Origin of the sequence: Methyloceanibacter sp. (assembly GCF_050728395.1) — a bacterium.
In the GTDB taxonomy this organism is placed as follows: Bacteria; Pseudomonadota; Alphaproteobacteria; order Rhizobiales; family Methyloligellaceae; genus Methyloceanibacter.
In genome coordinates this window covers 1-45104 of record NZ_JBOHJB010000015.1, presented here as the reverse complement: position 1 = coordinate 45104, position 45104 = coordinate 1, and the positions used below count along the sequence as shown (strand labels likewise).

Here is a 45104-nt window from a genome sequence, read left to right as displayed (position 1 = left end):
CGCCAGGAAGGCGCTTGGATAGACCCGGCCGCTATGGGGGGAGTTGAACACCAGAGGGGCGGCAAGCTCGGCCGGCCTTGCCACCCCGAAGGGCGGCGAAAGTTCCCTCTCGATCGCCTCAGCCTCTCTTTGGCTCATTGGCTAAACCTTGGTCCTTAGAAACGGCCGGCCAAGCCGCCAGCCGAGAATCCCCTGCAAACTCTGCCAATGAGAGTTGAACCTGTCCAGGCGTGTTCTGCCTTGTGCAGAAGCGAATAAGACGCGATGATTTGGCTCTCATGGTGACAAGGCCGAACGGGGCTGGACGAGACTAGAAGCAAGCGGTCGTTTACCAAGTTCATGTAGGGCGTAGCGTCTAGAGGGGGAAGAGGGATGGTGGCCAACGATCCGGACGCGCGCTGCGTTCAGCGTATTCTCCTTGCCGAGGACGACGAGGACATGCGCCGCTTCCTGGTGAGGGCGCTTACCAAGGCCGGCTACGACGTCGTGTCGTTCGGCAACGGGCTCGAGGCTTATGAGCGCCTGAAGGAGGAGCCCTTCACACTCCTGCTCACCGATATCGTGATGCCGGAGATGGACGGCATCGAGCTTGCGCGGCGCGCGAGCGAGCTCGACCCTGATTTGAAGATCATGTTCATCACCGGCTTCGCCGCGGTCGCGCTCAACCCCGACAATCACGCGCCGAAAGACGCCAAGATCCTGTCGAAGCCCTTCCATCTGCGCGATCTGGTCGATGAGGTGGAGCGCCTGCTCGCCGCCTGAGGTTTTTCGATCTCCCAGGTGCGGGTTGCCTTCGAGGGGGCTCAGCCGATATAGAAGCCGTTCGCAACGGTCGGGCGCGTAGCTCAGCGGTATGAGCACTGCGTTGACATCGCAGGGGTCCCCAGTTCGATCCTGGGCGCGCCCACCATTTTCAGGCGGCCTTGTGACGCCGGTCCTCGCCATCGCGGCATCTTCTGGGCGGCGCCAAGACGTGGCATAAAGGTCGGGGGTGACTGCGTCATGCCGGACCATATGAGAACGCTGTTCATGCTCGCCTGCGCGGGAGGTGTCGCAGCTTTCCTTGGGGGTTGCGCCAAGGCCTCCGTCGGTAATGTGCAGGAGGTCGAGGCGGGGACGTACAGCATCGGCATCAGCCGGGCCAGCGGCATCGCCACCGATATGAACAAGGCGCTCAGCACCGCCGTCGACAAGGCCGGCGATTTCTGCCACGCCAAGGGCCAGAAGTTCATGCTCAAGTCAGCCGTGGGGAGCACCGTCGTTTTCCGCTGCGCGGCGACGGCACCGAGCCCTGAATGACGGCTGGCCTAGCCTCGCCAGCATAAGGACAGGAGATGCATTCTCGCTCTCTCGACCCTTGGACCCATGAGCACGTCTTTCTCGGCGCCGCTCACGCTCGCAACGAGCGGCGCACCTGGCTCGTCGTAGGGCTGACGGCCACCATGATGGTCGCCGAAATCGTCGGCGGCATCGTGTTCGGCTCGATGGCCCTGCTCGCCGATGGCTGGCATATGTCGACGCACGCAGCCGCGCTCACGATTGCCGCTCTCGCCTACCAATACGCGCGGCATCACAAACATGATCCACGCTTCGCCTTCGGCACTGGGAAGCTCGGCGACCTCGCCGCGTTCGCAAGCGCCATCGCGCTCGGCATGATCGCGCTGCTGATCGCCTATGAGAGCCTGATGCGATTGGCGCGGCCGGTGCCCATCGCCTACGTTCAGGCGATTTCCATCGCGGTCGTCGGGCTTGCGGTTAATCTCATCTGCGCCTGGCTGCTCCGCGACGAGCATGCGCACCACGATCATGGCGAGGACCATGCGCACGACCACCGCGACCACAGGGACCACAATCTGCGGGCGGCCTATCTGCACGTGCTTGCCGACGCGTTCACCTCGGTCATGGCTATCGGCGGCCTCGTCCTCGCGCTTTGGCTCAGCTGGCCGTGGATCGATGCCGTCGTGGGCCTCGTTGGCGCCTGCGTGATCGCGAGCTGGTCCTACGGACTGATCCGCGACGCGGGCCGCGTGTTGCTCGATGTGGTTCCCGACAGACGCACCCAAGGCGCTATTCGCCAGCGCCTGGAGGTCGACGGGGACCGCGTTTCAGACCTGCATCTTTGGCAGATCGGCCCCGGGCATCGCGCCGCCGTCGTCACCATCGTCAGCGACCGGCCGCAGGCGCCTGCCGCCTACAAGGAGCGGCTCAGGGGTATCGCCGGCCTCAGCCACGTCACTGTCGAGGTCGAGCCCTGCCTGCCGAAGAAGCGGCGGAGCGCCGCGTAGCAGTCTCGAGCGTTGACAGGGCGTGGGGCCGTTGACTATGGTCCGCCCGGCTCGACCGGAGCTTCGCCTCCGGCGGCCACTCTCCTTCACCGTTGCTTCAGGTGCTTCGCATGAAGATCAAGAATTCGCTCAGGGCCTTGCGCAAGCGCCATCGTAACAACCGCGTGGTGCGCCGGCGCGGACGGCTTTACGTCATCAACAAGACCAACCGCCGATACAAGGCGCGGCAGGGCTAGGGTCTTCGCAGGCGCGAACCATCCTATGTCTTTGACGGCGCATCTCCGCTGTCCTAGCTTCTGGCCATGATCGACCGGCCCTATCGGACAGCGGCCCTTGCGGCGCTGCTCCTGTCTTTCTGCCTGGCGTTGTCCGCCGCCGGCTCACTTCCGGCGCGCGCGGCTGACGGAGGGCTTGAGCCGGGCGTCGGCGATGCGCCCCCCAGCGACATGTTCCCCGACGGTGGCGCTCCGGAAGAGGGGGGACAGCCGCCAAGCGGCAAGGACTTGACCGGGCCTCCACCCTCCTCGACGCCCAACAAGCAGGACCGGTCCGATATTCTCGGCAACGTGCCGCTCGGCGACCCCGCGGTGCGCGCCGAAATGCTGAAGGAGCTCTACACGCGGTTGAGCGGCGCTCGCAGCGCCAAGGATGCCGAGCCGATCGCCGAGGCCATCGAGGAGACCTGGCGCCGCTCAGGCAGCGATACCGTCGACCTGCTCATGAGCCGCGTCGATGCTTTCGTGCTCGCCTCCGATCTCGACCTTGCCACGCAGGTGCTCGACGCCGTGACCGAGCTTGACCCGGACAACGCCGAGGCCTGGCATCAGCGCGGCATCGTGCATTTGATGCAGAACGATACCGCCGGGGCGCTCTCCGATCTCAGGCGCGCGATTGCCATCGATGCCAACCACTATAAGGCGTTGCGCGATCTTGGCGCCGTCCTACAGCAAACCGGCGATCGGCGCGGAGCGCTCGACGCCTATCGCAAGGCGCTCGCGGTCAATCCCTTCCTCGAGCAGGCTCGGAGGGCCGAGGAGCAGCTCTCCCACGACGTCGAAGGCCGGGATATCTAGGCCCGCTCCATCCGGCTTCGAGCGCTACTGCGCGTCAGGGGTTTCCTCGCCGACAAAGGCAATGCGCAGCATGTTGGTGGCGCCGGGGGTGCCGAGCGGCACGCCGGCGGAGATGATCACTCGCTGTCCCGGGAGCGCGAAGCCTTCCTGATAGGCGATGCGGCAGGCCTTCGCCACCATATCGTCCAAGTCCTTGGGGTCGCTGGTCAGCACACAATGCAGACCCCATACGATGGCGAGCTTGCGGCCCGTGCCGGGGATTGGGGTCAGCGCAATGATCGGCTGCGGCGGCCGCTCGCGGGCGGCGCGGATGCTTGTCGCGCCTGAGGCCGTGTAGCAGATGATCGCCGCGAGATTGAGCGTCTCGGTGACGGTGCGCGCGGCGGCCGAGATGGCGTCGGCGCCGGTCGCCTCGGGATCGATGCGCTGGGCGTGAATGATCCTCTCGTAGAGCGGATCGCGCTCGACTTCGATGGCGACCCGATCCATGGTGGCCACGGCCTCAACCGGATATTTGCCGACCGCCGATTCAGCCGAGAGCATCACCGCGTCGGCTCCGTCGAACACCGCGGTGGCAACGTCGGAAACTTCGGCGCGGGTCGGCGCCGGCGAAAGGATCATCGATTCCAGCATTTGCGTGGCGACCACCACCGGCTTGCCGGCGTTGCGCGCGGCGCGGGTGATCTGCTTCTGTAGCCCCGGGACCTTCTCCACCGGCATTTCGACGCCGAGATCGCCACGCGCCACCATGATGCCGTCGGCAAGCTCGATGATTTCCTTGAGCTCGGTGAGGGCCGAAGGCTTCTCGATCTTGGCCATGATCGCGGCGCGCCCGCGGATCAGCTTGCGGGCCTCGGCAATATCCTTGGCGCGCTGCACGAACGACAGTCCCACCCAGTCGACGCCGACGTTGAGCGCATCTTCGAGATCGGCGCGGTCCTTGTCGGTCATGGCCGCGAGCGGAATGACCGTGTCGGGGAGGCTGATGCCCTTGCGGCTGGCGAGCGTTCCGCTGGTCAGCACCTCGGCGTCGATGCGCACGTCGCTCGCCTCGACGATCCGCAAGCGCAACTTGCCGTCATCGAGCAGAAGAGCATGGCCGGGCTGCACCGCCTGGAAGATTTCCGGGTGCGGCAGGTGCACGCGTCCGAGGCCGCCAACCGACTCGCGGCGGACAAAGCTCAGAATGTCGCCCTCGGTGATACGGATCGCGCCGGATTCGAACTTGCCGATGCGCAGCTTCGGTCCTTGCAAGTCGATGAGGATGCCGATCGGACGGGAGAAATCCGTTTCGATCTTGCGGATGGTGGCGTGCGCCTGCCGCAAGGCCTCGGGGGTCGCATGGCTCATATTGATGCGGAAAACATCGGCGCCCGCCTCGAACAGCGCGCGGATCGTCTTTTCGTTGTTGGAGGCAGGACCGAGGGTGGCGACGATCTTGACTCGGCGATTACGCCTCATTGACTCTTCGCTTCGCCTTCAGGATCGGTGAGGCGAACGGTCCAGTCGCGCTCCTCGCCGGTGTCGACTTCAAAGAAACCAGTCTTCTTGTAACCGCGCTTCACGCATTCCTTCACGTCGCGAATGGTGAACGCCTTGTCGTCAGTGCACATGAACAGCGTGCCGCCCCATTCCCCACCGCGATCATAGTCGATGGCGTGGATGTAATAGAACCGGGCAATAAGTACACCCTTCAACAGGGTCTCGCAGGTGTGCGAGGCGACGTTCCACCAGCCTTCCGTGGCCCAGCCCTCGACATCGCGGTAGCCGATGGCGACGCCGACCCGGCTCGAGGTGGTGTTGCACAATTTGAGATCGGCGTGGGCTGGCGCAGGCGCGAGGCCGATGGCGGCGGCGGAGGCGAGCAAACACGCCACGCGCAGCGCCCAAGGACGGGGCGCGGCGGCGGAAACCGCCTGGCTATCCGAGCTGGCGAGCGTCACTTTCTCAGGGCCATCAACCACGGTTGAAATCGCCGAAAGGTAGCATCGAATTGGTTGCGTTTGTCTGACTAGAGCAATCAATTATAAGGTCATTTTGCGACGCAAAAGCCAGCGCCGACAATCCTGGGTAATTGCGTCACAACCTTGACCCCGGAAGCGCCTTTCCGCTTGGAAGAATGAGCGAAGCCGGGATAAGAGCCAGGATTCGTGTCAAGCGCAATAAGAGGATGACGGTGGAGCAGCGGCTTACCCGGCTGCGGCAGGAGCAAAGGGAAGCGTCGCCCTTTCGCCGCATCGAGGGAGATTGGAAAAGTGGCGCGCTCATTCTCTGCGACCACGCCGCGAATCTGATCCCTCCTGCCTATGGCACCCTCGGCCTCACGCCTGAAGATCTTGCCCGGCATATCGCCTACGACATCGGCGCTGCCGCCGTGGCGGAGCATCTGGCGCGGGCGCTTCAGGCGCCGGCGCTGCTCACGCGCTACTCGCGGTTGCTGATCGACCCCAATCGCGGACGCGACGACCCGACGCTGGTGATGCAGCTTTCCGACGGGCGCATCGTGCCCGGCAATGCCGCCTTGGATGAAGCTGAGATCGAGGCGCGCATCGAGCGCTTTTATGCGCCATATCATCAGGCCATCGAGGCCGCCATCGACGAAGGCGTCGCCGCGGGGAAACCGCCGGTCCTGCTCGCCATCCACAGTTTCACTCAAGCCTGGAAGAGTGTGCCGCGGCCCTGGCACGTGGCGGTGCTGTGGGACAGGGACCCAAGGCTCGCTTGCGCGCTGCTGCGCGAGCTGGAGGCGACCCCGGGCATCGCCGTGGGCGACAACGTGCCCTATAGCGGCCAGCTCAAGGGCGACACGCTCTACCAGCACGGCACGCTGCGCGGGCTCGCGCACGCGCTGATCGAAGTTCGGCAAGATCTGATCCTCGGGCCTGAGGGGCAGGCTGAGTGGGCGGAACGGCTGGCGCACGTCGTGCGCAAGGTGCTTGGCACCGCCGATCTCGCGCCCAGGCTGCACGCCATCGAGCGCTATGGCTCGCACACCGACGGCGTGACGCAAGGCTCTGGATAAGCTGGATAAGAGCAACCGGCGCGTTGCCCTGTAACACGGCCGCCGCCTAAGCTCCGCGGCAGATCAATCGTCAAGCGAATCAGAGGTCTCCCGTGCAGCTCCAGAACTCAACCAAAGACCAGCTTCGTGCCATTGTCGCCCGCATCGAGCGGCTCGAGGAGGAGAAAGCGGCGCTCGCCGCCGATCTCCGCGAGGTCTACGCGGAGGCCAAGGGCAACGGCTTCGACGTGAAGGCGCTCAGGTCCGTTGTTCGCATCCGCAAGCAGGATGAGAACAAGCGGAAAGAGGAGGAGGCGGTGCTCGTCACCTATCTCCATGCGCTCGGCATGGCCGAGGCTGAGGCCGCCTGATCTTCGTCATTCCGGCGCAAGCCGGAATCCAGTTGCGCGGAACGCGCCAAGAAAAACTGGACCCCGGCTTCCGCCGGGGTGACGTGGATGCCCGGCACGTAGCCTGTGCTCGGGCCAGCGGAGCCGGACCCGAGTGGCCGGGCATGACGATGAATATGAGAGTCTAGCGATCGATCTGCGCTACGCGGGTCGGAGCCGGCGGCGCGATTTCGGCATAGACGCTGCGCACCGCGCGCCCGCTGAAGGTCTGCGCCGCGACGAGCCCCTGATAGCCGGAACTCTTGCGGAAGGTGGCGGCCAGCGGCCGGTCCATGTTCTCGAACAGATAGGAAAGGTCCTTCTGCTCGGGATGGGTGAGGTGAGCGACCAAATGATTATAGGTGATCGAGGTGTTGCTCATCAGGCCGGCGATGGCGAAGGGAACGTAGCTCGTCTCTTCCGGATGGTCCTCGTCGACCTCTGGCGCGCTGACCACTTCGGCGCTGCGATAGAGCGGAGAGCTGGGCTCGCCGAGAACCGGCCTCGATTGCGGCAGCTCGCCACCGGCATTGGCATAGACGAAGTGTTTGCGCGTCGGAAGCGGCGCGGCCTGCGAGGCAGGCGGGCTCGTGACCGCCGGAGCCGCGCTCGGAGCGTCAGGCACGTAAGAGGCGAAGATGCCCTGCGGCGGTTCCGGCTCGGCGCGCAAGGCAGACTCGGAACGGAACGCTGCCTCAGGATGGAATGCTACCTCAGGATGGAACGCCGCCTGGATGATGGGCTGGACGGCGGGTTGGATCGCGGGCTGGGCGGCGGCCACGGCTTCAGGTTTCGGCGCCGGCATTACTGAGGCGAGCAGCGTGTTACGGCCGGGCAAGCCCTTGGCCATGGCGAGCTTATAATCTTGCTGGGTGATCGGCTTGCCGTCGAGCGGCAGGTAATTGGTGCGTCCGCTCGGGAACAGCGCGGCGAGCTCGAGCCGCGCAATGCGCGGCCACATGCGCACGCGGCCGGTGTCGACATGCACGAAGGGAACCCCTGAGGTCGGGTAGTAGCCGACGCCGCCCCATTCCTGCACCAGCGCCGAGTTGCGCAGCGTCTTCACCGGAACGTCGGGGAAGACGATGTCGGCCGCTTTGCCGAGGATGTGCTGGCTGGCTTTGGCCTGGCCGCCGCCTCTGCGTCTCAGCCGCTCGTTGGTGGAGGCGGTGCGGTAGCCGCAAATGAGCTTCACCGGTTCCTTCGATCCAAGCTCCCTGTGCAGCGTCCAGATCAGGTCGATGAGCTCGGGGTCCATGTCGCGAGACTGTTCCTTGCGCCAGTCGCGCATGAAGTGGTCGAGCTGCTTCAAGGCGTCGGGATCGTAGCGGCCGTCCTTCTTGAAGGTGACGGTGATCGCTTCCTTGGTGTGGATGTTGAACATCGAAAGCGTGCGCGTCTCGCCCGACGCGCTCGCGTGCTGCACAGTGGCCGGCCAGAACCAAGTCCCGACAAGCGTCACTGCTAGCCCCGCGCCAAGCATGGCGCGACGTGCAAGGGTCCCCCGGACTGACATCCCCGCGCTTTGTAGCCTTTCCCTCTAACCGGCCTTGAGCGGCCGGCTTTGGCTCAAACCCCCGTCAGGTTCGAGCCCCCGTAGCAGTCATGCCTTTGGCACGTACTTGCTAACCAGCATTATTTGCCTAAATGGGGGAAAAAAAAGGCAAAAATGACGATCCCACCCGAAATCAACAGGCAGCGTTAACGTTACCTTACTGCGGAATTTGGCGGATTCTAAAGCCTGAGCGCCGCTGCCATACGGGAGTCGTGCCCGTAGATGTCGCCAAAGGTCGAGATCGAGCCGTCGTCATTCACCCGAAGGGTGAAATAGGTGATGTAGACCGGAATCTTCTCCTTGAGCGCAATATGCTGGTCGGGGCCGCCCTGGATGGCCGAGGCGACACGTCCGGCCGACCAACCTTGGTCCTCTTTCAGCAAGGTCAGCGCAAGCTGATCTGGGTTCTGCACGCGCATGCAGCCATGGCTCTCGGCGCGCACCGTCTTGGCGAATAGAGCTTTCTGCGTCGTGTCGTGCATGTACACGTCGTGACTGTTGGGGAACACGAATTTGACGGTGCCGAGCACGTTGTCGGGGCCAGGCGGCTGGTAGATGTTGAGGCTGCGAATATCAATGTGGTTCCAGTCGATCCTGGAGGGGTCGACCTCTCGGCCGCCGATATTGATGCGCAGATTATGGCGCTCGAGCACGGCGGTATTCCAGCCGCCGCCGCCGAACCATCCACCCTCCTCGACGAGGAATGGCCTGATCTCCTCGGTCTTGATCGAGTTCGGCACGTTCCAATAGGGATTGAACACGATCTCCTGCATCTCCTTGGAGATGATCGGGGTCTGCTTGTCGGGCTTTCCGACCACCACTCTGGCGGTGTGCACGGCCTTGCCGTCACCCATCACCCGCACCGTAAATTCGGGAATGTTGACGTTCACATAGAACGAGCCGAGGTCGTGGGGCAGCCACCGCCAGCGTTCCATGTTGAGCAGGATGAGTCTCACTTGTCCGGGGTTCGCGGCTTCGTGGTGCTGCTGGTTGAGGAGCCGCCGCGTACCGGGACCCACCGCCCCGTCCGGCAGCACGCCATGATCTTCCTGGAAGCGCTGCACGGCCGCGTGCACCGAGGCGTCGAACACCGTCTCCTTGCCGCCGTCCTCGACCGCGACGTTGAGACGCTTCCGGAGCAGTGCCACCTGTTCGTGGTCGACGCCGAGCTCAAGCGTCGGCCCATCGGGAATGCGCACGACGTCCTTGTCGGGATTCCCGCCGCGGGCGGCGATCAAGGCTTGGCGCAGGGCCTCGAACTGCGGCTGGTCGGGCTGGAAGCTCCGCAAGTAGGATGCGGGGTCCGAGCGAAAGGCGATCGATTCGATCACTTCCATGGGGTCGGGCAGCGCCAGCGTCGGATCGAGGTTGGGGCTGAGCCTCAGCGGATCGATGCGGCCGCCGCGCGCGTCGCGGGCATAGCCGAGCACGGCGAAGCTGATCTTGATCTCGGCATCGGCGAGCCACTTGGCGTCGGGGGTCTCGTCGCCCGCCTTCGGCAGCGGATAGTCGGCCGGGCGCAGGCCGTATTCGTCGGCTTTGCCGATCTCCTCCATCACCGACTTGGCCCGGTCGTTGAGGCCCTGCTCGCCGACCCAGAGGAGGCGGTTTTCCGCCACGGAATAGTATTCGACGAGGGCGCCTTGCTCGTTCTTCCGCGTCTCGCTCGCGTTGGTGAATTTGGCGGTGAGCCGCTCCTGGACGGCGGCGCGCACGGCCTCAGTTTGACCGATCAAAGCGTCTGGAGATTCGGGCTCGGCGGCATGGGCCGCGAGCGTCAACGGCCCGAGCGTCAACGGCGCGGCCAAGAACAAGGCGAACGCGATACAGGAAAATGGCCTCATCAATGCTCCCTCCAGCCGATCGTGCCCGCGATTCGGCAGAAATCCGAACCTAACGTGGGGACCCCGCTTTTGGCCACAACGCGGTGCGATATAAGCCGACTTGAGCGCCGCTTTTTTTGTGAGTGTGGCTTTCGTGCCGAGGCCTGCTGTGGTCTTGCGCTAATGCGCTCGCGCCTCCAGCCCAATCTCGCGCATCTTCCGGTACAGCGTTGACCTGCCGATGCCGAGCCTCTTGGCAATTTCCGTCATGCGCCCGCGGTAACGGCCGAAAGCAAGCCTGATCATGTCTGCCTCGACCGCTTCGAGCGAACGGATGTCGCCTTCCTCGCTCAAGGCGGGAATGCCCACGGCGTCGCGGCCGCTCGCCGACGGCAGGCGGATCGTGGCCGGCGCAATGGACGACTGGCCGAGCATCACGGGTCCTGCGATGCGGGGCGCCAAGGCTTTCGGGGCGGGAGCCGGCGGCACGGTCACGCGGTAGCCTTGCACATGGGCTGCGATCTGCGGGAACTCGCTCACCCCGAGCAAGAGCTGGTCGGCAAGAACCACGGCGCGGAACACCGCGTTTTCGAGCTGGCGAATGTTGCCGGGCCAGCTATAGCGCTCGAGCATGGCAAGCGCCTCGGGCTCGATGCCGTCGACGCGCTTTCCTTCCTCTGCCGCGAAGCGGGCGATGAAGTGGCGGACGAGTTCCGGCACGTCACCCAGACGATCGCGCAAAGGCGGCACCCAGATGGGAAGGACGTTGAGGCGGTAATAGAGATCCTCGCGGAAGCGCCCCTGCTGCACGAGAGCGATCAGATTGCGGTTGGTCGAGGCAATCACGCGGACATCGACCTTGACCGGATATTTGACGCCAATGGCGCCGTCTTGCAGCGCGCGGAGCAGCTTGATTTGCGCTTCAGGCGAAAGCTCGCCGATCTCGTCGAGGAACAAGGTGCCTTGGTCGGCCTCGAAGAATCTTCCTGTTTGCCGTTGGGAGTCGCTCGCGAACGAGCCGAACAGGACGCTCTCCACCAGATGTTCGGGAATGGTGCGGCAATTGACGGCGACGAAAGGCTTGCCTGCGCGATGGCTCTCGCCGTGGATGGCGCGAGCGATGAGCTCCTTGCCGACGCCGCTTTCGCCTTCGATCAGGACCGGAATTGACGATTTCGTCGCCCGCCGCCCAAGCTCGACAACCCGGGCCATGGTTTCGCTGCCGGCAACCAGACCGGCAAATCCAAGCTCGCCGCGGGCGGCTGCCTTTATCCTGCTGATCTCGCCCTCAAGTGCATCGATCTTGAGCGCGTTCTTGATGGAGACTTCGAGCCGCTCGGGGCTCACCGGCTTGACCACGAAGTCGACGGCGCCGGCCCGCATGGCGGCGATGGCCGCATCGATGCTGCCGCTCGCCGTCTGCACGATGGTCGGGTGTTTCCGCGGCAAGGACCGCATGGCCGAAAGCACCGCCATGCCGTCGGTTCCCCGCATCACGAGGTCGAGCAGGATGAGGGATATATCGCCTAAGGCGTCGGCCTTGAGGGCGGCAAGCGCCTTGTCTCCGTTTTCAGCCAGGGCAACGGAATAGCCGAAGCGCTTGACGGTCTCTTCGAGAATACGGCGCTGAACAGGGTCGTCGTCGACGACCAGGACACGTTTGGGCATGACGCAAGACTCGCTACAGTTACGCTGGAACCCCTCGGAGCAGACCCCTCGCTCGCGCCCTTCGCGTTGCGCTTTTGCGTTGCGCTCCCGTTGCAAAATTGTGCGGGGAAACGGTAAACAAGCGCTTTATGGCAGTTCGATTTTGGTGAGGCTTGCTCTTGGCCCTCTCGCAAAATCGCCGTAAGAGCACGTTAGACACGTTAGAAGAGACGCGCGGGCACTTCGAAGGACGGGACAAAAACACCAATGCAGCCGAAATCCCTTCAATGGCCGGCGGTTCACGCCACTGCGCCTTCGGCTCGCGGCAAGGCAAAGCCTGCAAGCCGGCAGGGGCAACCCAAGCCTAAGCTCGGGGCTCTTCCGGAGTGGAACCTCAAGGATCTCTATAGCGCCCCGGATGCGCCGGCGCTCAAGGCCGATCTTGAAGCCTCCGAACGGGCGGCCGAGGCGATGCAGCAAAACTATGCCGGCAAGCTCGCCGCGCTCGCCGATGGGGGGAACGGGGGCAAGGCGCTCGCCAAGGCCGTGCGCGAATACGAGGCGTTGAGCGACCTCATGGGGCGCATCGTCTCCTATGCGAGCCTGCTCTATGCCGCCGACACCTCAGATCCGGCGCGGCAGAAATTCTTCGGCGACATCCAGGAGAAGATCACCACGATCTCGTCCAAGCTGCTGTTCTTCCCGCTTGAGCTCAACCGGCTCGACGACAAGGTGCTGGAAGCGGCCATGGAAGATCCGGAGCTTGGGCACTACCGGCCTTGGCTCGAGGATTTGCGCAAAGAGAAGCCCTATCAGCTCGAGGACAGGCTCGAGCAGCTGTTCCATGAAAAGGCCGTGACCGGGCGCGGCGCCTGGAACAGGCTGTTCAGTGAGACCATGACCGCGCTCAGATTCGACGCGGACGGCGAGAAGCTCAGCCTAGAGCCCATTCTCAATCGGCTCCTCGATCAGGACGAGACCCGGCGCCGGCAGGCTGCCGAAGCCTTGGCGCGCGTGTTCAAGGACAATGTGCGGCTGTTCACGCTGATCACCAACACGCTCGCCAAGGACAAGGAGATCTCAGACCGCTGGCGCGGCTTTGCCGATGTCGCCGATAGCCGCCACCTGGCCAACCGGGTGGAGAAGGAGGTGGTCGATGCGCTGGTCGCAGCGGTGCGCGAAGCTTACCCACGCCTCTCTCACCGTTACTACGCGTTGAAAGCCAAATGGCTCGGCAAGAAGCGGCTCGCTTATTGGGATCGCAACGCGCCGTTGCCCGAGGAGCCGACGCAGAGCATCGGCTGGGACGCCGCGCAAAAGACGGTGCTCAAGGCCTATGGCGATTTCTCGCCGCGCATGGCAGCGGTCGCCGGCGAGTTCTTCGCCAAACGCTGGATCGATGCGCCGGTGCGCGAGGGCAAATCTCCCGGCGCCTTCTCGCATCCCACGGTGCCGAGCGCGCACCCCTATATCCTGCTCAATTATCAGGGCAAGCCGCGGGACGTGATGACGCTGGCCCACGAACTCGGTCACGGCGTGCATCAGGTGCTCGCCAACGCGCAAGGCCCGCTGATGGCGCCGACGCCTTTGACGCTCGCCGAGACGGCAAGCGTGTTCGGCGAGATGCTGACCTTCCGGGCGCTGCTCGAGAGCGCGCCGAGCAAGCGCGAGCGGAAGGCGCTGCTCGCCTCAAAGGTCGAGGACATGATCAACACCGTGGTGCGCCAGATCGCGTTCTACAGCTTCGAGCGCAAGGTGCATACGGAGCGGCGCGAAGGCGAGCTCACCTCGGAGCGGTTGGGCGAGATCTGGCTCGAGGTGCAAAGCGAGAGCCTCGGACCGGCGATCGATTTCAAGACCGGCTATGAGAACTTCTGGGTCTATATCCCGCACTTCATCCATTCGCCGTTCTACGTCTATGCCTATGCCTTCGGCGATTGCCTGGTGAACTCGCTCTATGCGGTCTACGAGAAGGCCGACAAAGGCTTCGCCGACCGCTATCTCGATATGCTCGCGGCTGGCGGCACCAAGCACCACACGGAGCTGCTCAAGCCGTTCGGCCTCGACGCCACCGACCCCAAATTCTGGTCCATGGGGCTCAAGGTCGTCGAAGGCCTGATCGGCGAGCTCGAGGCGATGGACGCCTGAGGCTGAACCTCTTCTTCGCTTCAAAGTTGTAGAGTATGCTTCCCGCGCCTACTCTTGCCACAGGAGGGGTGCATGGCGCGGGACGACACCACGGCCGCCGAGGGCAGAAAAGCCGACCAAGACAAGCATCCGGGAACAGTCCACTTCGCCACCGTGCTCGAACGCGAGCACGAGACGATCAATGCGCGCCGCGAAGAAAAAAGCAGATCCGATATCCAGCCGGAATTCGATGGGACGAGCAGCCAAGATCCTGTTTACGACACAATAGGGCTCGCTTTGTCGGGCGGAGGGATTCGCTCCGCTGCGTTCTGTCTTGGCGCCCTGCAAGCCCTTGAGAGCGCCGGCGCGCTCACCCAGGTGGACTACCTCTCCACGGTATCGGGGGGCGGCTATATCGGTGCCTGCTGGTCGGGATTTACCGCCCATGAGGACAAGGAGGGCTTGCCGTTTCCCAGCGAGTTGAAGGCGGAAGAGCCTGCTCCACTGCGGCACATCAGGGATCACTCCAACTACCTCATCCCCCGAGGCCTGTGGGACGTGTTGCTCAGCTCAGCCATCTATCTCAGGGGCATCGCCGCCAACGTCTTGTTGGTCTTGCCTTGGCTCCTGCTGGCCGCGGCGATCACGATTGCGCTTTATCCAATACTGGATCTTGCGAGAGTTAGTGAGCATAGGTTCCTCCCGATCACTGTGTCGATTGCCTTGGTGCTGGGCCTGTTTCTCGCCGTCTGGGCGCTGTTCAAATCGGCCCGGGCAAAGAAAAATCGTCCCGAGATTCCCGGAATTGCCGGAATCGTGTTCGGATTTTATGTGGTGGTCCTCGCCATTACGGCCTTCGCCGAGCTGCAGCCCCACATTCTGAACTATCTCGTGACCGAGCACGCGGCAGCGGTCAAAGGCGTGCCTGGGGCGTCGTTGATGGCGTTCACTGCGGGGCTCGCAACGATTGCCGGCCTGTTTGGCAACAAGCTCACTTGGATCGTCAACCAGGTAACGAAAGACTCGTCACTCTGGGCGAAGGCAAAGGCCGTTCTCATCAAAGCGACCTTGTTCCTGGCCGCCTTGGCGCTCCCCATAATTCTTTGGCTGATCTACCTGCAGCTTTCTGTTTGGGGCATAGCAACGGACAGCGCAGGGCAGCCTGCCCCTTCAGTGCCCAGTTGGATCCAGACCTTGGCGGGATGGACGCTTGCGGGAAAGACTTATCTCGCCGGCCTGATGTCTTACCTTGTCAAACCGACCAGTGGGCTCGGTAAGCTGTTGTCGCATCTGGTGACCGATTCGGCCGTCGGTCTGCTTTATTTTGTCATGTTCTTTTTGCTCGTCTTTGCCTCTTTTGTATTGGGGCCAAACGCGAATTCGCTGCATCGGCTCTACCGCGACCGCCTCAGCAACGCATTTCTATTTAGGCGGAAGCTGCCCAAGGACGGCGGACCCGACCCAGTGGCAGCAATCTCCTATTTGCACCTCAGCCGTCTCAGTCACAGGTTCTCGCCCTATCACCTCATCAACTCTGCGCTGAACATTCAAAAATCGCGGCATGCTAACCAGCGCGGCAGGGACGCCGATTTTTTCCTGTTCAGCGCCAATTATGTCGGCAGCGACAGCACGGGTTATATCGAGACCGAAGTCATCGAGCGAGAGGTGACGGCCTTGGACCTTGGAACGGCCATGGCCATTTCCGGCGCGGCGGCTGCTTCGAACATGGGCGCAAATTTAAGACGATGGGCAATCACGCTCGCCCTTTTGAATGTGCGCTTGGGTTTTTGGTTTCCCAATCCAAAATTTGTCAAAAGGCATTCACCGAAGCTCGCCGCCCTTCGCGTCACCAACCTGTACTTGCTGTCGGAAATGTTCGGCTTTCTGCAAGAGAACCGACCCTTCCTCTATCTGACCGACGGCGGCCATATCGAGAATCTGGGGCTCTATCAGCTGCTACGTCGCCGCTGCAAATTGATCATCGTCATCGATGCAGAGGCCGATCCGAAGATGGCGTTCAACTCTTTCATCAAGGCCGAGCGCTATGCGCGGATCGATTTAGGGACCCGTATCGAATTGCCTTGGTACAAGATTCGCGACGCGACGCTACAGGTCAATCGCGCGATCGCAGAGAAGGGCGATTCTGGCGACCTCATTTCCTGCGCCGGGCCGCATTGTGCGCTTGGCACGATATACTATCCGGAGGGAGAAGGGGTCCTGCTCTACATCAAGTCGTCGTTGAGCGGCGACGAAAGCGATTACGTCATCAACTACAAAGCTCGCTACGCAACCTTTCCGCACGAGACGACCGGGGACCAGTTCTTCAGCGAGGAACAGTTCGAGGCCTATCGGAATTTGGGCTTTCATGCCACTCAGGGCTTCTTCTCCGCCCGCGACACGGTCGCCGTTACGACGCCACCAGCTGCCCCGGAGGCAGCGGACCATCCCGGCAAGGCGCCGAGGCCGGAGAGCAAAGATTTCAGGGCCCGCGTGCAAGAGCTTCTTGAGTCTCATCCGCCCGAGGAGACCCTCCGAAGCATTGGGCGGCGCTGAGTTCTCACCGCACTGAGATTTCCCTTTCCCCGTTCCAAGGACGAGCAAGGGGTTTCACTCGAACGACGATTCCGTGACGAGAGGTCGGCGCTCGATGTGAATTGAGCGCATGATTGACGAGTTCGAGGCCATGGATAGGGCGTCCTCGTCGCTGCTCGATCGGCCCCGACGCCTGTTGTACAAACAGGCAAACGATATTATACATTACGTATAACGACGGAGTGGCCGCCCATGAAGATCGAGATCAAGCGAATCGGGAATTCTGAAGGGCTGATTTTGCCGAGGGAGTTGATGCGCCGGCTCGATCTCAAGCACGGCCAGCAATTGCACATCACGGAACTGCCTGGCGGCGGGTTCCAGGCGCTGCCCTACGATCCCGATTTCGAAAAGACGATGGAGATCGTCGAGGAGATCATCGACGAATATCGCGACACGCTGGCTGCGCTCGCGAAGTGACCGAGCCGAAGTGGTTTACCTACGAACAGGCGGTGGCCGCGCACAGCCTCCAGCTTCGCCGCTATGGCGGAGCGCCAGGTCTGTGCGATGAAGGCTTGTTGCGCTCGGCTTTGGAGCGGCCTTGCAACAAGTGGCACTACGAGCGTGCTGAGCTTCCCGAACTTGCCGCCGCGTATGCTTTTGGATTGATCAAGAACCACGCTTTCGTCGACGGCAACAAGCGGATCGCGTTCATCAGCATGGTCGTGTTTCTTCGTCGGAACGGGATTGCATTCAAGCCTGATCAAGCACAGTCCACGGCGATCATTCTCGCAGTTGCCGCGGGCGAAGTGAGCGAGCAAAGTCTCGCGCGCTGGATTCGGGACAACTGGCCGCCGTCGTAATGCGTGCCGCTCAGTGGCTGGCGAAGGTTTCGGTGGCGCCGTCCTTCTTGATCAGGAGCACGTCGTAAGGCTCGAACTCGGCGCCCTGCTCCATGCCGGGAGAGCCGACCGGCATGCCAGGGACGGCGAGACCGATCGCATCGGGGCGCTCGGCGACGAGGCGCTTGATATCGGTCCCCGGCACGTGGCCCTCGATGACATAGCCGTCGATCTTGGCGGTGTGGCAGGAGGCGAGCTTGTCGCCGATGCCGGCTTGCCGCTTCAGCGCCGCGAGCGTGCTTGCATCGGCCGCGTTCACCTTCACGGTAAAGCCGTTGGCCTCAAGATGCTTGATCCAGGCGCCGCAGCATTCGCAGGTCGCCGATTTCCAGACCTCGATCGATGGGGCTGTATCGGTGGCGCTGGCGGGCGTCAGCCCAAGGATCACGAGCGAGAACACGAGCAGGATTCGCAGCGTCATTGCATGGTCCTCCTGCCGCCAGCATGGACGTGCTAAGACGCCTCAGCAATTGACAATTTCGTCAATGGCGGACAACGCGCCAACCCTGGCAATTTCCGTCGTCCGCCTTACCTTTGGGTGCAATGGCTTCCGATAAAGAACGCAATCGCCTGACCGCCCGCGTGCAGCGCTACGGGCGCGTCGGCGCCAATGTCGGTGGCGTGGCAGCCCGGATCGCTGGCGCGAGGCTGCTCGGATTCGATCCAGACCGCGACCGGGAGGCCTCGGCTCTTGCCTCGGCGCTTGGCGGCCTGAAAGGCCCGATCATGAAGGTGGCGCAGCTGCTCGCCACCATCCCCGAGGCGCTTCCTGCCGAGTACGCCGCCGAGCTCGGTCAGCTGCAGAGCCAGGCGCCGCCGATGGGCTGGCCCTTCGTGCGCCGGCGCATGGCGGCTGAGCTCGGGCCCGATTGGGAGAGCCGCTTTGCGAGCTTCGAACGTGAAGCCGCGGCGTCGGCCTCGCTCGGCCAGGTGCATCGGGCGTGCGCCCATGACGGGCGGTCCTTGGCCGCCAAGCTGCAATATCCCGACATGCAGTCGGCCGTCGAAGCGGATCTGAAGCAGCTCGCTTTGTTGTTCACCATCCATCGGCAGCTCAGGCCCGCGATCGAGACCTCCGAGATGAAAGAGGAGATCGCGGCCCGTTTGCGCGAAGAGCTCGACTACGATCTCGAAGCGGGCCACATGCGCTTGTACCGGCTGATCTTCGAAGACGACTTGCTCATTCGCGTGCCTGAGGTCCTGCCCGAGCTTTCCACGCAGAGGCTGCTCACCATGACCTGGCTCGAGGGGCGCCGTCTCCTCGACTACACCGACAGGCCGCTCGACGAGCGCAACCAAATCGCCCGGGCCATGTTCCGCGCCTGGTGGTACCCGTTCAGCCATTACGGCGTGATCCACGGCGACCCGCATCTCGGTAACTACACGGTGTTTGAAGACGGAGAGGGCAAGGCCGCAGGCATCAACCTGCTCGACTATGGCTGCATGCGCACCTTCGCGCCGAAATTCATTCAAGGGGTGATCGATCTTTATCGCGGGCTTTTGACCGGCGACCGCGCGCTTGTGGTGCACGCCTACGAGACCTGGGGCTTCGCCGGGCTCTCCAACGAGCTGATCGACATCCTCAACATCTGGGCGAACTTCATCTATGGGCCCATGCTCGATGACCGCGTGCGCACCATCGCCGAGGACCGAAATATCGGCATGTATGGGCGGCGCGAGGCCTTCAAGGTGCATCAGGGTTTGCGCGACAAGGGGCCGGTCAGGGTGCCGCGCGAGTTCGTGTTCATGGACCGCGCGGCGATCGGGCTCGGCGGGGTATTCCTGCACCTCAATGCCGAGCTGAACTTCCATCGCCTGTTCGACGACACCATCGCCGGCGTCGACCTTGACGACGTGGCGCGGCAACAGAGGCAAGCCTTCATGGCGTCCGGCGTGCCGCTGCCCGAGGGAACGAGCTAGGGGGAGGGGCCTTCATTACGAGCATTGCAGAAATATGCGTCTATGGAGTCAAGCGCAAACCGGGTCGGCCCCAGAACCCCCGGATTGCCCGGTCGACCGGCTTTGTGCTATCTCGCGCCAGCAGAACAGGGGCATTGAAAGCACAAGGGGAGTGGAATGCATATCGATCCAGCCGAATGCAATCCGGCGATGGACTACGCCGAGCATCAGAAGACCTACAAACTGTTCCTCAAACTCGCGCTCTGCACGATCGTCGGCGTTGCCGTCCTCATGGCGCTTATGGCCGTGTTCGTGGTCTAACCGGGCTCAGACCTCCCCGCCTTGAGGGTGGCGCGATCCCGCCGCCAGCCATTCGACTTGGGACCTTACGCGCAAGCGCTTGAAGCACCGGCGGCGAGCCCGCTGACGGAGTCACGATGATCATCATTGGCGTGCCCGCCGAAAGCGCCGACGAGCCGCGCATCGGGCTCAGTCCCGAAACCGCGAAGAAGTTCGTCAAGCTTGGGGCGAAGGTGCTGATCAGCTCGGGCGCCGGGCTTCGCTCACATTTCCCCGACCAGGAGTACAAGGACGCCGGCGCCGAGATCGTCGCGACCGATGCCGACGCGGTCAAGGACGCCGATATCGTGCTCACCGTGCGGCGGCCGCCGCTCCCGCTGGTCAAAGCCATGAAACAAGGCGCCATGCTGGTCGCCATGCTCGATCCTTATTCGGACGAAGACGGCTTGCAGGCGCTTGCCAAGACCGGCGCCTCGCTGTTCGCCATGGAATTGATGCCGCGTATCAGCCGGGCGCAGAGCATGGACGTGCTGTCGAGCCAGGCCAATCTTGCCGGCTACAAGGCCGTGGTCGATGCCGCGGCCCTCTTCGAGCGGGCACTGCCGATGATGATGACCGCGGCCGGCACCGTGCCTGCGGCGCGCGTGTTTGTCATGGGCGTGGGCGTGGCGGGGCTCCAGGCCATCGCCACGGCCCGGCGGCTCGGCGCCATCGTCACCGCGACCGATGTGCGCCCTGCGGTCAAGGAGCAAGTGGCCTCGCTCGGCGCCAAATTCATCGCGGTCGAGGATGAGGAGTTCAAGCAGGCAGAGACCGCTGCCGGCTACGCCAAGGAGATGTCCGACGAATACAAGAAGAAGCAGGCGGCGCTCGTGGCCGAGCACGTCAAGACGCAAGACATCGTCATCACCACGGCGCTGATCCCCGGGCGCCCGGCGCCGAAGCTCCTCTCCAAGGCCATGATCGAAAGCATGCGCCCAGGCTCAATCATCGTCGATCTTGCCGTTGAGCGCGGCGGCAATGCCGAGCTCGCCAAGGCTGGAGAAGTGGTTGAGCACAATGGCGTGCGCATCATGGGCAAGCCCAATCTTCCAGGCGCCATCCCGGTGAATGCGTCGAGCCTCTATGCCCGCAACCTGGTCGCCTTCATCGAGCCGATGATCGACAAGAAAACCGGGGCGCTTGCCGTCAATTGGGACGACGAGCTGGTCAAGGGCACGCTGATCGCCAAGGACGGCGCCATCGTGAACGCAATGATTGCCGGGCGGGCCGGCGCTGCGGCGACGCCGACCGGAAAACCCGCCAAGCCCAAACCGACTTCAAGACCCAAGACGAACGGCAACGGAGCCGCCGAGGCGAAACCGAGAGGAGGCAAGTCATGAGGTTGCGGAGCTTGGCGACCAGCCTTGTCAGTTTGGCGGTCTTCGTCTTCTTGCTGACGCTGCCGGCGACGGAAGCCTTGGCCAAGGAGGGCGCCGAAGGCGGCCACAGCTTCATCTCATTCTTCTCGATTTTCGTGCTGGCGATCTTCGTCGGCTATTACGTGGTGTGGAGCGTGACGCCGGCGCTGCATACGCCTTTGATGAGCGTGACCAACGCCATCTCATCGGTGATCGTGGTCGGAGCGCTGCTCGCGGTCAGCGTCGAGGCGGTGGGTGGAGTTTCCGCGCAAGGCTGGACGGCGAAGCTGTTGGGCTTCGCCGCGCTTATCATGGCCAGCGTCAATATTTTCGGCGGCTTCCTCGTCACCCAGCGCATGCTCGGCATGTACCAGAAGAAAAAGAAATGAGTGTCTCGATGGTCTTGCCGCAAGCGCTGTTGAACCGGGCCGGCGTTGCAACTGGCTCTCCCCTCCACCCTTGTGGGGGAGGGATAGGGAGGGGGGTTCGAAAACGGACTCGCTGCATACCCCCCTCCGCGCACTCAAGTGAGCGCGCGTGCTCCCCCACAAGGGGGGAGCGGGGGGCTCGCTGATGCCGTCGGATCTCGTGGCGCTGCTCTATCTCGTCGCCGGCGTCCTGTTCATCCTGGCTCTGCGCGGGCTGTCGTCGCCCGAGACCTCGCGCCGCGGCAATTATCTCGGCATGACCGGCATGGCGATTGCGGTCGCCACAACGCTTGCCGTGGCGCGCCCATCGGATCCCATGACCTGGGGCATGATCTTGGGCGGCATCGCCATCGGCGGCGGCGTCGGCGCGTTTATCGCGCGGCGCATCCCGATGACGGCGATGCCGGAGCTGGTCGCCGCCTTTCACTCGCTGGTCGGCATGGCGGCGGTGCTGGTTGCCGCCGCGGCCTTCTACGCGCCCGAGGCCTTCGGCATCGGCACCCCCGGCGACATCCACAAAGCAAGCCTGATCGAGATGTCGTTGGGAGCTGCCATCGGCGCCATCACCTTCTCAGGCTCGGTGATCGCCTTCCTCAAGCTTTCGGGGCGCATGTCGGGCAAGCCGATCCTGTTGCCGGCGCGCCATGCCATCAACATCGCGCTCGCGCTTCTGCTCGTGTTCTGCATCGTGATGTTCTACCGCGAGCAGACGGCCTTCTATTTCTGGGCGATCGCGCTCCTGTCCTACCTGCTCGGGGTGCTGATCATCGTTCCGATCGGCGGTGCCGACATGCCGGTGGTCATCTCCATGCTCAACTCCTATTCGGGGTGGGCGGCAGCGGGCATCGGCTTCACTCTCGGCAACACCGCGCTGATCGTGACCGGCGCGCTGGTCGGCTCGTCCGGCGCCATCCTCTCCTACATCATGTGCAAGGGGATGAACCGCTCCTTCCTCAACGTGATCCTCGGTGGGTTTGGCGGCGAGGTGGCGGGGCCTACGGCGGGCGCAGAGCAGAGGCCGGTCAAGCTCGGCTCGGCCGAGGATGCCGCCTATCTCATGAAGAATGCGAGCAAGGTGATCATCGTGCCCGGCTACGGCATGGCCGTGGCGCAGGCACAGCATGCCTTGCGCGAGATGGCCGACAAGCTGAAGGCGGCCGGCGTCGAGGTGAAATATGCCATCCATCCGGTGGCGGGCCGCATGCCGGGGCACATGAACGTGCTGCTCGCCGAAGCCAACGTGCCCTATGACGAGGTGTTCGAGCTCGAGGACATCAACAGCGAATTTGCGCAAACCGACGTGGCTTACGTGATCGGCGCCAACGACGTGACCAATCCGGCCGCAGAGGACGATCCTTCATCGCCGATCTACGGCATGCCGGTCTTGCAGGTGTGGAAGGCCGGCACCGTCATCTTCAACAAGCGGTCGCTGGCGAGCGGCTATGCCGGCATCGACAACCCGCTGTTCTACCGCGACAACACCATGATGGCGCTCGGCGACGCGAAAAAGATGACCGAGGAGATCGCCAAGGCGCTGTAGGGCCGCTCAGGCTTCCCGGCAAAAACGGCCGAACTCCTTAACCTATTTGATTTATTCCCTTTTTTGCCGGATTGAGGTCACGCCATGGCCGTATTGACCGTGTGTTTGACCCCCGGTTCAAGGGGCTTCCCCCCATCGCCAGCACGAGGCTACGAGCACATTTTGCGTGGACTAAGTGACAAATCGCACAGGCTCTTTCAGGCCTGCGCAGCTAAGACGAGGCGCGACCGGCAAGACTTAGCCGGTCTGGCGGCTCGACCCGACGGCTTGGCGTTCTGACTCCATCGAAAATTGGGGATGACGCGGCTCACCGGCGTGGGTGATGAGCCGTTGTCATCGTATTGCTGAACGCCATGTTCAAGTTCGGTTCAGAGAGGAAACCATAAAAAGAGCATGACTCTTGCAGGAATTAATGGAAAGGCTTTGATCGCGCCATGTTGAATCTCTTGCTCTCACTTCTCGGGACCTACGCGCTGATATGTTTCGGCGCCTGGGTGCTGCATCGCTACTTTCTGTACATGCCCGACAAGAAGCGCTACGCGCCCAAGGATGTTGGCCTCGCCGAGGTGGAAGAGATCACCTTCGAGGGCAGAGGCGGCGTCAAGCTGATCGCCTGGTATCTGCCGGCGCGGCGCGGCAAGCCCACGCTGCTTTATTTCACCGGCCAAAGCGGTTCGACCGCCAATCGTGCCCGCAAAATCGAGGCGATCGCGGCGAGCGGCTATGGCGTGTTCATGCTCAACTACCGCCGCTTCGGCGGTTCCGGCGGCTGGCCGACCGAGGCCAACAATATCGCTGATGCCGTCGCAGCCCACGCCTATCTGGAAGAGGAGCTTGGCGTTTCACCCCGCAATATCGTGGCATATGGTGAATCGCTCGGCACCGGCGTCGCCACCCGGCTTGCTCTGCTGCGCCCGGTGAAGGCCCTGGTGCTGGAAGCGCCCTTCACCTCGGTGGTCGATGTCGGCCGCCAAGTCTGGTGGTTCCTGCCGCTTCGCCTGGTGATGACCGATCAGTACCGCACCATCGACCGCATCGGCTCGGTCAAGGTGCCGCTGCTCATCGTGCATGGCGCCCGCGACAGCATGATCCCGGTGGCGCAGGCACGCCAGGTCTATGCTGCGGCCAACGAGCCAAAGACGCTGGCCATTCTCCGTCGCGGCGATCACAACGATCTGTTCGACCACGGCGCCTGGGGGAAGGTCACGGCGTTTCTCGACACGCGCGAGCCGGTTCTGCGCCCTGCGGTCGTCCGGCCGGTCTATGTCGAGCAGGTGGCGTTGGCCTCGTAGCCCAGACCTAAGACCACAATCGATACGTCATGGCCGGGCGCAGTCCCGGCCATTCACGTCTTGTCATTCCCGCGGAGGCGGGAATCCAGTAGCCCCTGCGATCATCGTGAAAGTGCGGTGATTACTGGATTGCCCGGTCAAGCCGGGCAATGACATTCCATTTATTGAAATGCAGAGCGCCTTAGCGCGGAGCGCGGGTGGGCGTGCGCGGCCTTGCCGAAACGAGGCCCTCGCGCTGAGCCTTCTTGCGGGCGAGCTTGCGGGCCCGGCGGATGGCCTCGGCCTTCTCGCGAGCGCGCTTCTCGGACGGCTTTTCGTAGTAGTTGCGGAGCTTCATCTCGCGGAAGATGCCTTCGCGCTGCATCTTTTTCTTCAGCGCCCTGAGGGCCTGATCCACATTGTTATCGCGAACGACGACCTGCACGCGCGTCACTCTCCGTTTCAGAGGGTTGAGGAAATTTGGGACTGGCAAAAGCCAACCCTGGCCGGAACCAAAGGTTCCGAATCCACGACTGCTCTAACAAAAGAGCCGCCGATTGTCCAGCGATGCCGTGTCATGAACTCTTGGGCAATAACCTGGTGAAGTGGCCCATCTTGCGGCCTGGCCTCGCCGCGGCCTTGCCGTAGAGATGCACCGCCACGCCCTCCTCGCACGCCAACTCGCGCCAGCGCTCGACGTCGGCGCCGATCAGATTGGTCATCACCGCATCGCTGTGGCGCGCGGTTTCGCCGAGCGGCCAGCCGGCTATCGCCCTGATATGGTTCTCGAATTGGCTCACGAGGCAGGCGTCGATGGTCCAATGGCCTGAATTGTGCACCCTCGGCGCGATCTCATTGACGAGAAGGCGGGAGGCTTCGCCCCGAGGAGCTTCACCCTCGCGCTGAAACATCTCCACGCACAAGACGCCGACATGGCCAAGCGCTTCGGCGACGGTTCCGGCGATGCGCCGTGCCTCGAGGACGCAACCGGCGTCGATGCGGGCCGGAACGCGGCTGACGGCAAGGATGCCGTTCTGGTGCACGTTCTCGACCGGATCGTAGAATTTGAGCGCGCCGTCCTGCCCGCGCACCACGAGGACGGAAATCTCACGCTCGAAGGCGACCAGGCGTTCGATGAGGGCGGGTTGCCCGCGCAGCTCCGTCAGAGCCGCCAAGGCTTCCGCCTCGTTGCGGACGAGCGCCTGCCCCTTGCCGTCATAGCCGAAGCGCCGCGTCTTCAGGATCGCCGGCAGCCGCACATGCGCCAATGCATCGCGCAGGCTCTGCTCGTCATGCACGTCGGCATAGTCGGCGACCGGGATGCCGAGGGCGCGCATGAAGTCCTTCTCCACGAGCCGGTCCTGGGCCACGGCGAAGGCTTTGGCGGGGGGATGGACCGGCGCCTTGTTCCCAGCGATCTCAAGCGCGCGGGCCGGCACGTTCTCGAACTCGCAGGTGACCACGTCGACGCTCGAGGCAAAGGCGCCGAGCGATGCCTCGTCGGCGAACGATCCGACCGTCGAGAACGCCGACACGTCGAAGGCCGGCACATCAGGCTCATCGGAATAGATGTGGCTCTTGAGCCCAAGCCGCGCCGCGGCGAGCGCCAGCATGCGGCCGAGCTGGCCGCCGCCCAGGATACCGATGATGCTTCCCGGAGAGAGGGCTTCAGGCATTATCCTCAGGCGCCTCGGCTACGCCGTCGGTTTGTGCCGCGCGCCAGGCCATGACCCGGGTGGCGAGCGCATGATCGGAGAGGGCGAGAATCTGCGCCGCCAGCAGGCCGGCATTGGCGGCGCCGGCCGCGCCGATGGCGAGCGTCCCCACCGGAACGCCGGCAGGCATCTGGGCGATGGAGAGCAGGCTGTCGAGGCCCTTGAGCGACCGGCTCTCGATCGGCACGCCAAGCACGGGCAGCTCGGTCATCGAGGCGGTCATGCCTGGCAGGTGGGCAGCGCCTCCGGCCCCGGCAATGATCACCTTCAACCCCCGTTCCCGCGCGCTCGTGGCGTAATCATAGAGGCGCTTTGGGGTACGATGGGCCGAGACGATGCGGGTTTCGTAGGGCACGCGCAGCGCGTCGAGCACGGCGGCCGCGGCCTTCAGGGTCGGCCAGTCGGATTTGCTGCCCATGATGATGCCGACGCCGGGCTTCTCATCGCTCATGTCAGGCTCATGTCTTGGGAGGGTGCCTAGGCTGCGCGAAAAGCGGGGGATTTATAGGGTTGCGTGGGACTTGGCAAGGAGATTGGACCTGGAGCGGCGGCCGCTGTTGCCTCACAATAGCTGGCGATAAGCCGGCTGAAATCGGCATTTCCGGGGGGAAACAGCGCATGATGAAGCTCTTTCTATTGGTCGCCGCGGCGATCCTCGTTCCCGTGGCGCTCAGCTACGGCGTCGATCCGGCCGTCATACTTCCGAAGTTCATGAACATCACGGTCGAGGGGGTCGACCAAACCCACATCTTTCGTGCCCTGATGTGCCTCTATCTCGGCATGTCCACCTTCTGCGTCATCGCCGCGTTCACGCCGTCCTGGCGGCATGTCGCGGTGATCTGGGCGGTGTTCTTCGCCTTTTCGCTCGCGATCGGGCGGATTCTCAGTATCGTCGTTGACGGCATGCCGAGCCGCATATTGCTGCTCTATCTCGCCGTTGAGCTTGCGATCGGTATTTGGGGTCTCGCGGTGCTCTCCCGTGAGCGGCGGAAAGCTCGAAGCTAGGCGATGATGTCGGGCAGAAGCTGGTCCTCGATGCGGGCGATCTCGTCCTTGAGGAACAGTTTTTTCTTTTTCAACCGCTTGAGCTGAAGCTGATCGGCGCGGCCCGATTCCTCCAACGCGTTGATGGCGCTGTCGAGATCGCGGTGCTCTTGCTTGAGCTTGAGCAACGTCGCCCGGAGCTCGCGAATCTCCTCGCTCTCCATGGACGCCCCAGCTCCTCGTTGTGCCTTGAGGGGACCGGCAAAGTATCACGGCGAATCCCAGACCGCGCAAGGCTTGTAGCATGGGGTTGCGCGGGTTGGCGCACGGGCCCGAAGTGGGCCGGAGCGACGCCCTGACACGGGCGTGGACATTAGACAAATCGTCTCCGATTTGTCACAATAACCAGCCCTGGACCAACTGAGTCGGAGGTCTGAATATGGCGCTCGACGCACATCTCGTGGAGTTGTCTGAAAAGCATCGTCAACTGGATCGGAAAATCGAGGAAGAGATGAGCCGGCCGACGGCCGACGATCTCAAGATCACTGAGCTGAAACGCCAAAAGCTGCGTCTCAAGGATGAAATCGAGCGGCTCAAGCATCAGATGAGCCATTAGGGCGGGAACAAGCCCCGCCTAACGAGGGACTCGAAGTAGCAAGCAATCACGTGGCGATCTCCCGCGCATGCGCCTGCGCGGAGAGCGCCCATTTTTGCGGGTAGGCGAGCGCCGATTTGACCAAGGTCAATGAGCCCGCCGCGGGAACACCTCATCATTGAACATCAATGGAGAGGATTCGGGCGGTGCCGGCACGGAGCATCGGCGAAGCAGCGTGGAGCGTGGTCAAGACGGGGCTCACGGCGAGCGTGGCTCTTCTCGTCGCGACCCTCTCCGCCAATGCCGCCGAGAAGACCCTCATCGACAAGGGCGAAGTGCTGGTCAGGGAGAACTGCTCGCGCTGCCACGCGATCGGCAAGGAGGGCGACAGCCCTCACAAGGAAGCGCCGCCCTTCCGCACCCTGGCCAAGAACTATCCGATCGAGGACCTCGCCGAATCGCTTGCCGAAGGGATCGTCTCAGGGCACCCCGACATGCCGATCTTCGTGTTCGGTCCGCACGACGTCGAGGCGCTCATCGAATATCTGCAGAGCATCCAGGCGCAATAGGGTCAGCGCCCTTTCTCGGCCTTGGCGGCAAGCGCGACCGCGTGCGCCCGCCGCGCCCAAGCCACAAGCTCGTCGGGGTCGTCGAGGAGCCGTTCCGGAACCTCCCAATAGGACAACGCGACCGGGCCGCGGCCTTTCGGGCGATAGGTGAAAGGGCCTTTCCCTTCGGCGGCGAAGGCACGCGCCGAAACCTCGTCGGCTTTGAGATAGAGGGTGTCCTCTGCGAGGATGGCGAACATCACCCCGTCGGCATAGACGCCGGCGCCGCCGAACATGCGGCGGATGCTGACCGGCCCGAAATCCGCAAGCAGATCCTGAATGAAAGTCTTGTAGGCGGGGCTGACCGGCATGGGACAAGACTGATCTGATGCGCCAGAACTTAAAATCCAAACGGTGTAATCCTATTTGAATGTACCCCCAATCTCGCCGCAGCACCCGAATTGGCAGCGGGACGAAGTCAAATAGCCAACCAAACAAGCTGGTCTCCTCAAAGGGGCCGGCGGAGTTCGCCAGATCTCAACAATGACGTCGATAGTTAGAAGCCCGGGAATAACTCCCTCAGAGCGATACTTGGCCAACTTGGCCGACCGCACTTTCCTAAATTTGTGGTGCTATCCCAATGTGTTCATCGATAAGCGAACTGGTGCGCGTGGCGATGGGAAAGAGCTATGCGATCTGCTGGTTGTTTGTGGTGACCACGTCTTGGTCTTCAGCGACAAGACTGTTGCTTGGCCCAAGATCGACGATGTCGGTTTGGCTTGGCGGCGGTGGTTCAAACGTGCCGTGCTGAAGTCGGCGCAGCAGGTTCAGGGCGCTGCTAGGTGGATTGACCAGTTCCCAGACAGGATCTTCCTTGATCGGCGATGCACGCAACTACTTCCATTGCAATTACCGCCGAGGAACAGGCGCAAATTTCACGGAGTCGTTGTAGCCCTTGGCGCTGGACGGGCTTGCCAAGAATTCTTTGGCGGGGGTTCCGGCAGCTTGATGATCTGTCCTGATCTGAAGGCTGACGATCATCTAAGAGAGGCCGGATTTATTCCCTTCGCTATCGGAGATATCTCTCCCGCCTCCTCGTTCGTGCACGTCTTCGACGATGCAACGTTCGATGTTGTGATGCGCGAACTGGATACCGTCGCGGATTTCACGGACTACCTCACAAAGAAGGAGGCGCTAGTTAGGTCGGGTCACCTTGTTGCTGCTGATGGTGAGGAAGATCTTTTGGCGTACTACATGACGCATGTGAATTCAGAAGGGGAACACGCCTTCACCCGACCCGACGGCGCTGCGCTAAGGAATAATGACTCTATAGTGATCTCCACGTGCTACTCGGACCTACGAGCACATCCGCAATACATCGCGAAAAGGAAGGCGGATGAACCATCATATGTCTGGGACCGTCTGATTGAGGCCTTTACCAATCATATGTTGGCGGGGACAACCATCGTTCCGGATGGTGCGCCCTTTGATATACGTCAGCACGAACAAGCTATCCGCCATATGGCACTTGTACCCCGCTACCTCCGAAGGCCATACGGGGATGGAATACTCGACGTACTCCAAAAAGGGACGAACGCCGTCAGATACACAAGGGCGTTCATCCCTCCGCCAACGAGCGCCCGCCCTGAGACGGGCTTCTTTTTTATGACGTTGTCGTTGCCGAAGACCGAGCTGGATGGAGGCTACGAGCAATATCGGCTCGGTCGTCGGACCATGCTCGAAGCCTATGCATTCACGTTCTTGGAGCGGTATCGGCATTTGGAGCGGGTGGTTGGAATAGCGACCGAACCGGCCCCAAGACCGGGCTCAAGGACTGGTTCTTCTGAAGATTTGATTGTTGCTGAGGTTTCAGAATGGACTGATGAATTCCTGGAAAGCTTGAGACAGCAACAAGAGGAATTTTTGATTGTCCGCGAGGGAAACTTTGAAGAGTACGCAATTCGAGGCAAGGAATTTCCCGATATTGACCACGCCGGCGAAAGCACGTCCGCAAGTCGACCAAATAGACATAAGCGTAGAGCGATCAAGGCTAAAGCACGTAAGTCGAAAGGCTGTGAGCCACCCAGAATCTAGGCACTGGCTCCCACGGTGTTGCCATTTTGGCATGTCAATTAACGTCTGTTTCGGGCATTCCTGCTTAACTGGAGCGACCGAATCAAGGCTGGCCGGAGAGGCCGGCGCGGAGGTCTCGAGCATGCAAAATAGGCTGATCTTGACGCTGTGGCTGGTGGGCGCCGTGCTCTATGCCGGCAGCACAGTATTTCTCGCCCACGCAGTGTTGGGCGGCGGCTCGAGCGCCCCCGACAAGGCCAAGGCCGCCACAGTCGCCGCGGCAACCGACGCGAAATGCCTAAAGGACAGCGTCGCAGCAGCCGACGCCAAGCCCGCCAAGCCTTCGGCCGACCAGCAGAAGACCGCCGCCATCGAGCCGAAAAAGCCTGCGGCTGCGCCGAGCCCGGCGAAGCCCTCAGCTCCAGAGACCGCCAACAGCGATTCCGCCGCGCTCAATCCTGCGCCGAATTCCGAGCAGCGCTCGGCCGAAACCGATCAGCCGTCTGAAGACCAGCCAGAGCCGGACACATCCTCGCCCGACAGCGCGCCGATCCCTGACGGCGTGCAGCAGCAAGATGCCCTGGGTCCTGACGCCGGTGAGGGGCAGCACGAGGTGGACCAATGGGCCCATGTCGTCGCCGGCACCGCCGACATGCGGTCGGAGCCGTCGATGCAGGCGGCGCTGATCTATGCGCTTCCCTCAGGCTGGCAGGTGCGGGTGATCTCGCGCCAACCCGGCTGGGTGCAGGTGCAGGATGCCAATAGCGGCGCTGCGGGCTGGGTTGAATCCTCGGCCATCGCCGAAGGCCCTGGCGCGGGCCCTGGCGGGCGCCCGGGATACGGCGCCGATCAGCGCCCCTTCGATCCCTATAATCGCTATGCCGAGGAGGGGTATCCATACGGCCAGCCGCCACCGCCTTGGCGGAGACCAGGCGGCGAGTTCGGCAATTTCCTGCGCCGCGCGCTTGGCGGCTGGTAGTCGCTGCGGCCTTCCAGGATTTTTGTCATCGCCCGGCTCGACCGGGCGATCCAGTAGCCACCACCTTCGATAGCACTGCGAGACCAGCGAATACTGGATGCCCGCCTTCGCGGGCATGACAAGAAGACGTGTATGGCCGGGACCCTCGGGTCGTAGCCCGAGGGCAGGCTAAGCCCGGCCATGACGAATGTGGATTAGGTTGGGGAGGCCGTTGCCTTAAGCCGCTGGCGGGACAATGCCTGGCCGTGGCTCGCGGGTGTGATCATGATGGCCGGCGTCTTGATGCGCTGCATCGTGATGGCCGGCATCGCCTAGCCCATTGCCGTTCTGCCCATTCGCGGCATGGCCATTTCCCTGATGGCCGTTCGCGTGGTGGCCGGCCACGCGACGCTCGTGCTTAACGGCGGCGCGGATCGACTCGCTCTGGGTGTAGAGCTCCATGTGCTCGGCGTCTTCCTCGGTGACGGGAATGAGAGCCTCGTCCTGATAGAGCTTGGCGGCGGGATCAGCCTCGATCTTGCGCAGGATTCTCTTGAGATGCAGCCAGCGCCGCACGAGCTTGGCAGCCTTCGCCGCGGTCTCGGCGGCGTAGCCCGCGTAGAACGACAGCGGCGATTGAGCAGGGAATCCCGGGCGCCGGTCCTTGCGGTATTTGACGCGGAAAATGCCCCATTGCAGGGGGTGCAGATTCTCGATCTTCATCGCGCTCGAGAACCACATCAGCACCGGCATGAGCGAGCGGACGTTGATGCCGGTGGCGGCGGCGCGCCGCATGATCGTCTCCAGATGCTCGTCGGTATAGAAGATCTCCCAGGCCGTTCGGTAAGCATCTTGCCACTCTTCCTTGGTCATCTTGGCGTGAGCCGTGACCACGTGCTCGAGCTCGTATTTGTTCATGTCCGGGTCCATCCAGACATTCTTCTCGAACAGGATCTTGTGGTCCTCGGAGCCAGGCAGCGGCGTCAGCACGAAAAACTCGAGCGCGTCGAGCGGCAGCTCCTTCTTGATGATCTCGAGGTCGTGGCGGATCGACTCGGGCGTGTCGTTGGGGAAGCCGAGAATGTAGCCGGCGAAGGTCATGATGCCGACCCGCTTCCATTCGAGCAGCATCTTGCGGTACTCGGTGATCTTGTTCTGCCGCTTCTTGGCCGCGATCAAATTCGCCGGGTTGATGTTCTCCAGCCCGATGAATACGCGGGTGACGCCGGCGCGGCGCGATTTCTCGATGAAGTTCGGGATCTTGTGGCAAAGCGTGTCGACCTGGATCATGAAGCGGACGTCCATGCCGTCCTCTTCACGCAATTTGATGATGCGGTCGTAGATCGCTTCCCAATCCTTGTTGCGGGCGAAATTGTCGTCGGTGATGAAGAAGCGCTTCACCCCTTGCGCCCAGTTCATGCGCAGGATCTGCTCGATCGAATCGGGCGAGCGGTAGCGCGACTTGCGCCCTTGCACATTGATGATGGTGCAGAACGAGCATTGGAAGGGACAGCCGCGTCCAGCGTCGAAGCTCGTGACATTGCCGACCGTGCGCTTGACGAAATCGACGGGAAGGAACGGCGGCGAGGGCACGTCGCCGATGCCGGGCAGCTCCTTCTTCATATGGTTATAGAGCGGCTTGAGCTCGCCCTTGGCAGCGTCGAGGAACACCTCGTCGAAACCTTCCTCGGCCTCGCCGGCGAAGATCGAGATGCCGAGGTCCTGGGCGACCTTGATGTCTACTTGCGTCTCTTTCAGCATGGCAAGGCAGCCCGAGACGTGGAAGCCGCCGATCATCACCTGCACGCCTTTGGCGCGGAACGCTCGGGCCAGGTCAAGCGTCCGGGGAAACTCGTTCGACTGGACGCCGACAAAGCCCACCAGGCCGAGCCCGCCATGGCTCGCGATGCGCTCGGCGAGCCTGTCCGGCCGCACCCTGGCGTTGGTCTCATCGATGGCAATCACGTCGATGGGAAGGTCAGGGCCAAGAATGCCGCGCTCGGCGGCACCGCAGGCCAAGGCGTAGACGGCGGCGAGCGAGTTCGAGGGCATGGTCGAGCGGAGCCATTGCACGACATAGCCGTCGGCGTCGTAATGCGACGGCTTGATGAGGATCAGCTGAAACCGCTTATCCCGTGCGTTGCTCAGCATTTATCGGCCCCAGTTTGAGGGCGCCCAAATTTCGGGGTGAAGGGGTTAGCCCCCGCGATCCAGCCGGCCATTACGGCAGAGCCAAACTCCGCCAGCCTTGCCTTTGAAACCCCCGAAACCCGCGCAACCTGACGCAATTCCAGCGTCTTCGGCTCTCGCGCCCGCATGTCACGTCACGGGACTGAACCACATATTCGCTTAAGCGTCCAACTGATTAACGGCGCCCTAGTCCGCCGTTTTTGCCTAGATTGCGCTCCCTTGCGAGCCAGCTTCTTGGCCCTTGTCGAAGGCCATGATGTCCTTGGCAAGAAAGTAGTTGAGCATGGTGCGGATGGTGGCGATGACGGCGAGCTTTGAGATGTCGTCCCAGGTCGGCGCCACTGCCGTGCGCAAGATGTCGGCGGCAAGCGCAAATTCGAGCCCGAGCAGGATCCAGGTGGCGAATCGGAGCCAGATTTGGCGTCCTTCCAAGCCCGTCGCTTGGCCGTTGGCGATCGCCTTCAATAGGGCGGCCATGGCCTGCAACGCGCCGAAGGCGACGACGAACACCGCGCCGCACTCGATGGCGAGAGCCACGTAGCTCGCGATCAGATTGAAGTGCTGCTCGAGCGCCGTGTCCAAGCCCCCCCACTCCAGTATGGCGTCGACCCTGCCGCCACATTGTGAAACGCGTAGCCTAGGGCCCGCAAGGGAGAGCTATGGCTTGACCACAAGCAAAGCGAGGGCCGCCGTCGCAGGGAAGCGGCACGCGCCCGGTCAGCGATCCATGTCGACGTAATCCTCGAAGAACCGCGTTTCCGCGTATCGCTCAGAGGCGTAGGTGACCAGGATCGTTCCAGGCTCGAACTCGCTCAGCATCAGCCAGGTGCCTGGCCCGAGATGCACGGCGCCGGTCTCCGGGGTAAGGCGGTGCTCCTCGAGGCCGGCGGCGGTCCGCGCCGTGATCAGGCAGGAGCCTTGCGCGACGATGAGCAGCTCGTCGCAGGAGACGGCGTGTCCGGCGCGGGTCTTGCCGGTCGGCACATCGGAGATGATGAAGCTCCGCACCGGCACGAAGGGCAAGCCACCGTCAACCTCGACGATGCGCATGTTTCCGCGCGCGTCGGAGTGCTGCTGGATGTTCACGAATTTCAGGCCGCGGATCGCCATGCGCGACTAAAGCTCCTTGCCAACGCCAAGCGGCATTCTGCCATCGCCGAGGGCAAGAGTCTCCACCATGTATTGAAGGAAGCAGCTCGAAGAGCGCGCGGCAAGCCTTACGCCGTTTTCGCCATATCGCGCAGCTTGAACTTCTGGATCTTGCCGGTCGAGGTCTTGGGCAGCTCGGTGAACACCACCCGGCTCGGGCATTTGAAGCGGGCGAGCTTCTTCTTGCAGTAGTCGATGATCTCGGCCTCGGTGACCTCGGCTCCTGGCCGCTTCTCGATGAAGGCGCAAGGCGTCTCGCCCCATTTGGCGTCGGGCCTCGCCACCACGGCGGCGGCGGCGACGGCCGGGTGCTTGTAGAGAACGTCCTCGACCTCGATGGAGGAGATGTTCTCACCGCCGGAGATGATGATGTCCTTCGAGCGGTCTTTGAGCTGGATATAGCCGTCGGGGTGGAGCACGCCGAGATCGCCGGAATGGAACCAGCCTCCGGCGAAGGCTTCCTTGGTGGCGCGTCTGTTCTTGAGGTACCCCTTCATCACGATGTTGCCGCGGAACATGACTTCGCCGAGCGTCTCTCCGTCAGCCTCGACCTGTTGCATGGTTTGCGGGTCCATCACGTCGAGGCCTTCGAGCGCCACGTAGCGCACGCCTTGGCGCGCCCGCTTCGACAGGCGCTCCTCCGGCGGCAGCGTGTCCCATTCCTCGTGCCACTCATTGATGGTCGCAGGCCCATAGGTCTCGGTGAGCCCGTAGAGGTGAGTGAGCTCGAAGCCTGCTTCCGCCATGGCGCCGAGCACGGCTTCAGGCGGCGGGGCGGCGGCGTGGTTGAAGGCCACGCGATGATTGAAATTCCGCCGCTCCTCTTCGGTAGCGTTGAGCAGGGCGGACATGACGAAGGGCGCTCCGGAGAGATGCGTCACCTTGTGATCGGCGATCGCGTCGTACATCGGCTTCGCCCGCACGCTGCGCAGGCAGACATGGGTGCCGGCAATCATCGACAGCGACCAGGGAAAGCACCAGCCGTTGCAGTGGAACATCGGCAGCGTCCACAGATACACCGAATGCAGACCCATGCCGGTGGCGATGGTGTTGGCGTAGCACATCAGCGCCGCGCCGCGATGGTGGTAGACGACCCCTTTGGGATTGCCGGTGGTGCCGCTCGTATAATTGAGCGAGATGGCGTTCCACTCATCGCTCGGCATGTCCCAGGCATAGTCGGGATCGCCGCCGGCGATAAACTCCTCGTAGTCGAGGTCGCCAATGCGCATCCCCTCGACACCGCATTCAAGGTCGCGATAATTGACGACGATCGGCTGCACCTGCGTCTGCGCGAGCGCCGCCTTGATCGCCGGGGCAAACTCGGTGTCGATGATGAGAAGCTTGGCGTCGGCGTGATCGAGCATGAAGGCGATGACGGGGGGATCGAGCCGCGTGTTGATGGAATGCAGCACCGCGCCGGTCATGGGCACGCCGTAATGGGCCTCGAGCATGGCCGGGGTGTTGGCGAGCATCACAGAAACGGTGTCGTCCTTGCCGATGCCGCTTCCGGCCAGGGCCGAGGCCAGCCTACGGGAACGGGCGTAGAACTCGGCATAGGAATAGCGCCGCTTGCCGTGGATGATGGCCGGATGATCGGGGAACGCGCTGGCGGACCGCTCGAGAAACACAAGCGGGGTCAGCGGCTGGTAGTTGGCGGCGTTCTTGCCGAGATCGGTGTCGTAGGGGCTCGTCATGGCCCGCCTTGGGTACGTTTCCTTCCTGCACCCTAGCGAAGCTTGAGCCCTCCGATCAATTCCCCTCGTGGAGGAGGGGTGACAGATTCAGCGTCTGGAATAGTAGGCGAGGGTGACCGCAAAAGCCGCCCCAGCGAACACGACCAACGCCAGATAGAGAATTTCCCCAGTGCTCATGGCGCACCTCGTCATTGCCTCGGAGGTGCAAGAGTCGGGGATGGAGGGTGCCGGGGCTTTGATCCTGATCAAAACCCCGAGGCTGGCGAGGCAACGGATCGGCGCCTAGCCCTGCCTAGTCGCGCTTGAGGTCTTTCAGCTTGGCGAACACCGAATCGGCGTCGGGAACGTCTTCCTCCTCTTCCGGTGCGGCCATGGCTTCGCGCGCCTCTTGCGCAAGCGCAGTCGCCATCGACGGCTCAGGCTGTGGAGGTGGTGCCGCGGCAATGGTCTCCTCGGCCGGGATGAGGGTACCGGCCTTGGGAGGCTCGACGGCTTCGACCTCATGGCGCTCGCGGGCGAGTCTCGACGCCGCCTTCTTGACCTCGGCATCGAGGTCGATCTGCGAGCAGAGGCTGAGCGCCACCGGATCCTGGGCGACAAGGCTGACAGAATTCCAATGCGACCGCTCGCGGATGGCGATGATCGTCGGCTTGGTGGTGCCGACGAGGCGCATGATCTGGGAGTCCTTGAGCTCAGGGTGATTTTTCAGAAGCCAGAGAATAGCATTCGGCCGGTCCTGACGGCGGGACACCGGCGTATAGCGGGGGCCGCGCTTGGTCTTGACCTCCGGCACTTCCACCTTGGGCTCGGCGAGCTTCAGGCGGTAGGAGCTGTCCTTCTCCGCCTTGGCGATCGCGTCCCGGGTCAATTGGCCCGACGAGATGGGGTCCATGCCCTTGATGCCATGGGCCACGTCGCCATCAGCGATGCCCTTCACTTCGAGCACGTGCAGGCCGCAGAACTCGGCGATCTGCTCGAAGGTGAGCGATGTGTTGTCGACCAGCCACACGGCGGTCGCCTTGGGCATGAGCGGGGTACGGTCCATAGGTCTTGCGATACCTGTAAGAAAAGGGCGGTCTCTCGACCCCTAAAAGGCCACGAGAGCGAGCCAGAGTCACATGAAGGGGAGGGGCTGTATATAGGGGCTGGCGCTTCGTTAGGCAAATGCTTCCGGATCGCGAAAAGGCCTCATCCTTCGAGACGGCCCCCGGCCCTCCTCATCCTTCGAGACGGGCCTTCGGCCCTCCTCAGGATGAGGGCCTCAGTTCCTTATGGTGAGGAGCGGACGCACGTCCGCGTCTCGAACTATAGGCCACTAGTCGATCACCAGCACGATCTTGCCGATATGATCGGGGTCGTCGATGCGGGCGTGCGCCGCCGCGGCATTGGTGAGGGGGAAGGTCGAGTCGATCACCGGCTTGAACTTGCCTTCGGCGATCAGCGGCCAGACGTTCTCCTCGATGGCGCGGGCCATGCGCGCCTTGGCCTCGGCACTCTGGGCGCGCAGCGTCGAGCCGGTCAGCGTCAGGCGCCGCATCATCAGCCGCATCAGATCGAGCTCGACCTTGGATCCTTCCAGGAAAGCGATCTGCACGATGCGCCCGTCAAGCGCCGCCGCGCGCAGGTCCCGCTCGATATAGTCGCCGCCGACCATGTCGAGGATCACGTCGGCGCCATGGCCTGCGGTGACCTGCTTCATCACCTCGACGAAATCTTCGGCGCGGTAGTTGATGGCGCGAACGGCGCCAAGCTCCTCGCAGGCCCGCACCTTCTCCGCGGTGCCGGCGGTGGCGATCACCTTGGCGCCGAGCAGGTGCCCAAGTTGAATGGCCGTGGTACCGATGCCGCTTGCTCCGCCGTGCACGAGCAACCACTCCCCGGGCTTGAGCGCCGCCCGCTCGAACACATTATGCCACACGGTGAACACGGTTTCCGGCAATGCCGCCGCCTCGACCAGTGAGAGGCCTCCGGGCACCGGCAGCGTCGCGCTTTCGGGTGCAACGCAGAACTCGGCATAACCGCCGCCATTGGTCAGCGCGCAAACCTCGTCACCTTCCTTGTACCGCGTGGCGCCGGGACCGCGGGCAACCACGTGCCCCGCGACTTCGAGGCCGAGAAGATCGGAGGCGCCTTTCGGCGGAGGATAGACGCCCAGACGCTGAAGCACGTCAGGGCGATTGATGCCGGCGGCCTTGACCTCGATCAGCACCTCTCCAGGACCGGGGACCGGCACGGGACGCGTCGCCGGCACGAGCACTTCCGGTCCGCCGTGGCCCCTCGCTTCAATGACGGTGATGGTCTCAGGCAGCATGGACGCTCTCTCTCCGGCGATGACGTGTAGGGATTAGAGCAGCAATGGAGATGATGTTAAGATAGGCCATGGACCTCGACGATCTCGAACCGAAGAAAAAGAAGGCCTACGAGCTTGGCCAGGATTTGAGCAAACTCTCCTTGGGCGAGCTCGCCGAGCTCGTCGAGACGCTCAAAGCGGAGATTGCCCGGGTAGAGGGTGCGCGTGGGGCCAAGCAGGCTTCGCTGAGCGCCGCGGACGCCGCCTTCAAGCGTTAACCATTCTTGCTAACTCCCTTTCTTTAGGTAAATCGGACCTTAGCGTTAACTCGTTATTAGGAGCTTTGCGCTAGGTTTTCAGCCATCCAGTCCTCTGGATGTGAGTGGCCTGTCCACTCTGTTTGACGCCTCCCTGTTAACTTCCTGAGCCGCCGCATGGCGGCTCTTTTTTTGCCCCAATCGCCGGTCTAACGTGTCTTTCGCCATGCGGACGAGTTTGCCGCGTGGGCAGCATATGCCGTGGGCACGGGCGTTGAGGGAGTAGCCGATGGCGGGGAAGTCCAGGCGCGGTGACGGCGTCACCGTTTCGTTCGGCGCGAAATTTGCGCAATCAGACCAGTTCAAAATCGTCTTTCGCGAGGGCATGGCGCTCGTCGAGGCGGCAGCCACCTATCTCGACGGCGACGGACGAAAGGAGGCGCGCAAACTGCAGCCGCCGCATTCGCTCGCTTATGCCACCGAGAGCATGCGGCTGACCACGCGGCTCATGCAGCTCGCCTCCTGGCTTCTGATCAGGCGCGCGGTGAGCGAGGGAGAGCTGACGCTCGAGCAGGCACTCGAGGAGCAGCGCAAGATCAAGCTTCCGGGCAAGGGAAGCGATCAGCCGACCCGGGATTTCAGCGCGCTTCCGCCCCGGCTGAAAGAGCTGGTCGCGGAGAGCATCAAGCTGCAGCAACGCATCGTCCGCCTCGACCAGATGCTCGGGCTCGAGCAGGCGCCTATCGTGGAAGACGCCGATCACCCCTTGAGCACGCAGCTGTCGCGCTTGCGCGCAGCCTTCGGCACCGACCCAGACTAGCGGTCTATTTGAGGAAGCCTTCGTATTTCCGCTTGAAGCGGGTGAGCCTGCCGCCGCGGTCGATGAGGTGCTGGCCGCCGCCGGTCCAGGCCGGGTGCGTCCTGGAATCGATGTCGAGCTTCAGCGTTTCGCCTTCCGCCCCGTAGGTCGAATAGGTGACGAACTCGGTGCCATCGGTCATCACCACTTTGATGCGGTGATAGTCGGGGTGGATATCCTTTTTCATGGCGTTTTGCCTTGGAAATTGCGCTGGTTACGTTGGGGACGAGCCTATAACGGAAGTTCGCCACGCGCACAAGGCTGCGCCGGAAGGGCGCGGACCTTTAATCTTTCGCTCTTGAGCCTCCTTCCGTACATTCCCATCGAGAATGAGGATACCCCCGCCCGTGACCGCAAAGCCAGACGGCCCGGACCTGCATCCCTTGCCTGCTTCAGCCCCGGCGGGCGAGGTCAAGGACGGGCGTGCGTCGCTCCGCCCGTTGCTGGCCCTCAAACCCTATGTTCTGCGCTACCGGGGCATGATCGCGGCGGCGCTTGCCGCCCTCATCGTCTCGGCCGCGGCAACGCTTGCCGTGCCGCTTGCCGTGCGGCGCATGATCGATGTCGGCTTCAGCGGGGTCGAGCCGGGTCTCGTCGACAAATATTTCGCAACCCTGCTTGGCGTCGGCCTCGTCCTCGCGCTCGCCAGCGCCGCCCGCTTCTATTGCGTGAACTGGCTCGGCGAGCGCGTCGTCGCCGATATCCGCGCCGACATCTTCAAACACCTCACCGGTCTGAGCCCGGCCTTCTACGAAACGGCGCATTCGGGCGAGGTGATGTCGCGGCTCACCGCCGACACCACGCAAATCAAGGCGGCGGCGAGCACTACCATCAGCCAGGCCCTGCGCAACCTCGTCATCCTGGTTGGCGCCGTGGCCATGATGATCGTCACCAGCCCGAAACTGTCATTGCTCGTGCTGATCGCCATTCCGGTCATCGTGCTGCCGCTGGTCGCCTATGGCCGCGCGGTCCGCTCGCTCTCCCGCGAGGCGCAAGACAGCCTTGCGCACGCTTCGGCCTATGCGAGCGAAAGCTTGAGCCAGGTGAGGGTGCTGCAAGCCTTCACCCACGAGCGGGCGGCAGCCGCGAGATTTTCCGGCGCAGTCGAGCGCGCCTTCGCGGCAGCCAAAGCCCGCACCAAAGCCCGCGCCGGGCTCACCGCGCTTGCCATCTTTCTCGTCTTTGCCTCCGTCGTCGGCATCCTGTGGTACGGCGCCCAGGACGTGCTCGCCGGCACCATGACCGGCGGCAGGCTCGGGCAGTTCGTGCTCTACGCCGTGTTTGCCGCTGCCGCCACCGGCGAGCTCAGCGAAGTCTGGGGAGAGATAAACCAGGCGGCAGGCGCTGCGGAGCGGCTCGGCGAGCTGCTTTCGGCGCAGTCGGCGATCAAATCGCCGCCGCGGCCGGTTCCGCTGCCCGAGCCGCCGCGCGGCGAAATTGCCTTCCGCGAGGTCACGTTTCACTATCCGACGCGACCTGCGATCAGCGCGCTCAACGGCGTATCGTTCGGGGCGAAGTCGGGCGAGCGCGTGGCCATTGTCGGCCCCTCGGGCGCCGGCAAGACCACGATCTTTGCGCTTCTGCTCCGCTTCTACGATCCGCAACAGGGAACGGTGAGCGTCGACGGCGTGCCCGTCAATCAGGCCGATCTTCACGAGCTCCGCTCGCGCTTCGCCGTCGTGCCGCAGGAGCCCGCGCTGTTCGCCGACACGGTCGCCGCCAATATCGGCTATGGCGTCGGCGAAGCGAGCCGGAGCGAGATCGAGAAGGCGGCGCGCGCGGCCTTCGCCCATGACTTCATCGTGGGCCTGCCGCATGGCTACGACACCATGCTGGGGGAGGGGGGTGTGACGCTTTCCGCCGGCCAGCGCCAGCGTATCGCCATTGCCCGCGCCGTGCTGCGCGATGCGCCGATCCTGTTGCTCGACGAGGCGACGAGTGCGCTCGACTCGGAGAGCGAGACGCTGGTGCAGCGGGCTCTCGACGCCATCATGGTCGGCCGCACCACGCTCGTCATTGCCCACCGCCTCGCCACGGTCACGCGCGCCGACCGCATCCTCGTCCTCGATCAGGGGCAACTGGTGGAGGAGGGCACGCATCAGAGCCTGCTTGGCAATGGCGGCATCTATGCGCGGCTCGCAGAGCTGCAATTCGCCACCGACGCGGCTTAAGGCGAAATCCAATCCAACCACCTCGTCATGCCCGGACTTGATCCGGGCATCCATTCCGTTGGCCTTCTCAGGCTGAAGGGCGAGTGGAATGGATTGCCGGGTCAAGCCCGGCAATGACGGTCGGATAGATTTGACTACGCCTCTGGTTCGGTAAGATGCGCGGCGATGCTCGCAAGCAGCGGATCGTGCACACCGGTCTCCTCGAGATGGCGGAGCGTTTTCATCACATATTCGACATTGCCCCCGGCCTGACCCTTGCCGCCGTGGACGATGCGCAGCTGCTCCTCGAGCGAAAGTTCGCCGGCATATTGGTCGTGGGTGCGATCGACGAGATAGGTGAGGGCTTTAAGCACGCGACCTGAGCCGTCGAGCAGACGTATCGGCCGCACCGCCTCGACATAGACGTCGGTGACTTGCTCGCGCTCACGCAAATAAGCGACCGTTTCGTCCTCAGCTCCGGCGGCTACGCGGAAGGCGGCGCCGCGGCAGGCGCCGCCGCGGTCGAGGCCAAGCACCAGCCCAGGCTGGGCGTGGGTGCCGCGATGCACCACGGAATAGACGCAGAGCGCGCGGTGCGCCCCTTTGAGCAGCGCCGGTGCGGTCTCGCTGAAGGGAAAGCCAGGCCGCCACATCAGCGAGCCATAGCCGAACACCCAAAGCTCAGCCATCGTTCTTACCGGAGCTCTTTCCGAAGAACCTCGTCATGCCCGGACTTGATCCGGGCATCCATTCCGTGACCGCGCCAATGGAATGGATTGCCGGGTCAAGCCCGGCAATGACGAGGAATTCTTGTTGTCTGTTGCGAACCGACGCCACTCAGCCGCTAGTCCTCATGCCCGTGAGGGCGGCCGAAATCGGCCTCTTGCGTGTCCTGCCCAGCCTCGATGATGCCGCGGCGGATGGCCCTGGTGCGGGTGAACAGCTCGAGCAGCGCCGTGCCGTCGTCCCAGCGGATCATGCGCTGGAGCGCCGCCAAGTCCTCGGAGAAGCGGCCAAGCATCTCCAGCACCGCCTCCTTGTTGTTCAGGAACACGTCGCGCCACATCACAGGATCTGACGCGGCGATGCGGGTGAAGTCGCGGAAGCCGCCGGCGGAGAATTTGATCACCTCGGATTGGGTGACCTCCTCGACGTCGGCGGCGGTGCCGACAATGTTGAAGGCGATCAGATGCGGAATGTGGCTGGTGATGGCGAGCACGATGTCGTGGTGCTCAGGCGTCATGGTCTCCACGGCCGAGCCGAGCCCGCGCCACAGCGCGGCGACCTTCGCGACCGCGGCCTCGTTGCTCCGCTCGCAGGGGGTGAGGATGGTCCAGCGGCCGTCGAACAGCTCGGCGAAGCCGGCGTCTGGGCCCGAATGCTCGGTGCCGGCGATCGGGTGGCCCGGAACGAATACGGCCTGGCCCGGAAGCACGGCCAGCACCTGGCGGATGACCGCAGCCTTGACCGAGCCGACCTCGGTGACGATGGCACCTTGGCGGAGATGCGGCGCGACTGACTTGACCGCATCGGCGGTGGCGCCGACCGGCACGGCGATCAGCACGAACTCGGCGTCCTTCACCGCTTCAGCCGGGGTGTTGGCGACGCGATCGCAAAAACCGAGTTCCTTGGCGCGGTTATGCACCTGTGTCGAAGAGTCGTAGCCGACGACGCGGCGGGCGAGCCCGCGAGCCTTGACACCGCGGGCAACCGAGGAGCCGATCAGCCCGAGCCCGACGACGGCAATGGTGTCGAACAAAGGCTCGGTCATAGGCGCTTGGCACCTGAAGCGCCCATGAAGGACTTGAGCGCATCGAGCACGGCGAGATTTTCATCCTCGGTGCCGATGGTCATGCGCAGCGCATCGGCAAAGCCGTATTCCTCGACCCGGCGCAAGATGATCCGCCGCGACTGGAGGAAAGTGTCGGCGTCGACCGCCGAGTGTCCATTGGCGCGCGGAAAATGGACGAGGAGAAAATTCGCAGCACTTGGCGTGATGGCGAGGCCGAGCGCTGCGAGGTCCTCGGTCATGCGCCCGCGCCAGATCTCGTTGTGGTCGGCCGCGCGCTGCATGTGCGCCCGGTCTTCGAGCGACGCGACGCCTGTGGCGATGGCCGGGCCCGACACATTGAACGGGCCCCTGATGCGGTTCAGCGCGTCGGCGACGGCGTCGGGGCAATACGCCCAGCCGATACGGAGCGAGGCGAGACCATAGATCTTGGAGAAGGTGCGGGTCATCACCGTGTTGCTTGTGGTGGCGACAAGCTCGATCCCAGATTCATAGTCGTTGGCGCGCACATATTCGGCGTAAGCCGCGTCGAGCACGAGCAGGACATCGTCGGGAAGCCCCGCGCGCAGGCGCTTGACCTCGTCGAAGGTGAGATAGGTCCCGGTCGGATTGTTGGGGTTGGCGAGGTAGACCATGCGCGTGGCAGGCGTCGCGCGGGCCAGGATCTCATCGACATCGGCGGTGAGGTCCTTCTCCGGCGCGACCACGGGCGTGGCGCCTCTCGCCAGGATGACGATGCGGTACACGAGAAAGCCGTGGCGCGAGTAGATGGCTTCGTCACCTGGGCCGAGATACGCCGTGGCGAGCAGGTTGAGCAACTCGTCGGAGCCGGCGCCGCAGACGATGCGCGCGGGATCGAGCCCGTAGAGCTTGGCGATTGCCTCGCGCAAGGACCGCGCCGAGCCGTCGGGGTAGCGCGACAGGGTCTTGGCGGCGGCGAGGTAGGCCTCGACGGCGCGCGGGGAGGGGCCGAATGGCGTCTCGTTGGAGGAGAGCTTGATCGCCGGTCCGCCGCCTGCGAGCGCGCTTTTCCCCGGCACATAGGGCGCAATGTCGAGAATGCCTTGCCGGGGGCGCAAGGCCCGCTTCGCCGTCATTTCGCTCTCCTGGTGCGATCAGCCGCTTTTGCTTGCGCTCGCGCGCGGCCTTGGCTTCCGCTGGCGCGGGGCCTCTCATAGGACCTTTCCTTTGCCCAAGGCAAAGAAAAGATTGACTTTCGGCCTTAAGCTCCTAGCTAACGCCGAATTGTCAAATTAGCAGGCATAATGCCCTCCAGACGGAATGGAGCCTTGGATCAAGAGCGATGAGTGAAGCGCCGGCGTCGCAAACCGTTCTGGACCATTCCGTTCGGCTTGCGCAGGTCGCCAATCCTGAGAGCCGGATCGTCCATTTCGGTGAGCACGAGCCGTTGCCGCTCGATTGCGGGGAGAAGCTCGCGCCCTTCTCCATCGCTTATCAGACCTACGGCACGCTGAACGCCGACAAGTCGAACCTCGTGCTCGTCTGTCACGCGCTGACCGGCGATCAGCACGTGGCCAATGTCCATCCGGTCACCGGCAAGCCAGGCTGGTGGGAGACCATGGTCGGTCCCGGCAAGCCGATCGATACCGACCGCTATTTCGTGCTCTGCCCCAATGTGATCGGAGGCTGCATGGGCTCGACCGGGCCAAGTTCGATCAATCCA

46 protein-coding genes, 1 tRNA gene and 1 pseudogene are annotated in these 45104 nt (G+C 63.3%); 27 read left to right on the top strand and 21 right to left on the bottom strand.

The features are described from left to right. Window positions 1–372 precede the first annotated feature (372 nt). The 6 genes from cpdR (at window position 373) to ACREC7_RS04530 (ending at window position 3358) form a co-directional block, all read left to right on the top strand. Window positions 373–762 (top strand): cell cycle two-component system response regulator CpdR, encoded by a 390-nt coding sequence (gene cpdR / locus ACREC7_RS04555; protein WP_431554507.1) that lies wholly within the window; start codon window positions 373–375, stop codon window positions 760–762. A gap of 72 nt (window positions 763–834) precedes the next feature. After that, window positions 835–910, top strand: a tRNA-Val gene (locus tag ACREC7_RS04550). 92 nt (window positions 911–1002) lie between these two features. Next, window positions 1003–1299: a hypothetical protein gene (locus ACREC7_RS04545; protein WP_431554506.1), complete on the top strand. Its 297-nt coding sequence runs from the start codon at window positions 1003–1005 to the stop codon at window positions 1297–1299. Between the two features lie 35 nt (window positions 1300–1334). Further along, window positions 1335–2285, top strand: a complete 951-nt coding sequence (dmeF, locus tag ACREC7_RS04540; RefSeq protein ID WP_431554505.1) for a CDF family Co(II)/Ni(II) efflux transporter DmeF — start codon at window positions 1335–1337, stop codon at window positions 2283–2285. A gap of 110 nt (window positions 2286–2395) precedes the next feature. Further along, complete coding sequence (gene ykgO, locus ACREC7_RS04535) at window positions 2396–2521, top strand: type B 50S ribosomal protein L36 (protein WP_370536275.1); 126 nt, start codon at window positions 2396–2398, stop codon at window positions 2519–2521. A gap of 66 nt (window positions 2522–2587) precedes the next feature. Beyond that, window positions 2588–3358: a tetratricopeptide repeat protein gene (locus tag ACREC7_RS04530; protein ID WP_431554504.1), complete on the top strand. Its 771-nt coding sequence runs from the start codon at window positions 2588–2590 to the stop codon at window positions 3356–3358. 24 nt (window positions 3359–3382) lie between these two features. Here ACREC7_RS04530 and pyk read toward each other — a convergent pair whose 3' ends face one another. Together pyk and ACREC7_RS04520 are read right to left on the bottom strand one after the other, a co-directional pair. After that, window positions 3383–4819, bottom strand: a complete 1437-nt coding sequence (gene pyk, locus ACREC7_RS04525) for a pyruvate kinase (protein WP_431554503.1) — start codon at window positions 4817–4819, stop codon at window positions 3383–3385. After that, window positions 4816–5322, bottom strand: coding sequence for a DUF1036 domain-containing protein (locus ACREC7_RS04520; RefSeq protein WP_431554502.1), 507 nt, complete (start codon window positions 5320–5322; stop codon window positions 4816–4818). The genes pyk and ACREC7_RS04520 overlap by 4 nt, the downstream gene beginning before the upstream one ends. A 206-nt stretch (window positions 5323–5528) precedes the next feature. Here ACREC7_RS04520 and ACREC7_RS04515 point away from each other — a divergent pair, with 206 nt between their 5' ends. Both ACREC7_RS04515 and ACREC7_RS04510 read left to right on the top strand, forming a co-directional pair. Then, window positions 5529–6380 carry an N-formylglutamate amidohydrolase gene (locus tag ACREC7_RS04515; RefSeq protein ID WP_431554501.1) on the top strand — a complete coding sequence of 284 codons (852 nt, stop codon included), beginning with the start codon at window positions 5529–5531 and terminating at the stop codon, window positions 6378–6380. Between the two features lie 92 nt (window positions 6381–6472). Then, window positions 6473–6730: a DUF2312 domain-containing protein gene (locus ACREC7_RS04510; RefSeq protein ID WP_431554500.1), complete on the top strand. Its 258-nt coding sequence runs from the start codon at window positions 6473–6475 to the stop codon at window positions 6728–6730. Between the two features lie 163 nt (window positions 6731–6893). On the opposite strand, the gene ACREC7_RS04505 is transcribed toward ACREC7_RS04510, so the two are convergent. The 3 genes from ACREC7_RS04505 to ACREC7_RS04495 form a co-directional block, all read right to left on the bottom strand. Then, window positions 6894–8210 (bottom strand): DUF882 domain-containing protein, encoded by a 1317-nt coding sequence (locus ACREC7_RS04505; RefSeq protein ID WP_431554499.1) that lies wholly within the window; start codon window positions 8208–8210, stop codon window positions 6894–6896. A gap of 272 nt (window positions 8211–8482) precedes the next feature. Beyond that, window positions 8483–10147, bottom strand: coding sequence for a L,D-transpeptidase family protein (locus ACREC7_RS04500; protein ID WP_431554498.1), 1665 nt, complete (start codon window positions 10145–10147; stop codon window positions 8483–8485). 159 nt (window positions 10148–10306) lie between these two features. Next, a complete protein-coding gene (locus ACREC7_RS04495) occupies window positions 10307–11794 on the bottom strand; it encodes a sigma-54-dependent transcriptional regulator (RefSeq protein ID WP_431554497.1) in 1488 nt (495 codons plus the stop codon). A 246-nt stretch (window positions 11795–12040) separates the two neighbouring features. Between ACREC7_RS04495 and ACREC7_RS04490 the strand changes: the two genes are divergently transcribed. From ACREC7_RS04490 to ACREC7_RS04475, 4 genes are all read left to right on the top strand, one after another. After that, complete coding sequence (locus ACREC7_RS04490; RefSeq protein WP_431554496.1) at window positions 12041–13921, top strand: M3 family oligoendopeptidase; 1881 nt, start codon at window positions 12041–12043, stop codon at window positions 13919–13921. A gap of 72 nt (window positions 13922–13993) precedes the next feature. Continuing rightward, entirely contained in the window at window positions 13994–16453 is a 2460-nt protein-coding gene (locus ACREC7_RS04485; protein ID WP_431554495.1) for a patatin-like phospholipase family protein, read from the top strand. 231 nt (window positions 16454–16684) lie between these two features. After that, the gene (locus ACREC7_RS04480; protein ID WP_431554494.1) at window positions 16685–16909 is read left to right on the top strand and encodes an AbrB/MazE/SpoVT family DNA-binding domain-containing protein; all 225 of its coding nucleotides are present in this window, start codon (window positions 16685–16687) and stop codon (window positions 16907–16909) included. Beyond that, window positions 16906–17292, top strand: coding sequence for a type II toxin-antitoxin system death-on-curing family toxin (locus tag ACREC7_RS04475; protein WP_431554493.1), 387 nt, complete (start codon window positions 16906–16908; stop codon window positions 17290–17292). Before ACREC7_RS04480 ends, ACREC7_RS04475 begins: the two co-directional genes overlap by 4 nt. A gap of 10 nt (window positions 17293–17302) precedes the next feature. Here ACREC7_RS04475 and ACREC7_RS04470 read toward each other — a convergent pair whose 3' ends face one another. Further along, window positions 17303–17752, bottom strand: a complete 450-nt coding sequence (locus ACREC7_RS04470) for a DUF411 domain-containing protein (RefSeq protein ID WP_431554492.1) — start codon at window positions 17750–17752, stop codon at window positions 17303–17305. 122 nt (window positions 17753–17874) lie between these two features. Here ACREC7_RS04470 and ACREC7_RS04465 point away from each other — a divergent pair, with 122 nt between their 5' ends. From ACREC7_RS04465 to ACREC7_RS04440, 6 genes are all read left to right on the top strand, one after another. Continuing rightward, window positions 17875–19251, top strand: coding sequence for an ABC1 kinase family protein (locus tag ACREC7_RS04465; RefSeq protein WP_431554491.1), 1377 nt, complete (start codon window positions 17875–17877; stop codon window positions 19249–19251). A gap of 156 nt (window positions 19252–19407) precedes the next feature. Next, a complete protein-coding gene (locus ACREC7_RS04460) occupies window positions 19408–19551 on the top strand; it encodes an aa3-type cytochrome c oxidase subunit IV (protein WP_431554490.1) in 144 nt (47 codons plus the stop codon). Window positions 19552–19667: 116 nt separating this feature from the next. Continuing rightward, on the top strand, window positions 19668–20912 hold the full coding sequence (locus ACREC7_RS04455; RefSeq protein WP_431554489.1) for a Re/Si-specific NAD(P)(+) transhydrogenase subunit alpha: 1245 nt from the start codon (window positions 19668–19670) through the stop codon (window positions 20910–20912). Next, window positions 20909–21319: a proton-translocating transhydrogenase family protein gene (locus tag ACREC7_RS04450; RefSeq protein WP_431554488.1), complete on the top strand. Its 411-nt coding sequence runs from the start codon at window positions 20909–20911 to the stop codon at window positions 21317–21319. Before ACREC7_RS04455 ends, ACREC7_RS04450 begins: the two co-directional genes overlap by 4 nt. 184 nt (window positions 21320–21503) lie before the next feature. Then, window positions 21504–22898: an NAD(P)(+) transhydrogenase (Re/Si-specific) subunit beta gene (locus tag ACREC7_RS04445; RefSeq protein ID WP_431554487.1), complete on the top strand. Its 1395-nt coding sequence runs from the start codon at window positions 21504–21506 to the stop codon at window positions 22896–22898. A gap of 434 nt (window positions 22899–23332) precedes the next feature. Beyond that, entirely contained in the window at window positions 23333–24190 is an 858-nt protein-coding gene (locus ACREC7_RS04440; protein WP_431554486.1) for an alpha/beta hydrolase, read from the top strand. A 181-nt stretch (window positions 24191–24371) separates the two neighbouring features. Here the strand turns inward: ACREC7_RS04440 and rpsU are convergent, their stop codons facing one another. The 3 genes from rpsU to purE all read right to left on the bottom strand — a co-directional run bounded on the left by rpsU (window position 24372) and on the right by purE (window position 26335). Then, window positions 24372–24614 (bottom strand): 30S ribosomal protein S21, encoded by a 243-nt coding sequence (gene rpsU / locus ACREC7_RS04435; protein ID WP_431554485.1) that lies wholly within the window; start codon window positions 24612–24614, stop codon window positions 24372–24374. A 130-nt stretch (window positions 24615–24744) separates the two neighbouring features. Beyond that, window positions 24745–25845, bottom strand: coding sequence for a 5-(carboxyamino)imidazole ribonucleotide synthase (locus ACREC7_RS04430; protein WP_431554484.1), 1101 nt, complete (start codon window positions 25843–25845; stop codon window positions 24745–24747). After that, entirely contained in the window at window positions 25838–26335 is a 498-nt protein-coding gene (gene purE, locus ACREC7_RS04425) for a 5-(carboxyamino)imidazole ribonucleotide mutase (protein WP_431554483.1), read from the bottom strand. Before purE ends, ACREC7_RS04430 begins: the two co-directional genes overlap by 8 nt. 167 nt (window positions 26336–26502) lie before the next feature. On the opposite strand from purE, the gene ACREC7_RS04420 reads away from it, so the two are divergent. Then, entirely contained in the window at window positions 26503–26889 is a 387-nt protein-coding gene (locus tag ACREC7_RS04420) for a DUF4345 domain-containing protein (RefSeq protein WP_431554482.1), read from the top strand. On the opposite strand, the gene ACREC7_RS04415 is transcribed toward ACREC7_RS04420, so the two are convergent. Further along, window positions 26886–27092 (bottom strand): YdcH family protein, encoded by a 207-nt coding sequence (locus ACREC7_RS04415; RefSeq protein ID WP_424390399.1) that lies wholly within the window; start codon window positions 27090–27092, stop codon window positions 26886–26888. The two genes, ACREC7_RS04420 and ACREC7_RS04415, sit on opposite strands and share 4 nt — an antisense overlap. A gap of 215 nt (window positions 27093–27307) precedes the next feature. Here ACREC7_RS04415 and ACREC7_RS04410 point away from each other — a divergent pair, with 215 nt between their 5' ends. After that, window positions 27308–27484 (top strand): YdcH family protein, encoded by a 177-nt coding sequence (locus tag ACREC7_RS04410; protein ID WP_424390400.1) that lies wholly within the window; start codon window positions 27308–27310, stop codon window positions 27482–27484. Between the two features lie 185 nt (window positions 27485–27669). After that, window positions 27670–28032, top strand: coding sequence for a c-type cytochrome (locus tag ACREC7_RS04405; RefSeq protein ID WP_431554481.1), 363 nt, complete (start codon window positions 27670–27672; stop codon window positions 28030–28032). A gap of 2 nt (window positions 28033–28034) precedes the next feature. Here the strand turns inward: ACREC7_RS04405 and ACREC7_RS04400 are convergent, their stop codons facing one another. Then, on the bottom strand, window positions 28035–28382 hold the full coding sequence (locus ACREC7_RS04400) for a TfoX/Sxy family protein (protein ID WP_431554480.1): 348 nt from the start codon (window positions 28380–28382) through the stop codon (window positions 28035–28037). A 220-nt stretch (window positions 28383–28602) separates the two neighbouring features. Between ACREC7_RS04400 and ACREC7_RS04395 the strand changes: the two genes are divergently transcribed. Then, the gene (locus tag ACREC7_RS04395) at window positions 28603–30105 is read left to right on the top strand and encodes a hypothetical protein (RefSeq protein ID WP_431554479.1); all 1503 of its coding nucleotides are present in this window, start codon (window positions 28603–28605) and stop codon (window positions 30103–30105) included. Window positions 30106–30226: 121 nt separating this feature from the next. Beyond that, complete coding sequence (locus ACREC7_RS04390) at window positions 30227–31063, top strand: SH3 domain-containing protein (RefSeq protein WP_431554478.1); 837 nt, start codon at window positions 30227–30229, stop codon at window positions 31061–31063. A 216-nt stretch (window positions 31064–31279) separates the two neighbouring features. Here ACREC7_RS04390 and ACREC7_RS04385 read toward each other — a convergent pair whose 3' ends face one another. The 6 genes from ACREC7_RS04385 to ACREC7_RS04360 form a co-directional block, all read right to left on the bottom strand. Further along, window positions 31280–33193 (bottom strand): B12-binding domain-containing radical SAM protein, encoded by a 1914-nt coding sequence (locus ACREC7_RS04385; protein WP_431554477.1) that lies wholly within the window; start codon window positions 33191–33193, stop codon window positions 31280–31282. A gap of 243 nt (window positions 33194–33436) precedes the next feature. After that, entirely contained in the window at window positions 33437–33814 is a 378-nt protein-coding gene (locus ACREC7_RS04380; RefSeq protein WP_431554476.1) for a DUF1622 domain-containing protein, read from the bottom strand. Window positions 33815–33949: 135 nt separating this feature from the next. Continuing rightward, complete coding sequence (locus tag ACREC7_RS04375) at window positions 33950–34342, bottom strand: sugar 3,4-ketoisomerase (RefSeq protein ID WP_431554475.1); 393 nt, start codon at window positions 34340–34342, stop codon at window positions 33950–33952. Window positions 34343–34449: 107 nt separating this feature from the next. Further along, the gene (locus ACREC7_RS04370) at window positions 34450–36075 is read right to left on the bottom strand and encodes an acyl-CoA synthetase (RefSeq protein ID WP_431554474.1); all 1626 of its coding nucleotides are present in this window, start codon (window positions 36073–36075) and stop codon (window positions 34450–34452) included. 292 nt (window positions 36076–36367) lie between these two features. Next, window positions 36368–37120, bottom strand: a complete 753-nt coding sequence (locus tag ACREC7_RS04365) for a DUF1013 domain-containing protein (protein WP_431554473.1) — start codon at window positions 37118–37120, stop codon at window positions 36368–36370. Window positions 37121–37390: 270 nt separating this feature from the next. Beyond that, window positions 37391–38386, bottom strand: coding sequence for an NAD(P)H-quinone oxidoreductase (locus ACREC7_RS04360; protein WP_431554472.1), 996 nt, complete (start codon window positions 38384–38386; stop codon window positions 37391–37393). 68 nt (window positions 38387–38454) lie between these two features. Between ACREC7_RS04360 and ACREC7_RS04355 the strand changes: the two genes are divergently transcribed. Both ACREC7_RS04355 and ACREC7_RS04350 read left to right on the top strand, forming a co-directional pair. Continuing rightward, a complete protein-coding gene (locus ACREC7_RS04355; RefSeq protein ID WP_431554471.1) occupies window positions 38455–38643 on the top strand; it encodes a DUF1192 domain-containing protein in 189 nt (62 codons plus the stop codon). 268 nt (window positions 38644–38911) lie between these two features. Then, window positions 38912–39442, top strand: a complete 531-nt coding sequence (locus ACREC7_RS04350; protein WP_431554470.1) for a DUF1465 family protein — start codon at window positions 38912–38914, stop codon at window positions 39440–39442. Window positions 39443–39446: 4 nt separating this feature from the next. Here the strand turns inward: ACREC7_RS04350 and rpmE are convergent, their stop codons facing one another. Continuing rightward, a complete protein-coding gene (gene rpmE, locus ACREC7_RS04345; RefSeq protein WP_431554469.1) occupies window positions 39447–39668 on the bottom strand; it encodes a 50S ribosomal protein L31 in 222 nt (73 codons plus the stop codon). 142 nt (window positions 39669–39810) lie between these two features. Between rpmE and ACREC7_RS04340 the strand changes: the two genes are divergently transcribed. Further along, complete coding sequence (locus ACREC7_RS04340) at window positions 39811–41652, top strand: ABC transporter transmembrane domain-containing protein (protein ID WP_431554468.1); 1842 nt, start codon at window positions 39811–39813, stop codon at window positions 41650–41652. Between the two features lie 134 nt (window positions 41653–41786). Here the strand turns inward: ACREC7_RS04340 and ACREC7_RS04335 are convergent, their stop codons facing one another. The 3 genes from ACREC7_RS04335 to hisC all read right to left on the bottom strand — a co-directional run bounded on the left by ACREC7_RS04335 (window position 41787) and on the right by hisC (window position 44517). After that, window positions 41787–42320: a gamma-glutamylcyclotransferase gene (locus tag ACREC7_RS04335; protein WP_431554467.1), complete on the bottom strand. Its 534-nt coding sequence runs from the start codon at window positions 42318–42320 to the stop codon at window positions 41787–41789. A 155-nt stretch (window positions 42321–42475) separates the two neighbouring features. Further along, a complete protein-coding gene (locus ACREC7_RS04330) occupies window positions 42476–43402 on the bottom strand; it encodes a prephenate/arogenate dehydrogenase family protein (RefSeq protein WP_431554466.1) in 927 nt (308 codons plus the stop codon). Next, window positions 43399–44517: a histidinol-phosphate transaminase gene (gene hisC, locus ACREC7_RS04325; RefSeq protein WP_431554465.1), complete on the bottom strand. Its 1119-nt coding sequence runs from the start codon at window positions 44515–44517 to the stop codon at window positions 43399–43401. Before hisC ends, ACREC7_RS04330 begins: the two co-directional genes overlap by 4 nt. Window positions 44518–44723: 206 nt before the next feature. Between hisC and metX the strand changes: the two are divergent. Next, window positions 44724–45104 (top strand): annotated as a pseudogene (gene metX / locus ACREC7_RS04320) (homoserine O-acetyltransferase); the annotation flags it as partial.

Coding starts and splice junctions, on each gene's coding strand:
- cpdR (WP_431554507.1), top strand. CDS start 373: ATGGTGGCCAACGATCCGGACGCGCGCTGCGTTCAGCGTATTCTCCTT.
- ACREC7_RS04545 (WP_431554506.1), top strand. CDS start 1,003: ATGCCGGACCATATGAGAACGCTGTTCATGCTCGCCTGCGCGGGAGGT.
- dmeF (WP_431554505.1), top strand. CDS start 1,335: ATGCATTCTCGCTCTCTCGACCCTTGGACCCATGAGCACGTCTTTCTC.
- ykgO (WP_370536275.1), top strand. CDS start 2,396: ATGAAGATCAAGAATTCGCTCAGGGCCTTGCGCAAGCGCCATCGTAAC.
- ACREC7_RS04530 (WP_431554504.1), top strand. CDS start 2,588: ATGATCGACCGGCCCTATCGGACAGCGGCCCTTGCGGCGCTGCTCCTG.
- pyk (WP_431554503.1), bottom strand. CDS start 4,819: ATGAGGCGTAATCGCCGAGTCAAGATCGTCGCCACCCTCGGTCCTGCC.
- ACREC7_RS04515 (WP_431554501.1), top strand. CDS start 5,529: ATGACGGTGGAGCAGCGGCTTACCCGGCTGCGGCAGGAGCAAAGGGAA.
- ACREC7_RS04500 (WP_431554498.1), bottom strand. CDS start 10,147: ATGAGGCCATTTTCCTGTATCGCGTTCGCCTTGTTCTTGGCCGCGCCG.
- ACREC7_RS04495 (WP_431554497.1), bottom strand. CDS start 11,794: ATGCCCAAACGTGTCCTGGTCGTCGACGACGACCCTGTTCAGCGCCGT.
- ACREC7_RS04490 (WP_431554496.1), top strand. CDS start 12,041: ATGCAGCCGAAATCCCTTCAATGGCCGGCGGTTCACGCCACTGCGCCT.
- ACREC7_RS04485 (WP_431554495.1), top strand. CDS start 13,994: ATGGCGCGGGACGACACCACGGCCGCCGAGGGCAGAAAAGCCGACCAA.
- ACREC7_RS04480 (WP_431554494.1), top strand. CDS start 16,685: ATGAAGATCGAGATCAAGCGAATCGGGAATTCTGAAGGGCTGATTTTG.
- ACREC7_RS04470 (WP_431554492.1), bottom strand. CDS start 17,752: ATGACGCTGCGAATCCTGCTCGTGTTCTCGCTCGTGATCCTTGGGCTG.
- ACREC7_RS04465 (WP_431554491.1), top strand. CDS start 17,875: ATGGCTTCCGATAAAGAACGCAATCGCCTGACCGCCCGCGTGCAGCGC.
- ACREC7_RS04460 (WP_431554490.1), top strand. CDS start 19,408: ATGCATATCGATCCAGCCGAATGCAATCCGGCGATGGACTACGCCGAG.
- ACREC7_RS04455 (WP_431554489.1), top strand. CDS start 19,668: ATGATCATCATTGGCGTGCCCGCCGAAAGCGCCGACGAGCCGCGCATC.
- ACREC7_RS04450 (WP_431554488.1), top strand. CDS start 20,909: ATGAGGTTGCGGAGCTTGGCGACCAGCCTTGTCAGTTTGGCGGTCTTC.
- ACREC7_RS04445 (WP_431554487.1), top strand. CDS start 21,504: ATGCCGTCGGATCTCGTGGCGCTGCTCTATCTCGTCGCCGGCGTCCTG.
- ACREC7_RS04440 (WP_431554486.1), top strand. CDS start 23,333: ATGTTGAATCTCTTGCTCTCACTTCTCGGGACCTACGCGCTGATATGT.
- ACREC7_RS04430 (WP_431554484.1), bottom strand. CDS start 25,845: ATGCCTGAAGCCCTCTCTCCGGGAAGCATCATCGGTATCCTGGGCGGC.
- purE (WP_431554483.1), bottom strand. CDS start 26,335: ATGAGCGATGAGAAGCCCGGCGTCGGCATCATCATGGGCAGCAAATCC.
- ACREC7_RS04420 (WP_431554482.1), top strand. CDS start 26,503: ATGATGAAGCTCTTTCTATTGGTCGCCGCGGCGATCCTCGTTCCCGTG.
- ACREC7_RS04415 (WP_424390399.1), bottom strand. CDS start 27,092: ATGGAGAGCGAGGAGATTCGCGAGCTCCGGGCGACGTTGCTCAAGCTC.
- ACREC7_RS04410 (WP_424390400.1), top strand. CDS start 27,308: ATGGCGCTCGACGCACATCTCGTGGAGTTGTCTGAAAAGCATCGTCAA.
- ACREC7_RS04400 (WP_431554480.1), bottom strand. CDS start 28,382: ATGCCGGTCAGCCCCGCCTACAAGACTTTCATTCAGGATCTGCTTGCG.
- ACREC7_RS04390 (WP_431554478.1), top strand. CDS start 30,227: ATGCAAAATAGGCTGATCTTGACGCTGTGGCTGGTGGGCGCCGTGCTC.
- ACREC7_RS04385 (WP_431554477.1), bottom strand. CDS start 33,193: ATGCTGAGCAACGCACGGGATAAGCGGTTTCAGCTGATCCTCATCAAG.
- ACREC7_RS04375 (WP_431554475.1), bottom strand. CDS start 34,342: ATGGCGATCCGCGGCCTGAAATTCGTGAACATCCAGCAGCACTCCGAC.
- ACREC7_RS04370 (WP_431554474.1), bottom strand. CDS start 36,075: ATGACGAGCCCCTACGACACCGATCTCGGCAAGAACGCCGCCAACTAC.
- ACREC7_RS04365 (WP_431554473.1), bottom strand. CDS start 37,120: ATGGACCGTACCCCGCTCATGCCCAAGGCGACCGCCGTGTGGCTGGTC.
- ACREC7_RS04360 (WP_431554472.1), bottom strand. CDS start 38,386: ATGCTGCCTGAGACCATCACCGTCATTGAAGCGAGGGGCCACGGCGGA.
- ACREC7_RS04355 (WP_431554471.1), top strand. CDS start 38,455: ATGGACCTCGACGATCTCGAACCGAAGAAAAAGAAGGCCTACGAGCTT.
- ACREC7_RS04350 (WP_431554470.1), top strand. CDS start 38,912: ATGGCGGGGAAGTCCAGGCGCGGTGACGGCGTCACCGTTTCGTTCGGC.
- rpmE (WP_431554469.1), bottom strand. CDS start 39,668: ATGAAAAAGGATATCCACCCCGACTATCACCGCATCAAAGTGGTGATG.
- ACREC7_RS04340 (WP_431554468.1), top strand. CDS start 39,811: ATGAGGATACCCCCGCCCGTGACCGCAAAGCCAGACGGCCCGGACCTG.
- ACREC7_RS04335 (WP_431554467.1), bottom strand. CDS start 42,320: ATGGCTGAGCTTTGGGTGTTCGGCTATGGCTCGCTGATGTGGCGGCCT.
- ACREC7_RS04330 (WP_431554466.1), bottom strand. CDS start 43,402: ATGACCGAGCCTTTGTTCGACACCATTGCCGTCGTCGGGCTCGGGCTG.
- hisC (WP_431554465.1), bottom strand. CDS start 44,517: ATGACGGCGAAGCGGGCCTTGCGCCCCCGGCAAGGCATTCTCGACATT.